The sequence below is a fragment of the Blastococcus sp. SYSU D01042 genome (assembly GCF_054050515.1).
On record NZ_JBJGZM010000006.1, the window covers coordinates 115344 to 171004 of the forward strand.

Consider the following 55661-nt stretch of genomic DNA (forward strand, 5'->3'; position numbering starts at 1 on the left):
ACCCCGAGGTCGCCTGGGGCGACTCGCTCGAGGACGACCTGGCCCGTCGCGACTTCACCGTCAACGCGATGGCGGTCTCCCTCGGCCCCGACCGCACCGTCACCGATCCCTTCGGCGGGCTCGGAGACCTGATGCGGCGGCGGCTGCGGACGCCGGGCTCGGCGGAGGACTCCTTCGCCGACGACCCGCTGCGGATGCTGCGCGCCGTCCGCTTCGTGGCCCAGCTGCAGCTCGTCCCCGACGACGACGTGGTGCAGGCGATGACCGCGATGGCGCCGCAGCTGGGGCGGATCACCGCCGAGCGGGTCCAGGCGGAGCTGTCCAAGACGCTGCTGCAGGACTCGCCCCGCGCGGCGCTGGAGCTGCTCGTCGGCACCGGACTGGCCGACGTCGTCCTGCCCGAGCTCGCCGCGCTGCGCATGGAGATCGACGAGCACCACCAGCACAAGGACGTCTACTCGCACTCCCTGACCGTGCTGGACCAGGCCATCGCGCTGGAGCAGGCCGACGACGCGGCGGAGTCGCCGGACCTGGTGCTGCGGCTGGCCGCGCTGCTCCACGACATCGGCAAGCCGGCGACCCGGCGGCACGAGCCCAAGGGTCGGGTCTCCTTCCACCACCACGAGGTGGTCGGCGCCAAGCTGGTGCGCAAGCGGCTGCTCGCGCTCAAGTACCCCAAGGACGTCGTCGAGGCGGTGTCCCGGCTGACCTTCCTGCACCTGCGCTTCCACGGCTACGGCCGCGGCGAGTGGACCGACTCCGCGGTGCGCCGCTACGTGACCGACGCCGGCGACCTCCTCCCCCGGCTGCACAAGCTGGTGCGGTCGGACTGCACGACCCGCAACCGGCGGCGGGCGGCGGCGCTGGCCGAGACCTACGACTCCCTGGAGGCGCGGATCGCCGAGCTGTCGGCGGCCGAGGACCTCGCGCGCGTGCGGCCCGACCTCGACGGCAACGCGATCATGGAGCTGCTCGGCCTGCCACCGGGCCCCCAGGTCGGCCGGGCGTGGCGCTTCCTCAAGGAGCTGCGGCTCGAGCGCGGCCCGCTCGACCGGGACGAGGCCGAGGCGGCGCTGCGCGAGTGGTGGGCCGCGCAGCAGGGGTGATCCTGCGGCGCGCCGGGTGCCGGACGGGCCCGCGGCTGCCGAGACTGCAGGGGTGAGGACCCTGCGACGGCTGCTCCGACGGTGCGTCGTCGTGCTGGTCCTGGTCGCCGCCGTCCTGGCCACGGCGGTGCTCACCGGGCCCGGCGGCCTGCCCTGGCCGGTGGCGGTCACCGCGGCCGACGACGCCGCGGCGGTGCCACCTCCGGCGCAGCCGTCCCCACCCCCGCTGCCGGAGAAGCCGCGCGACCGGCCGACCCCCGGGTACGGGGCGGCGGACGAGCCGCTGGGGACGCCGCCCCCGGCACCCGAGGCCGGGGGTGCGCACGCGTTCACGACGCTGCAGGCCGACGGCGTCACCCCGGTGGCCTACGACCCGTGCCGGCCGATCCACTACGCGGTCAACCCGGCCGGTGCGCCTGCGGGCAGCGAGCCGCTGATCCACGCGGCGGTGGCGCGCATAGCCGAGGCCACCGGGCTGCGGTTCGTCCACGACGGGGCCAGCGACGAGCCGCTGCGGGTCGACCGGCCCCTCTACCAGCCCGAGCGCTACGGCGACCGCTGGGCGCCGGTGCTCATCGGGTGGGCCACCGAGGAGCAGGAGCCCGCGCTGGCGGGCGACGTCGTCGGCCAGGGCGGCAGCGCCGCGGTGTCGCTCGGCGCGAGCCCCAAGGTGTACGTCACCGGCAGCGTCGTGCTGGACGGCCCGCAGATCACCCCCGCCCTGCAGCGCCGCAACGGACGGGCGGTCGTCGAGGCCATCGTGCTGCACGAGCTGGGCCACCTGGTGGGCCTGGCGCACGTCGACGACGCCGACGAGCTCATGTACCCGCAGGTGCAGCCCGAGCTCACCGACCTGGCGCCGGGCGACCTCACCGGGCTGGCCCGCCTGGGTGCCGGCACGTGCGCGCCCGAGCTGTGACCGGCCCGGCTCAGCGGCCGGCGGGCAGCGGGGTGCGGCGGCGGATGCCGAGGAAGGCGACGACGGCCAGCAGGTAGACGACCGAGACGAGCAGCAGCACCGGCACCGAGCGGCCCGAGGCGGGCAGCACGAAGGCCGCGGCGAGCACGGCGCCGACGAACGCGACGTTGAACAGCGTGTCGTAGACGGAGAAGACCCGGCCGCGGAAGTCGTCGTCCACGACCTCCTGCAGGGTCGCGTCGACGCAGATCTTCACGCCCTGGCCGACCACGCCGAGGACCAGACCGCCGGCGAGCACGGCGGGGGGCGAGAACGGCAGGCCGAGCACCAGCTGGGCGACCGCACCCACGAGCAGCAGGCCGACCGTCCAGCGCACCCGCCCGAACCGGCGCACCGCCGCCGGCGTCACGGCGGCGGACAGCAGCGAGCCGGCCGCGATGGCCGCGACCAGCTGGCCGAGGCCGGCCAGCCCGCCCGGGAAGAGCCCGCCGGTGTCGGCGAACGGGCCGCGGTGCAGCAGCAGCGTCATCAGGGTCAGCAGGCCGAAGCAGACCCGCTGCAGGCCGATGGCGGCCAGCGCGGCGGCGGCCGGCGGCCGGGCCCAGACGTGCCGGGTACCGGCGACCATGCCCGCGACGACGCCGGCCAGGACCCTCCGCACCGGCGGGGCGCCGTCCCGGGCGACGGCGTCCGGGCCGAGGTGGGCCCGGTCGAAGCCGGACACCACCGCGGCCGAGGCCAGGTAGGGCAGTGCCGAGGCCAGGGCGATCGCCGCGTACCCGGCGTCCCCCTCGCCGGTGAGCGGCAGCAGGAGCAGCGCGGCACCCCCGCCGAGCACGGTCGAGACGGCACCCGACGTGGTGGACAGCGCGTTGGCCGGCACGAGCGCGTCGGTGGTGTGCGGCAGCCCCGCCGACAGCGCCGACAGCACGAACCGGTTGACCGAGACGACCGCCAGCCCCGCGGCGTAGAACGGGACGCCCTCCACCCCGCCGAGCACCACGGCAGCGACCACCGCGACCAGCCCGGCCCGCACCAGGTTGGCGCGCTGCAGCACCGAGCGCCGGCTCCAGCGGTCCAGCCAGACGCCGGCGAACGGGCCGATCAGCGAGTAGGGCAGCAGCAGGACCGCAAAGCCGACGGCGACCTCGAGCGGGTCGGTGGCGCGCTGCGGGTTGAACAGCACCGTGCCGGCCAGCGCGGCCTGGAAGACGCCGTCCCCGAACTGGGAGAGCAGCCGCGTCGCGAGGAGCCGGCGGAAGTCCGGACGGGCGAGCAGGGACCGCACCGGAGTACCCGCGTCCCGCACCGGCCCAGCCTAGGAGGACGGCGCGCCCGGGACGGCGCCGACAGCCGGAAGCTGTTGCACACTGGGATCGATGAACCCGGTGCCCGCGTCGCCCGATCCCGAGTCCGGTCCGCCCGCGCGGCCCGCGACCGGCCGTCGCCGTGCCGCCGTGCCGGCCCTGTCCATCGGCACGCTGGACGACGTGCGCCCCGGCTCGCTGCTCGTGGCCATGCCGGGTCTCACCGACCCCACCTTCGCCGGGTCGGTCGTCTACGTGCTCGACCACTCGGAGACCGGCACGCTCGGCGTCGTCCTCGGCAACCCGAGCCAGGTGGAGATCCGGGACGTGCTGCCCGGCTGGTACGACCTCGCCGTCGAGCCCGGGGTGTTCCACGTCGGCGGGCCGTGCGAGACCGACACCGCGCTGTGCCTGGCGGTCTGCCCCGAGCCGGTGACCGACCCGGACAGCGGGCTGCGCCCGGTCGCCGGTGACGTGCACCTGGTGGACCTCGATGCCGATCCCGCGCCGCTGGCCGGCGCCGTTCAGGGCCTGCGCGTCTTCGCGGGTTACGCGGGCTGGTCGCCGGGGCAGCTGGCCGGCGAGCTCGCCGAGGGCGCCTGGGCCTGCCTGCAGGGGACGCCCGACGACGTGCTCACCCACGTGTCCGGCCCGCAGCTGTGGCGTGCGGTCGTGCGCCGGCAGACCGGGCGGCTGGCCGTCCTCAGCACCGCGCCGGTCGACCCGGCCGTGAACTGAGGGTTGCTGCCGGAACGCCCTGCATCTGGTAGGAAGTAACCGGGAAGGGGCGGTCTGGGGAAGAGGCCGCCCCTTCCCGCTGTCTCGTGGGGCTTCTCCCTACAGGCCCACGGCTGCGGCGAGCCCCGGGTGGTCGGCCGCCGGAGCGGTCTGCGTCTCCTCCGGCAGGGCCAGCGAGCGCGGGCCGTGCTCGGCCAGCGTGGTCGTCACCTCGAGCGCGTCCGCGCCCGGCCCGGTGGGCAGCGGTGTCGAGAACTGCACGAGCAGGTCGTCGGTCGAGGAGACCGCGACCGTCCGGTCCCCCGGCAGCGCGAACAGCTCCGTGGGGCGGCCGTCGATCGAGCGCCGGCCCTGCCAGCTCCAGCCACCGTCGAGGAACGCGGCCGGGGGGTCGTCGGCGTCGGCGGCCAGCCCCAGCACCACGGTGACCAGCACGTCGACGAGCGCCGGGTCCTCGCCGGTCGCCTGCACGGGCCGGTGCAGGTAGGTGGCCCCGGACGCGGCCAGCGCCTCGGCGGCGCCCGGGACGTCGCCGAACCAGAGCTCGTCGCGGGTGAAGAAGACGGTGCGCGCCTCCTCGGCGCCGTCGGTGCTCGTGACCGCCTGGGCCCGGCCCACGCCGTCCCGGAAGTCGACCTCGCCGGTGAGGGTGAGCACGGTGCCCTCGCCGAAGGGGGCGGTGACCACGAAGTCGGCTCCGCCCTCGTCGAGGTTGCGCTGCAGCAGGCCGCCGAGCACGGCCGCCTCGGCCTCGGTCACGGCGTCGCCGGCGTCGCGGGGCGCACCGTCGCCGGCGCAGCCGGTCGCCAGCGCGAGCACCAGACCCAGGGCCGGGAGCGCGTGGGTCCGGGGCCGCATGGACGTCAGCCTAGAGAAAGGACCCCCCTGCCCCCCGCCACTCGCGAGCTCGCGGCGGGTCCCTGCAGGGCGGCCGTCGGCCAGAAGCCCCGACGACGCGACGAGGCCCGCTCCCGATGTGGGAGCGGGCCTCGTCCGGACAGGGGTCCTCCGTCAGCGCTCGATGTCGCCGCGGATGAAGGCCTCCACGGCGTCGCGCGCCTGGCTGTCGTCGTACTGCACCGGCGGGGACTTCATGAAGTACGAGGACGCCGAGAGGATCGGGCCGCCGATGCCGCGGTCCTTGGCGATCTTCGCGGCGCGCACGGCGTCGATGATGATGCCGGCCGAGTTCGGGGAGTCCCAGACCTCGAGCTTGTACTCCAGGCTCAGCGGGACGTCGCCGAACGCGCGGCCCTCGAGGCGCACGTAGGCCCACTTGCGGTCGCTCAGCCACGGCACGTGGTCCGAGGGGCCGATGTGCACGTTGTCCTTGCCCATGTCGCGGTCGACCTGGCTGGTGACGGCCTGGGTCTTGGAGATCTTCTTGGACTCCAGGCGCTCGCGCTCGAGCATGTTCTTGAAGTCCATGTTGCCGCCGACGTTCAGCTGCATGGTGCGGTCGAGCTGCACGCCGCGGTCCTCGAAGAGCTTGGCGAGCACGCGGTGGGTGATGGTGGCGCCGACCTGGCTCTTGATGTCGTCGCCGACGATCGGCACGCCCGCGGCGGTGAACTTGTCCGCCCACTCCTTGGTGCCGGCGATGAAGACCGGGAGCGCGTTGACGAAGGCGACACCGGCGTCCAGCGCGGCCTGCGCGTAGAACTCGGCGGCCTCCTGCGAGCCCACGGGCAGGTAGCAGACCAGGACGTCGGCCTGCGCCTCGCGCAGAGCCGCGACGACGTCGACCGGCGTCTCGTCGGACTCCTCGATGGTCTGGCGGTAGTACTTGCCCAGGCCGTCGAGGGTGGTGCCCCGCTGGACGGCGACGCCGAGCGGCGGCACGTCGCAGATCGAGATGGTGTTGTTCTCGCTGGCCACGATGGCCTCGGAGAGGTCGCGGCCGACCTTCTTGGCGTCCACGTCGAACGCGGCGACGAACTCGACGTCCGAGACGTGGTACTCGCCGAAGCGGACGTGCATCAGGCCGGGCACGGACGCGGACTCGTCCGCGTCGCGGTAGTAGTGCACGCCCTGCACGAGCGACGCGGCGCAGTTGCCGACGCCGACGATGGCGACCTTCACGGAGCCCATGGCTCTCCTTCCCCTGGACCCTCATCGGGTCCGACGGACGCGGACCGGGTGCGGTCCGCGGATGACGGTGTGCTCCCCGACGCCTCGCGGCGTTCGGAATCGATCAGTTCCGAGAGCCAGCGGACCTCCCGGTCCACCGATTCCAGGCCGTGGCGCTGCAGCTCGAGGGTGTAGCGGTCGAGCCGCTCGCGGGTCCGCTGGAGCGAGTTCCGCAACCCCTCGCGCTGCCGCTCGACGGTGCGACGGCGGCCCTCGAGGATCCGCAGTCGCACGTCGGAGGCCGTGTGCCCGAAGAAGGCGAGGCGGACCCCGAAGAGCCCACCGTCGTCGTACGCCTCCGGCCCGGTCTGGCTGACCAGGTCGTGGAAGCGCTCCTTGCCCTCCGCGGTGATCGTGTAGACCACCTTCCCGCGCCGGCCGGTGAGCGGCGGTGCGTCCGCCGGCAGCAGGGCGTGCGGGTCGGGTTCATCGGTGCTGATGAGCCCGGCCGCCCGCATCCGCTTCAGCGCGGGGTACAGCGAGCCGTAGGAGATGCTGCGCAGCCCGCCGAGCACCGGTGCGAGCTGCTTGCGCAGCTCGTAGCCGTGCATCGGCGCCTGGTGCAGCAGACCGAGGATGGCGAACTCGAGCACGTCGCCTCCCTCGGACCCTGCGGTCGATGTATCGCCACGATACATCGAGGGAAGGCTCCCGAGAACCAGCGGGTCGGCCCGCGTCCACGTGCCGTTCACCCGTGTGGCGCTCGTCGCGTCCTCCCCGGTGGGGTGCCGCGGTGCGTACATTGGCGGCCGTGCCCGGACGTCGTTCCGTCGTGGACTACTCGCTGCAGAAGCGAGCCGTGCTGGCGGGGGTCCACTCGGGGCGCACCGGGTTGTTCGAGGTCTGCGACGCGAGTCCCTACCTCAGCCGCGCGGCGAAGTACCACGGCGAGCCGACCGAGGCGCCCTGCCCGGTGTGCCGCCGGGAGCGCCTGACGCGGGTGAGCTACGTGTACGGCGACCACCTCGGCGCCGTCGCGGGGCAGGCGAAGACCCCGGTCGAGCTGGCCCGCATGGACCGGGCCCAGGAGGAGTTCACCGTGTACGCCGTCGAGGTGTGCCGCGGCTGCGGCTGGAACCACCTCGAGTGCTCGTACGTCCTCGGTGCCGAACCGGTCCCCGGGCAGCAGCGCCGCACCGGGAGGCGGCGGACCGCCACCGAGTGACGGCCGCGGCGCGACGGGAGCGCCGTCACGGCGGACCCCTCCGTCACGGCAGCCACTGCCGGGCGCCGTCGAGCGGGGTCCTCCCCCGCATCCACAGCTGAAGACGCCAAGCTGCGACCGGGCCACCGCCCGTCGCCGAACAGACTGCAAGGAAGGGGCTCATCGCGTGCCGACCCACGACGAGACCTCGCCCGTCGGACCCCGCGCCGGTTCGGTGCGGCGTCCCGCACCCGCCCGCACCCGGCCCACCGGGGGCGGTGGCGGCGCTGCCCGCGGCGGCGGCGGCGCTCGCCGGCCGGCGGTCCCGCCGGCCGGGCGCGGTCGCCCGACGGCCGGGCGCTCGTCCGGTGGCGGCGCGGGCCGCCCGCCGGCCTCCGGTGGCCGCCCGCCGGGCGCCGGTGGTCCCCCCGGGTCCGGCCGCCCCCCGGGCTCCGGTGGCCGTCCGCCCTCGGGCGGGCGCCCCTCGAACGGCAAGGGCCGCCCGGCGCGCACCAAGAAGCAGCGCCGCAGACGCCGGCTCAAGATCGGCCTCGGCGTCCTCGGTGGCCTGTTCGTGCTGCTCGGCGTCTTCATCGGCGTCGTCTACGCCAGCACCGACGTGCCCAGCCCCGACTCCATCACCAACGCGCAGACGACCGTCGTCTACTACGCCGACGGCACCACCGAGATCGCGCGGCTCGGCGACGAGAACCGCACCAACGTGCCGCTGGACCAGGTGAGCGAGGCCGCGCAGCACGCCGTCCTCGCCGCGGAGAACCGGGACTTCTACACCGACCCCGGCATCTCGGCGACCGGCATCGTCCGGGCCGCGTGGAACAACCTGACCGGCGGCTCCACCCAGGGTGGCTCGACGATCACCCAGCAGTACGTCAAGAACGCGATCCTGCAGAACTCCGAGCAGACGTTCAGCCGCAAGTTCCAGGAGCTCTTCCTGGCCATCAAGCTGGACAACAACTACTCGAAGGAGCAGATCCTCGAGAACTACCTCAACACCATCTACTACGGGCGCGGCGCCTACGGCATCGAGTCCGCGGCCAACACCTACTTCGGCGTCCCGGCGTCCCAGCTGACCGCCGAGCAGGCGGCCGTGCTCGCCGTCCTGATCCGCAGCCCAGGGGCCTACGACCCGGCCGACAACCCGGAGGGCAACGAGGACCGCTGGGGCCTCGTGCTCGACGCGATGGTCGAGGAGGGCTGGATGTCGGCCGAGGACCGCGCGCTCGCGGTCTACCCGGTGGCGCTGCCCAAGGTCGCGCCGTCGCTCGGCATCCCGGCCGGCCCGGAGGGCCTGATCGTGTCCCGGGCCCTCGACGAGCTGCGGACCAAGGGCTACACCGACGACCAGCTCTACGGCGGCGGGCTGAAGATCGTGACGACGGTGGACAAGCGCTCGCAGGACATCGCCGTGGCCTCGGTCGCCGAGGTCATGGAGGGGCAGAACCCGGAGGGCATCCTGCGCGAGGCGCTGGTGGCGGTCGACCCGCGCACCGGCGCCGTGCAGGCCTACTACGGCGGCCCGAACGGCACCGGCACGGACTACGCCATCAACCAGCGGCAGCCCGGCTCGTCGGTGAAGCCCTACGTGCTGGCCACCGCGCTCGAGGAGGGCATCGGCGTCACCGCCCGCCGCGACGGCAGCGCGTCCAAGACCTTCCCCGACCGGCCGGACAAGCCGGTGCGCAACTCCGGGGGTGCCTCGTGCCCCGCCTGCACCCTGGAGGAGGCGATGAAGCGGTCGCTGAACACCACCTACTACGGGCTCACGTACGAGCTGGGCGCCGAGGAGGTGCGCGAGCGCATCCTGGCGGCGACCGGCATGCCGGAGACCTGGGAGAGCGGCAACCGGCTGTTCATCGGCAACCGGACGCTGGCCGACCCGCAGAGCGCCGGCGTCGACTCCGGCCTGGGCATCGGCCAGTACGACATGCGCCCGATCGACCAGGCGGTCGGCTTCGGCACCTTCGCCAGCGGCGGCATCCGCCGCGACGCGTACTTCGTCGCGCGGGTGACCGACAGCGAGGGCACCGTCCTGCTGGAGAACAGGGGCCAGGCCGGCGAGCAGGTGATGGACGCGCGGGTGGCCAACGACGTCAGCTACGCCCTGCGCGAGGTCGCCTCCTACTCGAAGCGGGCGCTGGCCGGCGACCGGCCGGTCGCCAGCAAGACCGGCACCGTCGGCTCGTCGGACGAGGAGAACGCCGACGCCTGGATGGTCGGCTACACGCCGTCGCTGTCCGCCGCGGTGTGGATCGGGTCCGACGCCTACGAGCCGATCCGGGACGCGCGCGGCCGGATCATCTACGGCTCCGGGCTGCCCGGCGCGATCTGGAAGACCTTCATGGACGGCGTCCTCGAGGGCGCGCCGGAGGAGAAGATGCCGACGGCGCCGACGATCAAGGGCGACACGGGCGAGGGCGTGGCCGAGCCGGCGCCGGAGACGACGACCGAGGCGGCGCCGCGGACGCAGGAGTCCACGCCGACGACTCCGGCGCCGGCGAACGGCGGCACGGACACCGGCACGGGCACGGGGCAGCAGCCTCCGGGGACCGGTGGCACGGGGCAGCAGCCTCCGGGGACCGGTGGCACGGGGCAGCAGCCTCCGGGGACCGGTGGCACCGGGCAGCAGCCCCCGGGGACCGGTGGCACCGGGCAGCAGCCCCCGGGGACCGGCGGCACCGGGCAGCAGCCCCCGGGGACCGGCGGCACCGGGCAGCAGCCCCCGGTGACGGGCGGCGGGACCCAGGCCCCGGAGCCCGTCACCCCCGGGAACGGCTGACCGGTCCCGCACACTGACCGGGTGAGCAGCACGACGTCGGGCCCGTCCGCACCTGCGGGCGGGCCCGCGTCGTCCCCGGACCGCGTGGTGCCCACCTGGGCCGACCCGGTCGCCACCCAGGCCAGCGAGGCGGTGGGCGGGCCGTGGGGCCGGCACGCGGTCACGGGCCGGGCGCTGTTCTGGACACCGCTGCGGGTCTGCCTGCTGTTCGCCGTCGTGGCGCTGGCCGCCGCGTGGATCAAGCAGGCGCCGTGCGCCGACGGCGACTGGAGCGGCAGCCGGCAGTACACGCACCTCTGCTACTCCGACGCCGTCCCGCTGTTCGGCCTGTACGACCTCGGCTCGGGCGCGCTGCCCTACCTCGACACGACCGTCGAGTACCCGGTGCTCACCGGCGGGTTCATGGCGCTGGCCGCCTGGTTGAGCCGCGGCTACGACGACCTGGCGCGGTCGACGGCGCTGCTCCCCGACCTCCCGGCCGTGCAGAGCTACACCGCGGTGACCTGCCTGCTGCTGTCGGTCTGCGCGCTGGTCACCGTGCGCGCCGTGCTGCCGCTGTCCGGCCGGCGGCCCTGGGACGCCGCGATGATCGGCCTGTCGCCGCTGCTGCTGTTCCACGCCTTCACGAACTGGGACCTGCTCGCCGTCGCCCTGACCGCGGGCGCGGTGCTCGCCTGGGCCCGGTCCCGCCCGGTGCTGGCCGGCGTGCTGCTCGGCCTGGGCGTCGCCGCGAAGCTCTACCCGGTCCTGGTGCTCGGGGCGCTGCTGCTGCTGTGCCTGCGGGCGGGCCGGCTGCGGTTCTGGGCGAGGACGGCGGGGGCGGCCCTGGCCGCCTGGCTCGCGGTGAACCTGCCCGTCGCCGTGCTGGACCGCGACGAGTGGGCCTGGTTCTTCGCCTTCAGCCGCCAGCGGGGGGCCAACCCCGAGTCGATCTGGAACATGCTGGTCCACGCGGGTGCCGACGTCTTCCGCAGCACCGCCGAGGGGCACGCGCCGGCCGCCCTGAACGCCACCGTCACGGTGCTGCTGCTGGCGTACGGGCTGGGGGTGGCGTGGCTCGTGCTGGCCGCACCGGTGCGGCCCCGCGTCGCGCAGGTCGCGTTCCTGCTCGTCGCCGGCTTCCTGCTGCTCAACAAGGTGTGGAGCCCGCAGTACTCGCTGTGGCTGCTGCCGCTGCTGGTGCTGGCCCGCCCGCGGTGGCGCTCGCTGCTGCTGTGGCAGGCCACCGAGGTGCTGGTCTGGGTCGCCACGATGCTGCACTACCTCGGGACGGAGAACGACGGCATCGAGGTCGAGTGGTTCTTCCTCGCCGTGGGTCTGCGCGACGTCGCCGTCGTCGTCCTCGTGGCGCTGGTCGTCCGCGACGTGCTGCAGCCCGACCGCGACGTCGTCCGCACGAGCTGGCCCGGGGTCGACGACCCCGCCGGCGGGCCCCTGGACCGTGCGCCCGACGTCGTGGTGCTGCGGTCAGCCCAGCGCGTCCCGTAGCAGCGCGATCTCCTCGGCGTGGTCGGCGGCGTCGCCCGGCGTCTCGAGGACGACGGGGCAGTCGGCCGCGCGGGCGACGTCGAGCAGCAGCTCGGTCGGGATCTCCCCGCCGGTCAGCGGGGCGTGCCGGTCGCGGCTGGAGCCGTGCGGGTCGCGGCTGTTGTTCAGGTGCACCAGGTCCAGCCGCCCGGTGATGGCGCGGAGGTCGTCGACGGCCGTGGCGAGGTCCCAGCCCGCCGCCCACGCGTGGCAGGTGTCCAGCACGAAGCCCGCGCCGAACCCGCCGATGGCCTCCCACAGCCGGGCCACGGCGTCGAGCTCGCGGGCCATGGCGTTGCCGCCGCCCGCGGTGTTCTCGATGAGCAGCGGGAGGGCGAAGCCTCCGGCCTTCTCCTGGTAGGCGAACGTCTTGCGCCAGTTGTCGACGCCGGCGGCCGGGTCGTCGGTGGCCAGCACGTGCCCGCCGTGCACGACCAGGCCGATCGCCCCGACCGCCGCGGCCGCCTCGGCGTGCTGGGCCAGCAGCTTGCGCCCGGGGACGCGGATGCGGTTGTTGGTCGACGCGACGTTGAGCATGTACGGCGCGTGCACCACGACGGCGACGTCGGCGTCCCGGAGCTCTGCCTCGTCCGGCCGCGGCTTCGGCGCCTTGTAGCTCTGCGGGTCGGTCAGGAAGACCTGCACGCCGTCGGCGTCCATGGCGGCCGCCGCACCGAGCAGGCCCTCCTCCGGGTCGGAGCCCACGTGTACGCCGATCGGGTGGTTGGCCACGTCACCGGACAGTAGTCAGCCCCCGGATCCGGGTTTAGCCGTAACCGTGATCACACATACTCGTTCCTGCAGCGTGACGGGGGTTACCCCGCAGCAGGTCGAGTCGGAGGTTCGTCGCACATGGCTACCGGTCGCATCCACCGGACCGCTCGGCGCGGGGTCGCCGTGGCGGTCCTCGGCTGGCTCGCCGTCGCGGGCGCCTCGGTCGCGCTGGCCCCGCCCGCCGGTGCGGCTCCGGCGGTCACCGTCCCGATCCGCGACCTGACGCCCCCGGTCGCCTCGGTCGACAGTGGCGGCACCGTCACCTTCGTCAACGAGATCCAGGACAAGACCGTGCAGGTCGGCGGTGGGCTGCTGCCGTCCCTGGTCAGCGTCACGGCGAAGACCGAGATCACCCTGGGCCTGCCGTCGGGCCCGCGGGTGCTGGCCCCCGGGGCGTCGGTGACCGAGCGGTTCGACGCCACCTGCCTGACCTGCTCGATCACCTACACGTACAAGCTGCAGAGCAACGCCTCGTTGACCGCACCCCTGACCGACCAGGTGACCAAGCTGCTGCCGCCGCTGCCCCTGCCGACGCCGTTCGTCGTCAACACCCTGCTGCCGCTGCCGAACCTCCCCGGCGTCAACGTGCCGCAGCTGCCGCCGCTGACCGTGCCGGCCCCGCCCGCGGCGGCGCTGCCCCAGCCGACCGCTCCGGGCGCGCAGCCGCCGGCGGCGGCCCCGGCACCGACCGCACCCGCGCCGGCGCCGACCGCTCCCCAGGTCGAGGGCGTCCCGGGCAGCCAGTACACCTACGCCACCGGTGCGGGGACCCCGCAGCTGCGCCCCGGCGCCGGCTCCGCCGCGGCGGCCTTCGACCCGGCCCGCTTCCTCGCCGAGGGGCGCAGCGGCGCCGGCTCGGCCGGCACGGGCAACGGCGCCGGCGGGCTGGCCGGCGGTTACGACGGCGCGACCGTCCCCGTCTTCGGCCGGCTGGCCGGCCTCGACGGCAGCGGCCTGGACGAGGAGGGGAACGAGCTCGACACCACCGCCGACACCGCCTCGTCGGCGACCCCGCTCCCGGCCGCCGCCCTGGCCGCGGTGGTCGCCCTGGCCGCGGCGAGCGCCGCGCTCGTCCGCACCCACCAGGCCTCGCGCGCCTCGCGCTGAGCACGAGCGGCCGCCGTCCCCCGGGGTGACGGCGGCCGCTGCCGTCCCCGGCCCCTGTGGACGACGCCGGGCGGCCGGCCGGTCACTGGTAGCCTGGGCCCGCGCGTTCCGGCTCTCTCGAGCTCGCCGGAGCGCGCGACGCGTGCAAGACCCTCCTGCTGCAGATCCCCTGCAGCCGCTGAGACCAGAGGAGGTGGGGTTCTCCGTGCGCAACTACGAACTGATGGTCATCCTCGACCCCGATCTCGAGGAGCGCACCATCGCGCCCTCGCTCGACCGGTTCCTGACCGTCGTCACCAACTCCGGTGGCACCGTCAAGACCGAGATCTGGGGCCGCCGCCGGATGGCCTACGAGATCAACAAGCAGGCCGAGGGCATCTACGCCGTCATCGACATCCAGGCCGAGCCGGCCGCCGTCCAGGAGCTGGACCGGCAGCTGAACCTCAACGAGTCGGTGCTCCGCACGAAGCTGATGCGCCCCGAGGCCCACTGAGCATGGCCGGCGAGACCGTCATCACCGTCATCGGCAACCTGACGTCGGACCCCGAGCTGCGGTTCACGCCGTCGGGTGCCGCCGTCGCCAACTTCACCGTGGCCTCGACGCCGCGCACCTTCGACCGCCAGTCGCAGGAGTGGAAGGACGGCGAAGCGCTGTTCCTCCGGTGCAACGTGTGGCGCCAGGTGGCCGAGAACGTCGCCGAGTCCCTGACCCGCGGCTCGCGGGTCATCGTCAGCGGGCGGCTCAAGCAGCGCTCGTTCGACACGAAGGAAGGCGAGAAGCGCACCGTCATCGAGCTGGAGGTCGACGAGATCGGCCCCTCGCTGCGCTACGCCACCGCGAAGGTCACCAAGGCCTCGCGCGGTGAGGGTGGCGGCGGCTTCGGTGGCGGCGGCGGTGGCGGCGGCTTCGGCGGCCCCGGCGGCGGCGGAGGCGGCGGCGGTGCGAGCGACCCCTGGTCGACGCCGTCCGGCCCCTCCGACGAGCCTCCGTTCTGATCCCTCGATCCCTCTTTTCCTGAATCTCCCTGGAGTACCGCGGTGCCCAAGCCACCCATTCGCAAGGTCAAGAAGAAGGTCTGCCAGTTCTGCAAGGACAAGGCGACCTACGTCGACTACAAGGACACGACGCTGCTGCGGAAGTTCATCTCCGACCGCGGCAAGATCCGTGCCCGCCGCGTCAGCGGCAACTGCAGCCAGCACCAGCGGGACGTCGCCGTGGCCGTGAAGAACAGCCGCGAGATGGCCCTGCTGCCCTACACCTCGACGGCGCGCTGATCATGAGCACGATGAAGCTGATTCTCACGCAGGAGGTCACCGGTCTCGGGTCCTCCGGCGACACCGTCGAGGTCAAGGGCGGCTACGGCCGCAACTTCCTCCTGCCCCGCGGGCTGGCCATCAAGGCCACCCGGGGTGCCGAGAAGCAGGTCGAGTCCCTCCGCCGGGCGCGTGCCACCCGCGAGGTGCGCTCGCTCGAGGAGGCGCAGGCCGTGGCCGGGCAGCTGTCCGGCCTCAAGGTCCGCGTGCCGGCCCGCGCCGGTGACGGCGGCCGCCTGTTCGGCCGGGTCACCACCGCCGACGTCGCCGCCGCGGTCACCGCGGCCGGTGGCCCGGAGCTCGACCGCCGCCGCATCGAGCTGCCCAGCAGCATCAAGACCACGGGCCAGCACTCCGTCACCGTGCGGGTGCACCCGGAGGTCACCAGCACGCTGGCGATCGAGGTCGTCGCGGGCTGAACGGCCTGAGAGCGCGCTGAGCGCTCGCACCGTCCCCGAGGGGCGTCGGACTGCGGTCCGGCGCCCCTCGTGGCGTTCCAGGGCGCTCAGCGGCAGCCCTCGCCGCCCGCCCGCCCGGCGAGATCGCCGATCTCGCACGCCTGGACCGCGTGCAGCGTGCGACATCGCCGATGTCGCCGGAGGGCGCGGCTCGTCCCCGTGTGGACGGGACGGTCCCGTTCGTCACGTCGGCACCACACGCGCCACACGCGGAAAAAACTTCCCGAGAACTTTCTGTCCACAGCCGGGGGACGGCGTCGGTGCAGGTGACCGGCGCGCGACCGGGAGCCGGCCCCAGGGTGTCCCCCGCCGTCTCCACATGTCGACACGCCTCCGTCCACCGACTTGTCCACATGTTGTGCAGATCGAGGTGTTGGACGCCGCCGCTCCTGCTTCCTAACGTCCCTCCCAGCTGCCGCCGGGCGCGAACTGTCAGTGCCCGGCGGTAGCAAGGGACCGAACACGCGTTCGGTCCGGCGGCGCCCGCCGACCTCCCGGCTTCCCCTCGGTGAGCGGCTCGCGGGCGCGCCTGCGAGCAGATGGAGGTATCCCCGTGGCGGTGGCCGACGAGTACAGCCGGCCGTCGGCGACGGCGCCGGAGTACGACCGGCAGCCGCCGCAGGACGTCCAGGCCGAGCAGTCGGTGCTCGGCGGCATGCTGCTGAGCAAGGACGCCATCGCCGACGTCGTCGAGGTGCTCCACGGCGCGGACTTCTACCGGCCGGCGCACCAGGTGGTCTACGACTGCATCCTCGACCTGTACGGCCGTGGCGAGCCCGCCGACGCGATCACCGTCGCCGCCGAGCTGAACCGCACCGACCAGCTGTCCAAGATGGGTGGCGCGGTCTACCTGCACACGCTCATCGCCTCGACGCCCACGGCCGCGAACGCCGGCTACTACGCCGCGATCGTGGCCGAGCAGGCGGTGCTGCGCCGGCTGGTCGAGGCCGGCACCCGCGTGGTGCAGCTGGGCTACGGCGCGGCCGGCGGCCGGGGCGACGTCGACGACATCGTCGACCGCGCCCAGCAGGAGATCTACGACGTCACCGAGAAGCGGATGAGCGAGGACTACTCCCGCCTCGAGGACATCCTGCAGCCGACCATGGACGAGCTGGACGCCATCGCCTCGCGCGGTGGCGTGAGCCGCGGCGTCCCCACCGGCATCCGCGACCTCGACGAGCTCACCAACGGCCTGCAGGCCGGTCAGATGGTCGTCATCGCGGCGCGGCCCGGTGTCGGCAAGAGCACGCTGGGGCTGGACATCGCGCGCTCGGCCTCCGTGAAGCACCACCTGCCCGCCGCGATCTTCAGCCTGGAGATGAGCAAGCACGAGATCACGATGCGTCTGCTCTCGGCGGAGGCGAAGGTCCCGCTGCACCACATGCGCGCGGGCACGCTGAGCGACGAGGACTGGTCGAAGCTGGCCCGCCGGATGGGCGAGATCGCCGACGCGCCGCTGTTCATCGACGACTCGCCCAACATGACGATGATGGAGATCCGGGCCAAGGCCCGGCGGCTCAAGCAGCGCAACGACCTGAAGCTGGTGGTCATCGACTACCTGCAGCTGATGACCTCGGGCAAGCGCGTCGAGAGCCGCCAGCAGGAGGTCTCGGAGTTCTCCCGCGCGCTGAAGCTGCTGGCCAAGGAGATCGAGGTCCCGGTCATCGCGATGTCGCAGCTGAACCGTGGCTCGGAGCAGCGCCAGGACAAGAAGCCGATGCTGTCCGACCTCCGCGAGTCCGGCTCGATCGAGCAGGACGCCGACATGGTGATGATGATCCACCGCGAGGACATGTACGAGAAGGAGTCCCCGCGAGCCGGCGAGGCCGACATCATGCTGGTCAAGCACCGCAACGGCCCCACCGCGAACGTCACCGTCGCCTTCCAGGGCCACTACAGCCGCTTCGTGGACATGGCCAACTAGCGCGACGGTTCCACGGGAAACATCCCGCAGCACGGAACGCCAGAGGCCCAGAACCGGAGCGGTTCTGGGCCTCTTGCGTTCAGCGCTTACGCGGCGGCGGGGCGGGCCTGCATCGCGCGCCGGACCTTCTTGCCGCCCGTGGTCATCTTCCAGAGCTTGCCCAGCTGGGTGGGCAGGTTGGACGGCCGGGTCTCGGCCAGCCAGTCGTTGGGCAGCGACAGCCGGATCACCTTGTGCCAGGCCGAGGCGACCTGCTGCGGCAGCGGCGCGGAGTGGTACCGCAGGCCGTAGCGGTCGAAGATGTCCTTCACCTTGGGCGCGATCTCGGCGTACCGGTTGCTGGGCAGGTCGGGGAACAGGTGGTGCTCGACCTGGTGGCTCAGGTTGCCGGTCATGATGTGCATGGCCTTGCTGCCCGAGATGTTGGCCGAGCCCAGCATCTGGCGCAGGTACCACTCGCCGCGGGTCTCGCCGTCGATCGACCTCTTCTCGAAGGTCTCGACGCCCTCGGGGAAGTGGCCGCACATGATCACCGAGTGCGACCACAGGTTGCGGACGACGTTGGCGGTGAAGTTGGCGGCCAGGGTGGGGAGGAAGGACGGGCCCGACAGGGCCGGGTGCAGGACGTAGTCCTTGGTCGCCTGGTTGCGGATCTTCCTCAGCACCTGCTTGGCGGCGGCGCGGAACTCCGGGTTCTCCCGGCGCTTCTTGGTGGCCAGGTTCTTGCCGAGCTCGAGGTCGTAGGCCGCGATGCCGTACTCGAAGAAGCAGGCGTTGACGAAGTTCCACAGCGGCTGCGCCAGGTACAGCGGGTGCCACGGCTGGTCCTCGTCGACGCGCATGATGCCGTAGCCGAGGTCGTTGTCCTTGCCGATCACGTTCGTGTACGTGTGGTGCAGCTCGTTGTGCGAGTGCTTCCACTGCGCGGCGGGGCTGGCCATGTCCCACTCCCACGTCGTGGAGTGGATCTTCGGGTCGCGCATCCAGTCCCACTGGCCGTGCAGGATGTTGTGCCCGATCTCCATGTTCTCGAGGATCTTGGCCAGCGAGAGACCCACGGTCCCCACCAGCCAGGCCGGCGGGAACATCGAGGCCAGCAGGACGGCGCGGCTACCCAGCTCGAGCTTGCGCTGCACGTCGATCACGCGGCGGATGTAGGCGGCGTCGTCCTCACCGAGGCTGTCGCGCACCTCCTGCCGGATGGTGTCCAGCTCCTTGCCGATGAGCTCGACGTCCTCGGCGGAGAGGTGGTCGATCGGGGTCTCGGGCTTCTTCTGCAGGGCGGTCATGTCCGGCTCCTCAGCTGTGGGGTTGTCAGTGGTCGATCGAGCAGGCGCCGGCGGGCGCGCTGATGCAGGTCTGGACGAGGACGCCGTCGCCGACGTCGTCGGCGGTGGTGATCTCGCCGGTGCGGAGATCGCGCACGGCGCCCTCGCGGAGCGGGAGGACGCAGCCGAAGCAGATCCCCATGCGGCAGCCGCTGGGCATGAGGACGCCGGCCTCCTCGGCGGCGTCGAGGATCGGCGTGGTGCCGTCGGCCTCCACGGTGGTGCCGTTCTTCTCGAAGGTCACGGCACCGCCCTCGCCGGCGCCGGCGAGCACCCGCGGCCGGAACCGCTCGGTGTAGAGCCGGTCGCTGATCCCCGCGGCCGCCCAGTGCTCCTCCAGCGCCTCGAGCATGCCCACGGGACCGCAGGCCCAGGTGGCGCGCTCGTGCAGGTCGGGCACGAGGTCGGCGATCGAGCGGGCGTCGAGCATCCCGGCGGAGTCGGTGTGCTGCTCGACGAGCCGGATCCGGCCCTCGGCGGCCAGCTGCCGCAGCTCCTCGCCGAAGACGACGTCCTCGGCGGTGGGCGCGGAGTGGACGAGCACGGTGTCGGCGAGCCGGTCGGCGGCGTTGCGCAGGATGCCCATGACCGGCGTGATCCCGGAGCCGGCGGTGACGAACAGCGCCTTCTCCGGGGCCTGCTCCGGCAGGCAGAACTCACCGGTCGCCTGGTCGAGCTGCACGATCGTGCCCGGGCGGACCCGGTGCACGAGGAAGTTGCTGACCAAGCCGCTCGGGATCGCCTTCACGGTGATGGTGAAGCAGCCGTCGGCGCGGTCGAGCACCGAGGTGATCGAGTAGGCACGCCACTGGCGCACCCCGTCGATGTCCACACCGATGCGCACGTACTGGCCCGGGGTGTGGGGCCGCCAGTCCCTGCCCGGGCGGATGACCAGGCTGGCCGCGTCGCGCGTCTCGTGCAGCACGGCCTCGATCCGGCCGCGCAGGGCCGCGCCGGACCGGAGCGGGTCGAACAGGTCCAGGTAGTCGACGGGCAGCAGCGGGGTGGTCACCATCTCGGCCAGCCGCAGGGCCCGCTCGCGGAGCTGTCCCAGGGGCGACCGCACCGAGGTCGGGCGGGGAACGGTCGTCGTCATGCATCCAAGGTTGTCCAACCTGGCGCGCAGTTACCTGTGTGACCGACGTGAATCAGCGGCTAGGTTCTGTTCCCGGCGAACAAGAGGGGCGAGATGGACCTGGAACTCGGGCTGCCGGCCGCGGTCGCCGAGGCGATGCGGCAGGAGCTGCCGATGGTCGCCGAGCAGACGGTGGCCGCGATCGTCGTCGAGGTGCCCAGCTACGCCGACGCGTTCAGCGGCGAGATGGGCCGCACGATCGAGAACGCCGTCCAGCTGGCCCTGGGCGGGTTCCTCGTCCTGGCCACGGCCGGCGGGGACGGCGACGCGAGCACGCCCATCCAGCCGGCTCTGGACGGCGCCTACGCGCTCGGCCGGGGCGAGGCGCGCAGCGGGCGCTCGATGGACGCGCTGCTGGGCGCCTACCGGGTCGGGGCGCGCGTGTCCTGGCGGCTCATGGCCGACGGCGGGGTGCGCGCGGGGCTGAGCGCCGCGCAGCTGGCCCGCTTCGCCGAGCTCGTGTTCGCCTACATCGACCAGCTCTCGGCGGCGAGCGTGGCCGGCCACAGCGACGAGCTGGCCACCACCGGGCGGGTGCGGGAGCGGTACCGCGAGCGGCTGGCCAACCTGCTGCTCACCCACGGTCAGCCGCAGGAGAAGCTGGCCGCCGCCGAGCGGGCCGACTGGACCCCGCCGCGCACGCTGACCGCGGTGATCGTGCCCGAGGCGCGGGTGCGCACCGCCCTCACCGCCGTCGACCCGCGGACGCTGCGGGCCACCGAGGAGGTGCCGGCACCGGAGGCGGCCGGCGAGCCTGTGGTGCTGCTCGTCCCGGACGCCGAGGGGCGGTCGCGGCCGGCGCTCATGCGGTCCCTGCAGGAGGCCGAGGCAGTCGTCGGCCCGGCGCGGCCGTGGGACGAGGTGGGCGGCTCGTACGCCCGGGCGCTCGCGGCGCTGCAGCTCGGCCTGCGCGGAGCGGGCGACGGGCCGCTGGACACCGAGACCCGGCTCACCGAGCTGGTGCTGCGCGCCGACGAGGCGGCGCTGGCCGATCTGCGGGCCCGGGCCCTGGCCCCGCTGGACGACCTCGGCGAGAGCGCCCGCGACAAGCTCACCGAGACGCTGCGCTCCTGGCTGCTGCACCAGGGACGCCGTGACGCCGTCGCCGCCGAGCTGTTCGTGCACCCGCAGACGGTGCGGTACCGGATGGGCCAGCTGCGCGAGCGGTACGGCGCGCGGCTGGAGGACCCGCGCACCGTGCTGGAGCTGGTCCTCGCTCTGGGCGTCGACCCGGGGAGGGCGCCGTGGGCTACCTGATCGTGCACGGCTGGGAGAACCGGCGGCCGGAGGGGCACTGGCAGCGCTGGCTGGCCGGGCGGCTGGCCGACGACGGGCACGAGGTGCGCTACCCGCAGTTCCCGGAGCCCGACACCCCGGTGCTCGCCGACTGGCTCGCCCGGCTGCGCTCCGAGCTGGCCGCGCTCGGCGGCGACGAGCGGGTGCTGGTCTGCCACAGCCTCGCCGTCCTGCTGTGGTGGCAGGCCAGCCCCGCGCTGGGCGCGCTGCAGGCCGACCGGGTGCTGCTGGTGGCGCCGCCGTCGGCCGAGGTCCTCCGCGGGCACCCCGAGGTGGCGGCGTTCGCCCCGCCGGGCATCGAGACCGCGTCGCTGCCCGAGGACCTGCGGGCGCGGGTGCGCCTGGTCGCGAGCGACGACGACCCGTACTTCCCCGGCGGGGCGGCCGGGCTCTACGCCGGACGGTTCGGCCTGGACGCCGACGTCGTCCCGGGCGGGCGGCACCTGGACCTGCCGGCGGGCTACGGCTCGTGGCCCTCGGTGCTCGCCTGGTGCACCGACCCGTCGGTGCGGATCACCGCGCGGTGAGCGGGCTGCTCGCCGAGGTGGCCCGGGCGACCGGGGTGCCGCTCGACGTCCCGGTCGAGCTGCGGGGCACCACCGGGCTGGGCGGGCCGCTCGCCGTCCCCGACCTGGTGCTGGGCTCGGTGGCGGCGCAGCTGGCGGCCGCCCGGCTGCTGGGCGGGGACGCGGGCCCGGTCGGCCTGGACGCGGCGCACGTGGGCCTGGCGGTGCGCAGCGAGCGGTTCGTGCGGCTGGGCGGGCGACCGGTCGGCATGGGCTTCGCGCCGCTGTCCCGCTTCTGGCGCACCGCCGACGGCTGGCTGCGGCTGCACGGCAACTACCCGCACCACCGCGCGGCCGCGGCGGCCGTCCTGGGCGCCGAGGACGTCGACGCGGTGGCGACGGCGGCCGCCCGGTGGCCGGCCGAGGAGCTGGAGACCGCCGTGGTCGCGGCCGGGGGCGCGGCGGCCGCCGTCCGGACGCCGGAGGAGTGGGCCACCACGCCGCAGGGCCGGGCCGTGGCCGGGCTGCCGCTGCTGGACCTGCACCGGGTGTCCGACGGCGCCCCCCGACGCCCCGCGCTGCGCGGGCTGCGGGTGCTGGACCTGACGCGGGTCATCGCGGGGCCGGTGGCCACGCGGGTGCTCGCCTCGCACGGCGCCGACGTGCTGCGGGTCGACGGGCCGCGGCAACCGGACCTGCGCGAGGGGCTGCTGGACACCGGCGCCGGCAAGCGGCACGTGGTGCTCGACCTCGCCGACCGCGGGGACCGGGCGACCGTGGAGGACCTGCTGGTCTCGGCCGACGTCGTGGTGCAGGGCTACCGCCCGGGTGCCCTCGACGCGTACGGGATGGACCCGGCCGCGCTGGCGCGACGGCACCCGCACCTCGTCGTCGTCCGGCTGTCGGCGTGGGGGACGGCCGGGCCGTGGGCGCAGCGCCGCGGCTTCGACTCGCTGGTGCAGGCGGCGACCGGCATCGCGACCGCGTACGGGACGCCCGACGAGCCCGGCGTCCTCCCGGCGCAGGCGCTGGACCACGCCACCGGGTACCTCGCCGCGGCGACGGTGCTGGCCGCGCTGCTCCGGCAGCGCACGGAGGGCGGCGGATGGTCCGGTGAGCTGTCGCTGGCGCAGACCGCGCGGTGGCTGCTGGCGGCGCCGCGCGACCCGTCGGCGCCCGGCCCGACGCCCGACCCCGCCCCCTACCTGCAGCGGCTCGACTCCCCCGACGGGCCCGTCGAGCTCGTCGCGCCGCCGGGCTCGCCCCCGTGGACGACGGCGGCGGTGCTGCCACCGGCGGCGGCGCCGGTCTGGGCGGCCGGGGCAGGATGACCGGCGTGACCGTGGACCTCGCCGCCGCAGCCGCCTTCCTCGCCGGCGCGGGGCGGGTGCTCGACCGCCGCCGCTTCGACCTGCTGACCGGCTCGGACGGTGCCGACGCCGTCGTGGCCGCCGTCGACGGATACCGGAACGCCGACGGCGGCTACGGCTGGGGGCTGGAGCCCGACCTGCGCTCGGCGACCAGCCAGCCCGGCGGCGCGCTGCACGCGCTGGAGGCCTTCGCCGACCTGGCGCCGGGGACGACCCCGCGCGCCGTCGAGGTGTGCGACTGGCTGGCGGCGGTGGCCCTGCCCGACGGCGGGCTGCCGTTCGCGCTGCCGGTGCCCGATCCGGCGGCGTGCGCGCCGTTCTGGGTCTCGGCCGACCCGGCGACGTCGTCGCTGCAGATCACCGCGGTCGTGGCGGCCACGGCGTACCGGGTGGCGGTCGCAGACCCGGCCGTCGCCGCGCATCCCTGGCTCGCGCGGGCGACGGCGTACTGCCTGGAGGCGGTGCGGGGGCTCGGCGAGTCACCGCAGGCGATGGAGCTCGCCTTCGCGGTGCGGTTCCTCGACGCGGCGGCCCCGTCGACCCCGCAGGCTGCGGGGCTGGTGGGGGAGCTGGCCCGGCACGTGCCGTCCGACGGGCTGCTGCACGTGGCGGGCGGTGCCGAGGACGAGTTCATGCGCCCGCTGGACTTCGCTCCGTTCCCCGGCGGCCCGGCCCGGGAGCTGTTCGCGCCGGCCGTCGTCGAGGCCGAGCTGGACCGGCTCGCCGCGGGCCAGCGGGACGACGGCGGCTGGACCGTCGACTTCGACAGCTACTCACCGGCGGCTGCCCTGGAGTGGCGTGGCCACGCGACGGTGAACGCCGTGGTGCTGCTGCGCGCCAACGGCCGCCTCTGACCGTCTGCCGGCTCAGACCGGGCGCAGCACCGCGACGAGGAAGTCGGCGTCGGGGGTGAACGGCCGCAGGTCCCAGGTCGACAGCAGCAGGTCCTCGGCCCAGCCGGTGGCTCGGGCGTCGGCGAGGAAGTCCTCGAACGCGTAGCCCCGGTCGGCCCCGAACCCGATCGCGGCCCGCCCGTCCGCAGCGATGTGACCGCGCAGCCTCAGCAGCACCTCCCGCCGGGTGCTCACGGCCAGGAAGGCCATGACGTTGCCGGCGCAGACGATCGCGTCGAAGGGCGCCTCCCCGCCGCGCCCGACCAGGTCGAGCTCGGCGAGGTCGCCGACCAGCCAGCGCGGGCCGGGGTGGTCCTCCTCGGCGGCGGCGATCAGCACCGGGTCGGCGTCCACCCCGACCACCTCGTGCCCGACCTCGTGCAGGTGCGCGCCCACCCGGCCCGGGCCGCAGCCGGCGTCGAGCACGCGCGAGCCGCGGGCCAGCATGGCGTCGACCAGCCGGGCCTCGCCGACGAGATCCATGCCCTGCTCCGCGAGACTGCGGAACCGCTGCACGTAGGCGGCCGAGTGCCCCGGGTCCTCCTCGGTCATCCGCAGCCAGGCGTTCTGCTCCGTCACCCCCGAAGTCTCACACGGGGTCCAGCAGCACCCCCGGGTTGAGGACGCCGGCCGGGTCCAGCGCACCCTTCGCCGCCCGCAGCGCCAGCGCGAAGGGCTCGGGCCGCTGCCGGTCGTAGCCGGGCCGGTGGTCGCGGCCGACGGCGTGGTGGTGGGTGACGGTGGCCCGCAGCCGGGTGAGCACCTCCATCACGGCCGTCTTCACGTCGTCCCACATCGCCACCTCGGAGCCGGGCCGCCCGGCGGCGACCACCGTGAAGTACGGCGCCGGACCGTCCGGGTAGACGTGCGTGAACCGGCAGTTGACCAGCCCCGGTGCGCCGGTGACCTCGCGCACCGCGGCGCCGACCTCGTCGGTCACCGTGGCGTGCAGCTCGTCGACCCGGTCCCACGTGGTCGCCGTCTCGAAGGTCTCCACGATCGCGCTCATGCGGGCCAGCCCGTCGCGGGAGTACGGCGCGCGGAGGAACGACGAGCGCCAGGCGTCGGCGGCGGCGTCCCGCGGGCCGTCCTCCCGGGGGGCGACGACGCCGCCGTGGTCCTGCGCCAGGCCGGCCAGCTCGGCCAGCCGGCTCTCCACGGGCTGCACCGCGGACTCGACGCCGAGCACGAGCACGCAGCCGCCGGTCGTGGAGGCGCCCGACGTCGCCGCCTCGCCGGCGTCGAGCAGTCGGCAGTTCGCCGGGTGGAGCCCGGCCTGCGCGATCGCCCGGACCGCACCGATCGCCGCCGTCGTCGAGTCGAAGGACACCGTGGCGGAGGCGCGGAAACGCGGCCGGTCCTGCAGCCGCATCCAGGCCTCGGTGATGACGCCGAGCGTCCCCTCCGACCCCAGGAACAGCCGGTCGGGCGAGGGCCCGGCGCCCGAGCCCGGCAGCCGCCACGACCCGCTGATCCCGACCGGGGTGACGACGCGCATCGACTCGACCAGGTCGTCGATGTGGGTCAGCACGGTGGCGTAGTGGCCACCGGCCCGGGTGGCCAGCCAGCCGCCGAGCGTGGAGAACTCGAAGCTCTGCGGGTAGTGCCGCAGCGTGAGGCCGTGCGGCCGCAGCTGGTCCTCCAGCACCGGCCCGAGGGCGCCGCCCTGGATCCGCGCCGCGCGGCTGACCCGGTCCACCTCGAGCACCCGGTCCAGCGCGGTGAGGTCCATCGACACCCACGGCCGCTCGCCGCGGTACTCGACGCCACCGACCACCGAGCTGCCGCCGCCGAACGGCACGACGACGACGCCGGCCGACGAGGCCCAGTCGAGCAGCCGGACGACGTCGTCCTCGTCCGCGGGGCGCGCCACGGCGTCCGGGGCGCCCGGCAGCTCGCCGGACAGCGCCCGCACGACGTCGCGGTAGGCCTTGCCGTAGGCGTGCCGGGCGCGGTCGTCGTGGTCGGTCGTCACCGGCAGCCCCTGCGGCGGGCTCACCCGGGAGACCGGCAGGACGACGTCGGCCAGCCGCGGGACCGGGCGGGGCCGGTCGGGTAGCCCGGGCAGGGCGGCGGCGCGGGCGATGCACTGCTCGTCGGTCAGTGCCTGGTCCTCGGTGCCCCAGCCCCACCACGACCGCGTCGCGCCCATGCTGTCCCGCCCTCCGTCGCCGCCGGCCTGCGTCCCCACCTCACCAGACCGGGTCCCGGTGGGGCGAGCCTCAGGTGCGGACGCGCTCCTCGACGCCGCGGCCCGGGTGCCACGACCGGACCAGCAGCGCCGACCGGTCGTCGGTGTGGCCGGTCCAGACCACCTCGGTGAGGTCGAGCCGGAACACGTGGACGCCGTCCTGCTGGCGTGACTCCTCCACCGCCCGGCCGGCCACCTTGGCCTCACCCGGCCAGCCCGTCCCGCCCTCCCCGGGGTCGGCGGTGGGACTGTGCACCGCCAGCCGCGGATCACGGTGCAGGTCCCGCGCCTTGACCGCACCGGGCATCGAGCCGATCCGCAGCTCGCCGTCGTCGGAGAACTCGACCTCCGTGCCGCTGATCCGCGGCCCGCCGTCGGCTCTGAGGGTCGCCATCGTCGCGTGCTTCGCCGTGAGGAAGGCCGCCCTCACCTGCTGCGCCAGCTCGGGCGCGGCCCGTTCGACATCCCGCCAGGAGGTCATGACCGCAGTGTCTCCCCGGGGTCCGACACATCGGGAGCTCACCGTCACCAGTGGGGTGGCTCGGCGGGCTGCAGCAGCGGGTCGTCCGCCGCGAGCGTGCGCACCGGCCCGGGCGGGGTCGTCGGTCCCTCGAAGCGCACGGTCACCCGGCCCAGCCCGCGTCCCCACACCCAGCCGGCCCCCAGCTCCTCGTGCCGCACGTCCTGCCCCGGCCACCACCGCTTGTCCGCGGGCAGCGGAGGCTCGGGCGACGCCGCCTCCGGCGCCGCCTCCTGGGTGGCGGCCACCGGCGTGCCGTCGTCCTCGTCGGCGAACAGGTCGCCCTGGGCGTAGAGGCTCAGTCCGGAGACGCCGACACCGAGCAGCCGCAGGCCGCCCTCCGCGCCGGCGTCGGCGAGCAGCCGGCGGGCCACCGCGGCGATCTGCCGGGCGTCGTCGGTCGGTTGGGGGAGGGTCTGCGAGCGGGTGATGGTGGTGAAGTCGTAGCGGCGCAGTTTGAGCGTCACCGTGCGGCCGGAGAACGCGGAGTCGCGCAGCCGCCTGCCCACGCGGGTGGCCATCGAGTCGATCTCCCGGCCGAGGACGGCGAGGTCGGTGAGGTCGCGCTCGAAGGTCTCCTCGTGCGACACCGACTTGGCCTCGCGGTCTGGCACGACGGCCCGGTCGTCCTCCGCGCGGGCCAGCGCGTGCAGCCCCGCGCCGTGGGCCCGGCCGGCGAGCGCGACCAGGTCCGGCAGCGACTTGGCGGCCAGGTCCCCCACGGTCTTCACGCCGACCTGGTGCAGCCGTTCGGCGGTCGCCGGGCCCACGCCGCCGAGCGTGGTCACCGGCAGCGGGTGCAGCACGTCGAGCTCGGACCCCGGCGGCACGACGACCAGCCCGTCCGGCTTCTGCAGCTCCGAACCGATCTTGGCCATGAGCTTCGACGAGCCGATGCCGACCGAGCCGGTCACTCCCCCGGTCGCCGCGGCGATGCGGGCCTTCAGGTCCCGGCCCAGTTCCGTCACACCAGGCACCGACAGGTCGTGGCCACCGGCGGCGAGGTCGACGTAGGCCTCGTCGATGGAGACCGGCTCGACCAGCGGGGACAGCTCGCGCAGCAGCCCCATGACGACGTCGGATGTGCGCCGGTAGGCGGCGAACCGGCCGCCGAGGAACGCCGTCCCCGACGGGCAGCGCCGCCGGGCCTCGGCCGTCGACATCGCCGAGCGGGCGCCGTAGGCGCGGGCCTCGTAGGACGCGGTGGCGACGACCCCGCGGCCCCCGACGCCGCCGACGACCACCGGGCGCCCGCGCAGGGAGGGCTTGTCCCGCTGCTCGACCGCGGCGAAGAACGCGTCGAGGTCGAGGTGCAGCACGCTCGCCTCCCGCCGCATGCCCCCGATGATCCCTGGTCGCGGGCCTCCCCCGACCGGGCGGTCCCATCACGCTGCGTCGCGTTCCGCCGGCCTCCGGCTCGAGCCCCACCCTTGCCGGGACCGACAGACTGTCGGGCGTGACCGCGCATAACCCCGCACGCTCCTGGCCGGCGCTGCCGGTCGACGACTGGATCGCGACCCGCGACACCCTGCAGCTGTACACGCAGGTCGTCGGCAAGGTCCGGATGGCCAACGCCGGGCTGTCCAACCACTGGTGGAACGTCCCGCTGTACGTGACGGCGCGCGGGCTGACCACGTCCCTCATGCCGCACCCGACCGGCCCGTCGTTCCAGATCGACTTCGACCTCGTCGCCCACCGGCTCGAGGTGCTCACCGCCGACGGCCGCAGCGGCGGGCTGCCGCTGGGCCCCCGTGCGGTCGCCGACTTCCACGCCGACGTCATGGCGCTGCTCGACGAGCTCGGCGTGGGCACCGAGATCTGGCCGGTGCCGGTCGAGATCCCCGACGCCATCCCGTTCCCCGACGACCGGGTGCACGCCAGCTACGACCCCGACGCCGTGCACCGGTTCTGGCTGGGGCTGGTGCAGATGACCCGCGCCTTCACCGACTTCCGCGACCGGTTCGTCGGCAAGGTCAGCCCGGTGCACCTGTTCTGGGGCGCGCTGGACCTGGCGGTCACCCGGTTCTCCGGGCGCACCGCCCCCGACCACCCGGGCGGCGCGCCCAACTGCGGCCCGCACGTGATGCTCGAGGCCTACTCGCACGAGGTGAGCAGCGCCGGTTACTGGCCCGGCCCGCCCGGCGAGGAGGGCGTCTTCTACAGCTACGCCTACCCCGAGCCGGCCGGCTTCCGGGAGGTCGAGGGGCTGCCCGAGGGCGCCCGCTGGGACGACGCGCTCGGCGAGTTCGTGCTGCCGTACGAGCGGGTGCGCACCGCCGAGGACCCCGACGCGCTGCTGCTGGCGTTCCTGCAGCGCACCTACGAGGCGGCCGCGGACCTGGCCGGCTGGGACCGCGCGGCGTTGGAGCGGGGGGACGCCGGGGGTCGCTGAGCGCCCGGCCGCCCGTTCACCCGTCCGTGCACCGCGTTGGTGCGCACCCCCTCCGGGCTGGAAAGGTGCAGGTCGACGACGGGGAGGGGACGCGCACGTGGCAACGGTGTTCCTCGTCCTCGGTGCCGTCGGCCTGGTCGTGCTGCTGCTCTCGCTGTTCGTCGGCGAGCTCGGCGACCTGGGCCTGGGCGACGTCGACGCCGACGGGCCGTTCTCCGTCCCGGCCGTCGCCGCCCTGCTCGGCGGGATCGGCTTCGGCGGCGCCGCGGCGACCAGCCTGCTGCCCGACGACCTGCCCACCGCGGCGGCCGCCCTGCTCGCGCTGGTCGTGGGGCTGGCGGTGGCCCTTCCCCTGGCGTGGGGCGCGATCCGGCTGTCCCGGGCGCTGAAGGACATGCCGACCCAGCCCACGCTCACCCGCCACCACCTGCTGGGCGCTCAGGGCGTCGTCGTCTCGGCGGTGCCGAGCCCGGGCTACGGCGAGGTGCGGCTGACCGTCGCCGGCCAGCAGCTCAAGTTCTCCGCGCGCAGCGACGTCCCGCTGCGGTCCGGGACGCCGGTGTACGTCGTCGAAGCGCTCAGCGAGACCGCGGTCGAGGTCGTCTCGACCGCGCCCGATCCCCTCCCGGAGGCTTGATCCCGTGACGCTGGTCTACGCCATCGGTGGCATCGCCGTGCTGGTGGTGCTGCTGGTCCTGCTCGTGCTGTCCCGCATCAAGGTGGCCGGGCCCAACCAGGCGTTCCTGGTCACCGGGCGCCAGGGCCGGCAGATCACCAGCGAGTCCGGCGTGGTCTCGCGGGACTCGTCGGGCCAGAAGGTCGTGATGGGTGCCAGCGTCTTCGTGCTGCCCGTCGTCCAGAAGCTGCACACGATGGACCTGTCCAGCCGCCGCATCCCGGTCGGGATCCGGGGCGCGGTGTCCAAGCAGGGCGTGAAGTGCGACCTGGAGGGCGTCGCGATCGTGAAGGTCGGCGGCACCGAGGACTCGATCCGCGCCGCCGCGCAGCGCTTCCTGAACCAGCAGGAGGGCATCGACACCTTCACCTCGGAGGTGCTCGCCGGCGCGCTGCGGTCGATCGTCGGCCGGCTGACGATCGAGGAGATCATCCGGGACCGGGCGGCGTTCGCCTCCGCCGTCGCCGAGGAGGCGGAGTCCTCGCTGACCGGGCAGGGGCTGGTGCTGGACACCTTCCAGCTGCAGGACATCCAGGCCGAGGGCACCTACCTGGCCGACCTGGGCCGGCCCGAGGCGGCGCGGGTCCTCAAGGAGGCCAGCATCGCCGAGGCCCGCGCGCGGCAGGCCGCGCAGCAGGAGCAACTGCTGGCCGACGAGGCGATCGCGGTCGCCCAGCGGCAGCTGGCCCTGCGCCAGGCCGAGATCACCGCCGAGACCGACGCCGCGAAGGCGCGGGCCGCCGCGGCCGGCCCCCTCGCCCAGGCCGCGCAGGACCAGGCGGTGCTGATGGAGCAGGAGAAGGTGGCCGAGCGGACGGCGGCCCTGACCGAGCGCCAGCTGGACACGCAGGTGCGCCGCCCGGCCGACGCGCAGCGGTACAAGGTGGAGCAGGAGGCCGAGGGCCGCAAGAACTCGGCGATCCTCACCGCCGAGGCCCAGCGCGCCGCCACCATCGCCGCCGCGGAGGCCGCCGCCCGGCAGGCCGAGCTCTCCGGCGAGGGCGAGCGGGCCCGTCGGTCGGCGCTGGCCGAGGCCGAGGCGATCGAGGGCGCCAAGCGCGGTGAGGCCGAGAAGCTGCGCCGCCAGGCGATCGCCGACGCCGTCGAGCGCGAGGGTGCCGCCGAGGCGGCGGCGATCCTGGCCCGCGGTCAGGCCGAGGCCGAGGCCCTCGACGCGCGGTCGGACGCGTTCGCGAAGTACGGCGAGGCGGCGATCCTGGAGATGCTGGTCAAGGTGCTGCCCGACGTCGTCGGCGCCGCGGCCGCGCCGCTGTCGAGCGTGGACAAGATGACCGTCATCTCCTCCGACGGCGCCGGCTCGCTGGGGAGGTCGGTGGCCGCCAACGTGGCGCAGGGGCTGCAGCTCTCGGGTGACCTCACCGGCATCGACGTCGCCGCGCTGCTGCGCCGGCTGGGCGGTGCGACCGGTGCCGATGGCGTCACGCGGGTGCCGATCGCCTCCGACGGCGACGGCGTCGCGGGCAACGGGGCCGGCAGCTGACCGCAGCTCCGCCGAGCGAGCACACGCGGTGGTTGCAGCGGCGGAGAGCCGTCGTCCTCGTCGCGGGCGCGCTCTACGTCGGGGCGGGGCGGGCGGCGCTCGAGGCGCTCGTGCGGAACGAGCCCTGGAACTGGTGGCTGTTCCTGCTGTACGCCTGCGGCTGGCTCGTGGGCATGGCGGTGTTCTGGGCCGTACTGCAGGCTGTCCGGTACCGCGACGCGCCACGGGACCGCGACCTGCTCGAGGGCCGCAACGTCGTCGAGGAGGCGCTCCGGACCGGCCTCCTGCCCGAGGGGCTGGCTCCGGTCGCGTGGCGCCGGGCGATGACGGAGGAGATCCGGAGCGCCCGGCACAACCGCTGGGCGGTCGCCGCACTGGGCCTCTGCATCGTCGTCCTCGTGGCCGTCGCGGCCGTGCTGGACTCCGATCCGGTCGCGGGGGTCCTCGCAGCCGTGCTCGTGCTCGCGTCCGCGGCCGTCGACCGGTGGTGCGCCCGGCGGGTGCGCCAGGCGGAGGACCTGCTCGCCGCGCTGGGCGCCGGGTAGGCCAGCTCTCGCAGAGCGCTCCCACACTCGGCTGCGAGGTGCTCGCCCTCTCCGCCCAGCGGCTGGAGAAGGGCGGTCAGCTCTCGCTGAGCGCGGCGCTGGGCAGCCAGTCCGCTTCGAGCAGCTCGGCGATCTCCTGCAGCGCGGAGGTGTCGGCACCGGCGGTGGAGCCGGTGACCGCCAGCCGCTCGACCATGACGCGGGCGACCTGCTCCTCCACGGTGTCCTCGGCGAACGCCACCAACCAGGGCGAAGTGCGCCCGTCGCGGTGGGTGCGGCCGGTGACCTGGCGGGCCTGGATGCCGGAGAACCGCGGCTGGTGGAACAGCCCGACCCGTGGCAGCTCGGAGGCGTGCGCCCCGTCGGGCAGCAGCTCGCCGGCGTGCAGGCTGATGGAGGCGGTCACGGTGAAGACGCAGACCTGGGCCTCGCCGCGCTGGAAGCGCAGCCGCTCGCCCTCGACGTCGAACCGGTCGCGGCCGTAGATGCCGGCGACCTCGATGCCCGCGCCGAGCAGCGCCTCGCGGATCGGATCGGCCGCGGTCTCCACGAACTCGACCGACACCGCGACCTGCCGCTCGGCCTCCACCTGCGCCTTCACCCAGTCGACCGTCGCCTGCACGCGGATCAGCCCGGCCTTCTGCCGGAAGCGCAGCAGCGCGGCACGGCCGCGCGCGGTCTGCCGGGCCTTCCGCGCCAGCTGCATCTCGGCCCGGAACTCCGACCACTCCGCCTCGTAGGACGCCCGCTCGACCGGCGTGAGCGCCACCGGCGCCCCGCTCACCGACACCGGCCCCCACGGCGCGGGGCGGTGCAGCGTGGCGGGTGGCCGCGCCTCGGCCAGCCAGCCCTGCAGCGTGGCGAGGTCGGCCCGGCGCTCGTCGGCGTCCTCGGTCCACTGCCAGCCGTAGCGGCCACGTTCCACGTGGAACCCTCGTGCGGCCAGGCGGGCCGGGAGGTCGGCCCAGTCCTTGAGCGGTTCCCCGTGCTGGACGGCGAACTGCGGCGCCAGGTAGGGCAGCTCGAGCGGGGTGTGCGCCGGCGTCGCGGTGCAGGCCAGGACGTACGGGGCGTCCTTGACCCGGCCGGCGCCGGAGACGGCCTTCCAGTGCTTCCAGCGCTGCGTCGTCGTGTGCCGCACCATGTGCGCCTCGTCGGCGACGACGACGTCGAAGCGCGCCCCGGTCGCCCGCTGGACGGCGGCGACCTTGCCCAGCCGGTCCCAGGTGGTGACGCACCAGCGCAGCTCGCCGTCGCCGAAGCCGGCGATCGAGCGGGACCAGTGCGGGATGGTGATCGCGGCCGGGCGGTCGGCGACCACCAGCACCCGCTGGACGTCGCGCTGCTCGGCGATCGCCTTGACGGCCAGGATCGCCGTGCCGGTCTTGCCGACGCCGGGGTCGTCGCCGAGCAGGAACACCCGGCCCCCGGCCGCTGCGTGGGCGGCGACGACGTCGGCGCCGTCGCACTGCTGGTCGCGCGGGGTCAGCGGCCGCGCCTCGGGCAGCGGGCGCGGCCGGGCGTTCAGCTCGTCCTCGACGAAGCGCTCGAAGCTGTACGGCGGGGGGTCGTAGGGCACCAGCGCCGCGGGCAGCTCCCGGCCCACCCAGACGTGCGCCTGCAGGCCGGCGTGCCAGACGGCGCCGGGCGCCGGCGCGCGGAACGGCACCGCCAGCACCCAGACCCGCTCCCCCGGACCGGCGACGGGCAGCTCGGCCGTGGCCTTGCTCGGCTTCGCGGCGGCCCGCTTCCGGGGTGCTGCGGCCCGGGTCCGTGTCGTGCTGGTGCTGCGGCTGCTGGTCGTGCTGCGCCGTCGTCGTCCGGGCATGCCGGCACCTCCCCTCGTCCCCGGGCACGGTAGGTGCTGCCTCCGACGGATCCGCGACTGCCGCGCGGACGGGGTGCCGGGGCCCACGACGCCGCACCGGGCTGGTGGGATGGGCTCGTGGACGAGGACCTCCGGCTGCACGGGCGCACCCTGGGCGAGACCGGCCCGCGGGTGGTGTTCGTGCACGGGCTGTTCGGCCAGGGCAAGAACTGGACGACGATCGCCAAGGGGCTGGCCGACCGGCACCGGGTCACCCTGCTCGACCTGCCCAACCACGGGCACTCGCCGTGGACCGAGCGGGTCGACTACGTGGACATGGCCGAGCTGCTCGCCGCCGAGCTCGCCTCGTACGGCGAGCCGGTGACGCTGGTCGGGCACTCGATGGGCGGCAAGGTGGCGATGACGCTGGCGCTGCGCCGTCCCGAGCTGCTGCGGGCGCTGGTCGTCGTCGACATCGCGCCGGTCGAGTACCCGCTGCAGGGCGGGCGGACCGACGACGAGGACGAGGAGGCCTCCCCGTTCGCGGCGTTCATCGCGGCGATGAAGGCGATGGACCTCGGCACGCTGCAGACGCGGGAGGACGCCGACGCGGCGTTGCGCAGCGCCGTCCCGAGCCGCATGGTGCGCAGCTTCCTGCTGCAGAGCCTGGTCCGGGAGGGGTTGGGTGCCGACGGCGGTTGGCGCTGGCGGCTCAACCTCGACCTGCTGGAGCGCGACCTCGGCGAGCTGCGCCGCTTCCCCGAGCCGCCGGCGGGGGCGACGTACGACGGCCCGGTGCTCTGGGTGGCCGGGGCGACCTCGCACTACGTGCTGCCGCGGGACCGCGAGCGCATGGACGAGCTGTTCCCGAGCACGCGGCTGGTGAAGATCAAGAACGCCGGTCACTGGGTGCACTCCGAGCAGCCGGAGGTGTTCCTCCAGACGTTGCGGGTGTTCCTGGACGCCGTCGAGCAGGGGGCCTAGGGCCCCGCGCGGCTGAGCACCTCGGTGCCGTCCGGTCGGTAGGTGCGCCAGCGGCCGGTGCCGGGATCCCGCCCGACCGCGAAGCCGCCCTCGTGACAGGCCGTGTGGTGTCGTTCGCAGAGCAGCGCGCCGTTGTCGCAGCTCGTCGGGCCGCCGTGCGCCCAGTGCACGACGTGGTGGACGTCGCACCACTCCGGCGGGGCGTCGCAGCCGCTGAAGACGCAGTGCCCGTCGCGAACCTCGACCGCTCGGCGGATCGCAGCCGACGCGGTGCGCTGCTCGCGACCGACGTCGAGGGGCAGCCCGCCCGGGCCGGTGAGCACGCGCACGACGCCGGCGTCGCAGGCCAGGCGCCGCGCCGTCTCCGGGGTGATCGGGCCCGCCCACTCCAGCGACCCGCCCGAGACCCCTGCGGCACCGCGCTCGGCGCAGAGGGCCAGCAGGTCGATCGTCACCCGCACGTGCGGCCGCTCACCGCGGACGGTGGGCAGCCCCCCGGCATCCAGCGCCCCGCGGGCCAGCGCCACCAGGGCGTCGCCCTGGCGCTCGGCGTGGCAGCGGGTGTCGCCGGCGGGGCGGTCGCCGTTCATCAGCGCAGCGAGCGCCGTGCGCAGGTGCTCGCCGCCGACGGCGTCGAGCTCGCCGCGCAGGTGGACCCGTCCGTCGAGCCCGGGCGCCATGGAGAACCGCCGGCGGGTGTCGGCGGCGTCGTCCAGCGTGCCGTCCGGGTCCACGCCGGCCACCCACCGCGCGACGCCGCGCGCGGTCTCGTGCGGCGCGGTCGACCGGGCGAGGTCGGCGAGGATCGCGTCGGTCTCGCCGAGGTCGATCCCGGCCTCCGCGGCCTGGGCGAGGCGGCCGGGCGTCATGGCACGGGTGATGACCCGGGCGTGGGTGGCGTTGATGGACCCGTCGGCGAACGCCGCGGCCGTGGCGGGCAGCTGCTCGAGCCGCCGGCCGGTCGAGACCGTCGCCGCCGCCTCCGCGGGAGCCAGCCGGCAGCTGCCGCGCAGCCACGCCTTCATCGAGACGGCGCCGTCGCGCCGGTAGGCCTCCCGCCGGTCGGCCGCCCGGACGGCGGACGTGAGGGCGGCGGCCACCCGGTTGCCCGCCGTGACGAGGCCGGCGACGAGGTCGAGGACCGCGTCGGCGGACAGCTCGTCGAGGTCGGTCTGCGCCAGCTCGTCGAGGGCGGACAGCAGCTCGGACACCGCGTCTCCACCCCCTCCACCAGCTGGTCTGCACGTCCAGCGTAGGGCGGGGGTACGACAGAAAAGCGCAGGTCAAGCCTCGAACCGACGTCCCCGCGCTGCCATGCTGGACGGGTGGAGCAGCAGTCTGTGGCGCACCGCGTGCACCCGTGCCTGCGCCCTCACGTCGCCGCCGCGGTCGGCTACCGGCACGAGGGCCTGCCGCCCGGCGAGCACCTGGGGCTGCCCTCGCCCTTCCTGACCTTCGTCGTCACCCTCGACGAGCCGCTGGAGATGGCCGCCCACCCCGACCCCGCCCAGGCGCCGGGCCGGTACGACGGGCTGATCGGCGGCCTGCACACCCGGCCGGCCCGGATCAGCCACCCCGGACGCCAGGCCGGCATCCAGCTCTCGCTGACACCGGCCGGTGCCCGGGCGCTGCTGGGCTGCCCCGCCGGCGCGCTGGCCTCGCTGGACGCACCGGTGGACGACGTCCTCGGGCGGGCCGGGCGCGAACTGGTCGAGCGGGTGCGGGCGGCGGCCGGCTGGCCGGAGCGCTTCGCCGTCCTGGAGGAGGTGCTGCTGCAGGAGCTGAGGCCCGGCGCGCTGCGCCCCGAGGTGGCCGAGGCCTGGCGCCTGACGACGGCGTCGGCCGGGCGGCTGCCGGTGGCCGAGGTGGCCGCGCGGGTGGGCTGGTCGGTGCGGCACCTGGAGCAGCGGTTCCGCGCCGAGACCGGGCTCGGCCCCAAGGAGGCGGCCCGCGTGGTGCGCTTCGACCGCGCCCGGCGCGCCCTGGCCGGACGGGCGGCGTCCGGGCGGCCGCTGGACCTGGCCGGGCTCGCCGGTGCCGCGGGCTTCGCCGACCAGGCGCACCTGACCCGCGAGTGGCGCGCGTTCAGCGGACTGCCGCCGACGCGGTGGCTGCGGGAGGAGTTCGGATTCGTGCAAGACACCGCGGCGCTGACGGCGGCACTCTCCCCGGCATGACCACTCCGCAGCCCACCGTCTGGCCCGCCTTCCGCGCCCGGGACGCCCGGGCCCTCATCCGCTTCCTCGTCGACGCCTTCGGCTTCGAGGAGACGGCCGTGTACGGCGAAGGTGACGCCGTCGCGCACGCGCAGCTGTCCTGGCCCGAGGGCGGCGGCGTCATGCTCGGCTCGGTCCGGGACGAGCCCGACGACACGTGGCCGGCCGTGCCCGGCACCGCCGCCTGCTACGTGGTGACCGCCGACCCGGCCGCCGTCCACGCGCGGGCGGTGCGCGCCGGCGCCGTCGTCGTCCGGGAGCTGAGCACCACCGACTACGGCTCGTCGGAGTTCTCCGCCCGCGACCCCGAGGGCAACCTCTGGTCGTTCGGCACCTACGCGGGGGAGCCGCGCCGCGCCGGGTAGGCCGCCTACGGTCCGGGGGTGACCGTCGCGCGCTCCGTCCTGCTGTTCGTGCTGGCCGCCCTGGCCGAGATCGGCGGCGCCTGGCTGGTCTGGCAGGGCGTGCGCGAGCACCGTGGCTGGCTGTGGATCGGCGCGGGCGTGATCGCGCTGGGTGCCTACGGCTTCGTCGCGACGCTGCAGCCCGACGCGAACTTCGGCCGGATCCTGGCCGCCTACGGCGGGGTCTTCGTCGCGGGATCGCTGCTGTGGGGCATGGCCGTCGACGGCTTCCGCCCTGACCGCTACGACGTCGCAGGCGCCCTGCTGTGCCTCGTCGGCGTCGCCGTGATCATGTACGCGCCTCGGGCCGGTTGACCGTGCAGCCGAGCGGCACCGGGCACACTGGCGGCATGGGTGGACACGGGTCGGAGCACGAGGGGTCCCCGGAGCAGTACGCGGGACCGCCCACCTACGGCCAGCAGCAGTACGGCCAGCCCCAGCACGGCCAGCCGCAGTACGGGCAGCCGTACGGCTACGGCCCGCCGCCCGGCTACGGCCCCCCGCCCGGCTACGGACCGCCGCCCGGGTACGGCCAGCCCTACGGCTACGGGCCGCCGCCGGCCTACGCCCAGCCCTACGGCTACGCCCCGCCCGGCTACCCCGGCCCCGTGCCGGCGTGGCCGGCCGGCCCCGGCCGCCCGGGTGTCGCCACCGCGGCCGCCGTCCTCGGGTTCGTGACCGGCGGGCTCACCGCCCTGATGACCGCGGGCTTCCTCTTCGGGCTGACCTCCGGCGAGGACGAGGGCGTGTACCTGCTCATCGTGCTGACCGGTCTGCTCTGCGGCGCCGGCCTGATCACCGGCGCGGTGCGGCTGCTCTCCCGCAAGCCCGCGGACGTGCTCTTCTGGTCCGCGGTCGCCGCGGCCGCCTCGCTGGTGCTCATCGCGCTGGTGGGGTCCAGCACGCTCTACGGGGACGACGCGGACTTCGTCGTGGGCTTCTCGGCCGTGGGCTTCGCCCTGCCGGTGATCACCGCGGTGCTCGCGCGGGTCCGCGACACGGTGGGCTGGGCCTCGTCCGGGAGCTGAGGACGGCGCTCAGCGCGAGCGCGGCCGCCCGCGCCGGCGCCGGGCCTTGTCGGCGTACATCGCGTCGTCCGCGGCCCGGATGACGCGCTCGTGCACCTCGCCGGGGTCCTCACCGCCCGGGGCGGACCCGATCCCGATGCTCAGGCCGATCGACACCGGCTGACCGTCGAGGTCCAGCGGTGCGGTCACCGCCGCGCGCAGGCGCTCGGCCAGCACCTCGGCGTCGGGCCGGTCGGTGTTCTCGCAGACGATGCTGAACTCGTCGCCGCCCAGGCGGGCCGCGGTGTCGCTGGCCCGCAGAACCGAGCGCAGCCGGTCGGCGAAGGCGACGAGCACCCGGTCGCCCATCGGGTGGCCGAGCTCGTCGTTGATGGCCTTGAAGCCGTCGAGGTCCATGATCAGCACGCAGGTGGGCGTGCGCTCGCGCCGGCCGCGCTCGAGGGCGTGCCACAGCCGGTCCTGGAACAGCGATCGGTTGGGCAGCCCGGTCAGCGGGTCGTGCAGCGAGCGGTGGACCAGCTGGTCCTCGAGCGCCTTCCGCTCGGTGATGTCCTCGATGATCATCACCAGGTGCGGCTCGCGGCCCGGCTCCTGCGGCTCGACCCAGGAGGTGGCGATCTGCACCGGCACCGGGGTGCCGTCGGCGCGCACGAGGCGGCACTCCTGCCGCACCGACCGGTCGGGGCGGGTCTGCAGCCCGGCGCACGCCTCCCGGGCGGTGGTGACGTCGCCGGCGTGCGTGAGGTCGAACAGCGACCGGCCGCGCAGCTCGTCGGCCGCGATGCCGAGCAGCTCCGCGAGCGCGCCGTTCACGTCGATCAGCAGGCCGTCGGTCGTGGCCAGCGCGACGCCCATCGGGGCGTGGGCGAAGACGGTCGAGCGGTCAGCAGGAGGGAGCACGCCCACCACCTCGTCCATCACCCCACCTCCGTCCTGGGCACCCATCTTGCGCGACGGCCCCGACGAAAGCTCCGGCAGGCGTCACCAACCCGTTCCGGGTCGCCTCATCGGGGGACCCCGGACGGGTGGAGGATGCGCGGAGAGTCGTGCGAGGAGGCACCGTGAACGAGTTCGACCTGGTCCTGCCCGCGGAGGTGGACGTCCGGGAGGTGGGCATGCGCGACGGCCTGCAGCTCGAGGCGCCGGTCCCGCTGGAGGCCAAGCTGGAGATGCTGGAGGCGCTCGTCGCCACCGGCGTCCACCGCATCGAGGTGACGTCGTTCGTCTCGCCGAAGGCCGTCCCGGCGCTGGCCGACGCCGACCAGGTCGCCGCCGAGCTCTCCCGCTGGCCCGGCGTGCACTGGTCGGCGCTGGTCGCCAACCCGCGCGGCGCCGTCCGCGCCGTCGACGCCGGGGTGGCCGACCTCGAGTACGTGGTCTCGGCCTCCGACGGGCACAGCCGCGCCAACGCGGGCCGCTCGACCGCCGAGGCAGTGGCCGCCGTCGGGGAGATCGCCGGGCTCGCCCACGGCGCCGGCGGCTCGCTGGAGGTCATCATCGCCACGGCCTGGGACTGCCCCTTCGACGGGCGCACGCCGATCGCCCGCACCGTCGACGTCGCCCGCGCCGCCGTCACCGCCGGCGCCGACCAGCTGTGCCTGGGCGACACCATCGGGACGACGACGCCGCTGCGCGTGGTGCAGCTGCTCGACGCGGTGCGCCGGGCCTGCCCGGGCACCCCGGTGGGCGTGCACTTCCACGACACCCGCGGCACGGGGCAGGCGAACGCCCTCGCCGCCGTGCAGGCCGGGGCCACCCAGCTCGACGCATCGATCGGCGGTCTCGGCGGCTGCCCCTTCGCGCCGGGCGCCAGCGGCAACATCGCGACCGAGGAGCTGGTCTACATGCTGGAGGAGTCCGGCGTGCGCACCGGCCTGGACCTCGACGCCGTCCTCGCCGCCGCCCGGGTGACCGAGCGGGTGGTCGGCCACGAGCTGCCCAGCTCGCTGCACCGCGCCGGGGGCCGTTCGGTGCCCCGGCCGCTGGACGCCCGGTGAGCGCCCCCGGGGAGGAGCCGCAGCGGATCGTCGACCCGCGGGTGATGCGGGACGTGCTGGGCCACTTCGCCTCCGGCGTGACGGTGCTGACGGCCGACACCGACGAGGGCCCGATCGGCTTCACCTGCCAGTCGTTCAGCTCGCTGTCGCTGGACCCGCCGCTGGTCGCCTTCGCCCCGGCCCGCTCCTCCCGCACCTGGCAGCGGCTGCGCACCATCGGCCGGTTCTGCATCAACGTGCTGGCCGAGGGGCAGGACGCGGTCTCGCAGAACTTCGCCCGCTCGGTGCCGGACAAGTTCGCCGGGGTGCCGTGGACGCCCAGCCCGCACGGCTCGCCGGTGCTGGACGACGTGGTCGCCTGGATCGACGGCGAGCTGTGGGCGGAGTACGACGGCGGGGACCACACGATCGTCGTCGCCCGCGTGCTGGACCTCGGGGCCTCCGCCGACCGCCGGCCGCTGCTGTACCACCGCGGCGCCTACGGGCTGCTGCACCGCGGTGAGGTCTAGGGGGGTGTGGGCCGGGTCCGGCCCGGGCACCGGAGTGCGGGACACCGCGAGGGAGGAACCGCCATGGGACTGCTCGACCGGCTCTTCGGCCGCTCCCGCCAGCAGCACGCCGCGCCGTACCAGGGTCAGGCCTACCAGCAGCAGGGCCACCAGGGCCCCGGCCGGTACGCCCGGCAGCCCGACGGCCAGCCGCTGCCCGACGAGCAGGCCGTCGCCCGCTACCGCTACCTGCTGCGCACCGCGCCGCCCGAGCAGATCGAGCAGGCGCACGCCGAGGCGTTCGCGCAGCTCACCACCGACCAGCGGCAGCAGGTGCTCGCGCAGCTCGCCGCCGTCACCCCGGCCGGTGAGCGCCCCCGAACCGACGACGCGGACACCCTCGCCCGGGTGGCCACGCGCGCGGAGATGCGCCAGCCGGGCACGCTCGAGCGCGCCCTGGGCGGCTACGGCCCCGGCTACGGCGCCCAGCCCGGCTACGGCGGCGGCTACGGCGGCGGGTACGGCCGCCCCGGTTACGGCTACGGCGGCGGGATGGGCATGGGCGGCATGATCGGCGGCAGCCTCCTGGGCACCATCGGCGGTCTGGTCATCGGCACCGCGGTCGCCGACGCGCTGTTCGACACCGGCCTGGGCGACGGCGGCCTGTTCGGCGGCGGCGACGAGGAGGCCTACGCCCAGGGCTACGAGGACGGCGCCGGCTCCGACTACGGCGACGGGGGCGACTACGGCGGCGGCGACTTCGGCGGGGGGGACTTCGGCGGCGGCGACTTCGGGGGCGGCGACTTCTGAGCGCTCAGCGCCCCGCCGCCCTCCGGCGCAGGAACAGCAGGCCCAGCACCGGCAGCAGCAGCGGCACGAACAGGTAGCCGCGGCCGTAGCCCGACCACACCGTCTCGTCCGGGAACGCCGCCGGGTCGACCAGCGACAGGGTCCCGACCACGAGCACCCCGACCAGCTCGGTGCTGATCGCGACCAGCGCCGTCCGCCGGCTGGCCGGGCCGCGGGCCAGCGCCACGGTGGCCACCAGGTAGACCACCGCGGCCAGCGCGGAGAGCAGGTAGGCCACCGGCGCCTCGTCGAACCGGGTCGCCAACTGGACGGCGGCCCGCGCGCCCGCCGCCAGCGCGAAGACGGCGTAGAGCGCGACGAGCACCCGCGGGGAGCCGGCCGGCGTCCCCGGCTCGGCCGGAGCCCCCAGCGCGCGGTCGTCAGGCACTCGTCGCCTCCCACAGCTGGAGCAGGCGCCAGACCATGACGCCCGTGGTGGCACCGGCGACGGCGAGCACGGTGCCGGCCCAGCGGGTCACCTCGGTGCGCGCCCAGAGCACCCCGGCCACCGGGATCAGCACGATCCCGGCCAGGTAGCCGAGGAAGGTGGGCGCGTCGGCCGGGGTGCCGTCGTCCATCGCGGCGACCGCGATCACGGCCTGGACGAGCAGCAGCGCCTCGAGGACGCCGGCGAGGGCCAGGTGCACCAGCCCGACGCGGCGCCGCGCGAGCGTCGAGGCCACGCCGGCGAGCACGAGGAGCGCGGCGACGACGGTGATCGCGACGACGAGCACGAGCTGCACGGGTGCATCCTCTCGTGCCCGTCCTCGGTCAGCGGTGCACGGTCGACATGTCCGGGTAGCGGTCCCCGGTGGCCGCGCCGCGCGGCGCCGCCTCGTCGAGCCGGCGCAGGTCGTCGTCGTCCAGCACCACGTCCACCGCGGCGGCGTTCTCCTCCAGGTAGGAGACCCGCTTGGTCCCCGGGATGGGCACGATCGCCGGGTTGCCCGCGCGGTTGCTCTGCGCCATGACCCAGGCCAGCGCCAGCTGGGACGCCGTCACGCCCTTGGCGTCGGCGAGCTCGCGGACCCGGTCCACCAGCGCGAGGTTCTGCGCGAAGGCCTCGCCCTGGAACCGCGGGTTGCGCCGGCGGAAGTCGTCGGGGGCGAGGTCGTCGATGCTGCGGATCTGGCCGGACAGGAAGCCGCGCCCGATCGGCGAGTAGGCGACGAAGCCGATGCCGAGCTCGGCGCAGGTCGCCAGCACGCCGTCGTCCTCGGGGTCGCGGCTCCACAGCGAGTACTCGGTCTGCACCGCGGTCACCGGCTGGACGGCGTGCGCCCGGCGGATGGTCTCCGGCGCGGCCTCCGAGATCCCCGCGTGCCGGATCTTGCCGGCCTCGACCAGCTCGCGCAGCGCCCCCCAGGTGTCCTCGATCGGCACGGTGGTGTCCACGCGGTGCTGGTAGTAGAGGTCGATGACGTCGACGCCGAGCCGCTGCAGCGAGGCGTCGCAGGCCCGGTGCACGTACTCCGGCCGGCCGTTGATGCCGACGAAGCTGCCGTCCTCGCGCCGCTCGTTGCCGAACTTGGTGGCCAGGACGACCTCGTCGCGGCGGCCGGCGATCGCCCGCCCCACCAGCCGCTCGTTGGTGAAGGGGCCGTACATGTCGGCGGTGTCGAGGAAGGTGACGCCGAGGTCCAGCGCGCGGGCGACGGTGCGCTCGGCCTCCGCCTGGTCGGCGGCGCCGTAGGCGTCGCTCATCCCCATGCAGCCCAGGCCCTGGGCCGGGACGGACAGGGTGCCGAGGGTGCGTGTCTGCATGCCGCGATCCTGCCCCCGCCGCGCGGCTCCCGACAGGCCTCCCGCTGGGATCAGGGAGCCTGGTCCCAGCGCGCTTTCCTGTGTCCCCCGGTAACCCCTGGGGGACGGCGTCGTTGGGGCAGGGCACACATCGTCGTGTCCCGCCCTGGAGGGCCCATGCGTCGCTCGTCCCGCCGTCTGCTCGGCGCCGTCAGCGGGGCGGTCGTCGCCGCCGCGTTGGCCGCACCCGCCGCCTCCGCCGCGCCGGCCCCGCCGCTCGCCCCGGTCCAGGACTTCCTGGCCGGGCAGCTCGCCGGTCTGACCGGCAGCACCACGGTGCTCGTGCACGGCACCGACATCGACGCCGCCCGGTCGGCGGTGCGGGCCGCCGGGCTGCGCGGGGTCACCGAGTACGAGCGGATCGGCGTGGTGGTCGCCTCGGGCACCGCCGACCGCATCGAGGAGGCCCGGCGGCAGCCCGGGGTCACCTACCTCGAGGGCAACCAGCCGATCGAGTTCGCCCAGGAGACCTCCAACGTCGCGACCCGGGGCGCGGAGGCCGCGGCCACCCTCACCGGCGCCGACGGCACGCCCCTGGACGGCAGCGGGGTGTCGGTCGCTGTCATCGACTCCGGCGTCGACCCGAACCACCCCTACCTCCGCGACGCCGACGGACGCAGCGCCGTCGTCGCCAACCTGAAGAGCCTGTGCCTGGTCGAGGCGAGCACCACCGCCGACTGCGTGGTCCGGGTGCCGTCGGTCGTCGACACCGACACGCTGTCGGTCGGCGGGCACGGCACGCACGTCAGCGGGATCGTCGCCGGCCGGCCGACGACGCTGTCCGACGGCGGCCGGCTGCAGGGCGCGGCGCCCGGCGCCAGCCTGGTCTCGATCTCGACCGGCGCGGTGCTGCTCATCGTCGGGGCGGACTCGGCGCTGAACTGGGTGCTGGAGAACCACGAGGCGCCCTGCGGCGCCGGCGTCTCCCCCACCGTCTGCCCGCCGATCAAGGTGACCAACAACAGCTACGGCCCGACCGGCGGCGGCGCGTTCGACCCCGGCTCCGCCACGGTCAAGCTGCAGCGGGCGCTGGCCGCCGAGGGCGTGGTCACGGTCTGGGCCGCCGGCAACGACGGCGGCGACGGCTCGACCTCGCTCACCAACCCGCCCGGGCAGGACCCGACCGGCGGCATCCTCTCGGTCGCCTCGTACTCCGACCAGGACACCGGCACCCGGGACGGCGTCGTCAGCGAGTTCTCCTCGCGCGGCGCGGCCGCCGACCCCTCCACCTGGCCGGACCTCTCCGCACCGGGCGACGGCATCACGTCGGCGTGCCGGCCCTACCTGCCGATCTGCGCCACGGGCCTGGACTTCCGCAACGGCCCCGGCCTGCTCGACCTGGGCACGTTCAACACGATCAGCGGGACGTCGATGGCCGCGCCGCACGTCGCCGGCATCGTCGCCCAGCTCTTCCAGGCCGACCCCTCGGCCACCCCGGCGGAGATCGAGGCGGCGCTGACGGGCACCGCGCACCGGTTCACCGACGGCGCGGCCTACACGAGCGCCGGCGGTCGGACGACGTCGTTCGACAAGGGCACCGGCCTGGTGGACGTCGTCGCCGCGGTCGCCCGCCTCACCGGGAGCTGACCGCTGCCGAAGTGGCCACTCCGGCGAGCGACCGCCCGCCGGAGTGGCCACTCCGGTCACGGGGTTCCACGTGGAACCGTGTGACCGCCGTGTGACGAGTGCGTGTGATCTTGCTCCCCGGAGGGCGTGAACCCGGCCCAGCGGGTTAGATCGTTGTGCATGTGCGGCCTGTGCGGCGAGATCACGTTCGACGGCTCGACGGCGGACACGACGGCCGTCGCCCGCATGGTGGAGGCCCTGGTGCCCCGCGGTCCGGACGGCCAGGGCTCGTGGAGCAACGGCCGGGTGGCCTTCGGGCACCGCCGGCTGTCGGTCATCGACCTCTCCACCTGCGGCTCCCAGCCGATGGTCGACAACGAGCTCGGGCTGACGGCGGTCTTCAACGGCTGCATCTACGACTACAAGGAGCTGCGCGCCGAGCTCGAGGGCCACGGCTACCGCTTCTTCTCGCACAGCGACACCGAGGTGATCCTCAAGGGCTACCACCACTGGGGCCCCGACGTCGTCTCGCACCTGCACGGCATGTTCGCCTTCGTCATCGCCGAGCGGGACACCGGCCGCGTGGTCATGGCCCGCGACCGGCTGGGCATCAAGCCGCTCTACCTGGCCGAGACGCCCGGCAGGCTGCGGTTCGCCTCGACGCTGCCCGCGCTGCTCCGGGCCGGGGACGTCGACACCTCGATCGACCCGGTCGCGCTGCACCACTACCTGTCCTGGCACGCCGTCGTCCCCGCGCCGCGCACCATCCTCAACGGCGTCCGGAAGCTGCCGCCGGCGACGCTGCGGATCATCGAGGCCGACGGGTCGAGCACCGAGCGCCGCTACTGGAACGCCACCTACGAGCGCCGCGCCGAGCACGCGGGCTGGTCGGCGCGCGACTGGGAGGACGCGATCGAGGAGGCGCTGCGGGTCGCCGTCCGCCGGCGGCTGGTCTCCGACATCCCGGTCGGCGTGCTGCTCTCCGGCGGCCTGGACTCCAGCCTCATCGTCGGCCTGCTCGCGCAGGAGGGGCAGACCGGCCTGGCGACGTACTCGATCGGTTTCGAGTCCGTCGGCGGCCACGAGGGCGACGAGTTCGCCTACTCCGACGTGATCGCCGAGCGCTTCGGCACCGACCACCACCGCATCCGGGTCGGCTCCGACGAGCTGGCCGGCGCGCTCGGCCACGCCATCGGCGCCATGGCCGAGCCGATGGTCAGCCACGACGTCGTCGCCTTCGACCTGCTCAGCGAGCGGGTGTCGCAGACGATCAAGGTCGTCCAGTCCGGGCAGGGCGCCGATGAGGTGTTCGCCGGCTACCACTGGTACCCGCCGCTGGCCGGCGTCGGCCGCGAGCAGGCGGTGCAGACCTACGCCAAGGCCTTCTTCGACCGCGACCACGCGCAGATGGCCGGCGTGGTGTCCGACCGGTACGCCCTCGCCGAGGACCCCAGCCTGGCGTTCGTGCGCGCGCACATGGAGGCCGCGGGCGCCGAGACGGCCGTGGACGCCGCCCTGCGCCTGGACAGCGAGATCATGCTCGTCGACGACCCGGTCAAGCGGGTGGACAACATGTCCATGGCGTGGGGCCTGGAGGCCCGGGTCCCCTTCCTCGACCACGACCTGGTGGAACTGGCGGCGATGTGCCCGCCGGAGCTGAAGCTGGCCGACGGCGGCAAGGGCGTGCTCAAGGCGATCGGCCGGCGGATCATCCCGCCGGAGGTCATCGACCGGCCCAAGGGCTACTTCCCGGTCCCGTCGATCACCCACCTCGAGGGCAAGGTGCTGGGACTCGTCCGCGACGCCCTGACCAGCGACGCCGCCCGCGGCCGCGGCCTGTTCCGCCCCGAGTACGTCCGCGAGCTGCTCGCGGACCCGAACGGGGAGCTCACGCCGTTGCGCGGGAACAAGCTCTGGCAGCTGGGCCTGCTCGAGCTCTGGCTCCAGTCGCACGCCGCCTGAGGAGATGACCATGGCACCCCGGCTCGCGGGTCACCGGCGTCGGACCCCCGTGACCGACACCCCGGCGATGACCGACCGGTCGTGGCAGGAACCGTCCGAGCACCAGCGCCGCGGCATGCGCAGCGACGTCGTCCTCGACATGGGCTGGGGCCGGCTGGTCATGGGCCAGACGTTCACCGACCTGCACGGCATCGTCGCCGCCCTGCGCGGCGAGGAGAGCGGCGAGCGGGACATCTGCATCTACCCGCGCGACCCGCACGTCCTCGTCGGGCTGGCGCCCGACGAGCTGTTCATCGACCCCAGCTACACCTACCGCCTGGACCTGCACCGCTACCGGCCCCGGCCGGAGCTGATCCGCGACGTCTTCGTCCGGACCGCCACCTCGCGCGCCGACATGGACGCGATCAACCAGATCTACGCCCTCAACGGCATGGTGGTCGGCGACGCCGACGTCATGTGGGCCAACCACCGGACGCGCGCCTTCACCTACCTCGTGGCCGAGGACCAGCGCACCGGCGCGGTCGTCGGCACCGTCACCGGGGTCGACCACGTGCTGACCCTGGACGACCCGGAGTCGGGCACCAGCCTGTGGTGCCTGGCGGTGCACAACCAGGACGCCCCGCCCGGGACGGGCGAGGCGCTGGTCCGGGTGCTCGCCGAGAGGTACGTGGGCCGGGGCCGCGCCTACCTCGACCTCTCGGTCATGCACGACAACCAGGCCGCCATCCGGCTCTACCGCAAGCTCGGCTTCTCCCGGGTGTCGGCGGTCTGCGTCAAGCGCAAGAACCCGATCAACTCGGCCCTGTTCGCCGCCCGGCCGCCGGGTCTGGAGGACCTCAACCCGTACGCGCTGATCATCGCCGAGGAGGCGCTGCGCCGGGGGGTCCGCGTCGAGGTCACCGATGCCGAGTGGGGCGAGCTGCGGCTGTCGGTCGGCGGGCGCACGGTGGTGACCCGCGAGTCGCTGTCGGAGTTCACCACCGCCGTGGCCATGAGCCGCTGCGACGACAAGCGGGTCACCCGCCGGATCATGGAGCGCGCGGGGGTGCGCGTCGCCCGGGGAGTGCTGGCCGGCGAGGGCGAGCTGGCCGACGCGCTGGCCCTGATCGGCGAGGTGGGGGACGTCGTGGTCAAACCGGCCCGGGGCGAGCAGGGCCGGGGCATCACCGTGGGCGTCCGCGACGAGGCCGGGCTGCAGCGGGCGGTCGAGCTCGCGCTGCAGTTCTGCCCCGACGTCCTGGTGGAGGAGCTGGTGCCGGGGCAGGACCTGCGGGTGCTCGTCATCGACCGCGCCGTCGTGGCCGCCGCGGTCCGCCGTCCCGCGGAGATCATCGGTGACGGGCGGAGCACGGTCACCGAGCTGATCCGCGCCACCAGCCGCCGGCGGGAGCGGGCCACCGGCGGGGAGTCGCGCATCCCGCTGGACGCCACGACCGCCGAGGTCGTCGCCGACGCCGGCTACACCCTGGACGACGTCCCCCCGAACGGCGAGCGCGTCCAGGTCCGGCGGACGGCGAACCTGCACACCGGGGGCACGATCGAGGACGTCACCGCGGACCTGCACCCCGAGGTCGCCGCGGCGGCCGTGCGGGCCGCCGCGGCGCTGGACATCCCGGTCACCGGCATCGACTTCCTCGTGCCCGACGTCGGCGGGAGCGACTACGTCTTCATCGAGGCCAACGAGCGGCCCGGGCTGGCCAACCACGAGCCCCAGCCCACCGCCGAGCGCTTCGTGGACCTGCTCTTCCCGGAGACCCGCCGCCGGAGCTAGCCGCGCAGGAGGTCGATCAGGCCGTCGACCTCGTGCCGTGCGGTGCTGGGGTGCCGGAAGTGCTGGTGCGGCCGGATCTCGTAGTGGGTGCGGCGGCCCCGGCGGGTGCGGACGAGGTACCCCGCCTCCTCCAGGTCGCGCAGGATGCTCAGGGCGGCGCGGGGGCTCACGCCGACCTCGGACGCGATCTCGGCGACCCGGGCGTCCGGCGCCCGGGCGACGGCGAGCAGCACGTGCCCGTGGTGCGTGAGGAAGGTCCACCCGCTGTGGCCGGGGGCCGCCGAGGTCATCGGTCCTCCTCCCTCCCGTCACCGGTGGCAGCAACAGGTGAAGTGTGCTTCACTAGTCGTCCAGGAGGGGAGTATCCCCCAGCGTCCCGTCGTCACTACGGCTCCCCATGGGGCCCGGCGGGCCGGGCTCCGGCCGGGAGAGACCTCCAGTTGGCACCGACCGACTGGAGGAACGACCCGTGGACGTCCCGTTCTGGCTCTGGCTGGCCGTTCTCGGCGGCATCGCCGTCATGCTGGCCCTCGACCTGTTCGCCCACCGCCGCGCCCACGTCATCGGGGTGCGGGAGGCCGCCGCCTGGTCGGCGGTCTGGGTGACCATCGGCGTCGCCTTCGGCGCCTGGATCTGGGCGGCGTACGGAGCCGACCTGGGCCAGCAGTACTTCGCCGGCTACCTGATCGAGAAGTCCCTCGCCGTCGACAACGTCTTCGTGTGGGCGATCATCTTCACCTTCTTCGCCGTGCCCCGGGAGTACCAGCACCGGGTGCTCTTCCTCGGGGTGCTCGGCGCGCTGGTGTTCCGGGGGATCTTCATCGCCGGGGGCTCGGTGCTGATCGCCAGCTTCAGCTGGGTGCTCTACATCTTCGCGGCGCTCCTGCTGGTCACCGGCTACCGGATGCTGCGGCAGCGCAACGAGCACCTGGACGTCGAGAAGTCCCGCGCCCTGCGGCTGTTCCGCCGCTACGTGCCGATGACCGACGCGTACCACGGGCAGCGGTTCGTCGTCCGGCGCAACGGCGTCCTGATGGCCACGCCGCTGCTGGCCGTGCTGGTGCTCGTCGAGGTCACCGACGTGGTCTTCGCGGTCGACTCGATCCCGGCCATCTTCGCCGTGACCGAGGAGCCCTTCCTGGTCTTCACCGCGAACGCGTTCGCGATCCTCGGCCTGCGGGCGATGTACTTCCTGCTCGCCGACCTGATGCACCGCTTCGTCTACCTGAAGCTGGGCCTCGCCGTGGTGCTGATCTGGGTGGGCGTGAAGATGGCCCTGAAGATCGACGTGGTGTACATCCCGACCACGATCTCCCTGGCGGTCATCACCGCGGTCATCGGCACCTCCGTCTGGCTGAGCCTGCGCGCGACCCGCGGGCAGGGGAGGCAGGGGCTGCCGGCCCCGGCCGAGCCGCCCTTCCGGGTGGCGACCGAGGAGGAGACCGCCGAGCTCGAGCCGCTCACCCGCCGCCGCTGAGACCTGCTCATCCGCGGAGAAGCGGACCGCTTCTCCGCGGAAAAGCAGATCACAGGCCCAGCTCGGCGCGGATCTCCTCGCTGTGCTGGCCCGCGCGAGGCACGGAGCCGACGGAGCCCGGCGTCGCCGAGAACCGGGGGGCGACGGCGGGCTGCACGGTGCCGTCGACCTCCACGAAGACCCCGCGCTCCACGTTGTGGGGGTCGGTCGTCGCCTCCACCAGCGACCAGACCGGCGCCACGCAGGCGTCGGTGCCGGAGAAGACCTCCCACCACTCGGCGCGCGTCCGGCTCGCGAACAGCTCGGTGAACCGCTCGCGCAGCGCCGGCCACTGCTCGGGCCGGTAGCGGTCGGGGAAGGTCTCGTCCCCGGCGACGCCCAGGCCCTGCAGCAGGGCGGCGTAGAACTGCGGCTCCAGCGCGCCGACGGCGAGGAACTGCCCGTCGGCGCAGCGGTAGACGTCGTAGAACGGCGCGCCGGTGTCGAGCAGGTTCACGCCCCGCTCGTCCTGCCACCCGCCGGTCGAGAGCATCCCGTGGATCATCGTGGTGAGGACGGCGGTGCCGTCGACGATGGCGGCGTCCACGACCTGCCCCTCCCCCGTCGTCCGCGCGTGCAGCAGCGCGGCCACGGCTCCGAGGGCGAGGAACACGCCCCCGCCGCCGAAGTCGCCGAGCAGGTTGATCGGCGGCGCGGGCCGCTCGTCGGGCCGCCCGCTCGCGCCGAGCGCACCGGTGAGCGCGATGTAGCCGATGTCGTGGCCGGCGGTCGGCGACAGCGGGCCGGTCTGGCCCCAGCCGGTCATCCGCCCGTAGACCAGCGCCGGGTTCTCCCCCAGGAGCTCGTCGGGGCCGAGGCCCAGGCGCTCCATGACGCCGGGCCGGAAGCCCTCCAGCAGCACGTCGGCGCGCCGCACCAGGGCGCGCACCACCTCGACGTCGGCCGGGTCCTTGAGGTCCAGCGCGATGGAGCGCTTGCCGCGGTCGAGCAGGGAGGTGCCACCGGGCCCGCCGCCGCTGCCGCGCCGGTCGATGCGGACGACGTCGGCCCCGAGGTCGGCCAGCAGCATGCCGCAGAACGGGCCCGGCCCCAGTCCGGCGAACTCGACGACACGCACTCCCGAGAGGGGGCCCACGGTTTCTCCTCTACCTGCCCGGGCCCACGCCGTCGTGCGCCCTCGTCGCTGGCATGCTGCCCGATGTCGGTGCCGGCGGACAGGGGGGCGCAGTGATCGGCTACCTGGCCGCGGCGGTCGGCGGTGCGCTCGGCGCCCTGGGCCGGTGGGGCATCGCTGCGGCGCTCCCCCGCGATCCCGGCGGCTGGCCCTGGGCCACGCTGCTGGTCAACCTGACCGGCTGCCTCGCGCTCGGGCTGCTCATGGGCTGGGTGTTCGTCCGCTCCCCCGGCTCCCTGTGGCTGCGGCCCTTCCTGGGCACGGGCGTGCTGGGCGGATTCACCACCTTCTCCGCCTTCGCCGTCGAGACGGTGCAGCTGGCGGACGCCGGCCGTCCGGTCGTGGCCGCCGCCTACGTCCTCGTCTCGGTCGCCGGGGGCGTCGCCGCCTCGGCACTGGGGCTGCTCGCGGGCCGCGCGGCCGCATGACGCCGCTGCTCGTGGTCCTGGGTGCGCTCGCCGGCGCGCCGCTGCGCCTGCTCGCCGAGCGGGTGGCGGCCGCCCGCCGGGGCCCCGGGTCGGTCGCCGGCACGGCCGTGGTCAACGTCGCCGGCGGCGGCGTCCTCGGGTTCCTGCTGGGTCTGGCCGACGTGCCGGCGGAGGTCCTGGCGCTGGTGGGCACCGGGTTCTGCGGCACGCTCACCACCTTCTCGACCCTCGGCGCCGACGTCGTCCGGCTCGGGGAGGAGCGGCGCACCGGCCGGCTGGTGGCCTACCTGGCCGGCACGCTCGTGCTCGGCATCGGCGCGGCCGCCGCGGCATACGGGCTGGCCGGCCTGCTGTGACCGGCCGGTGTCGGTAGGGTCGAGGGCGGTATGACCGACTCCACGGGTGAACAGGTCGGGGCCGAGAGCCCCGTCGTCGTCGTCGCCAACCGCCTGCCGGTCGACCAGGTCACCGAGCCCGACGGCAGCACGCGCTGGCAGCGCAGCCCGGGCGGTCTGGTCACGGCGCTGGAGCCCTTCGTCGCCGGGCGCGGCGGGGCCTGGGTTGGCTGGTCCGGGTCCGCGGGCGAGGCGCCCGAGCCGTTCGAGTCCGGCGGCATGTCGCTGATCCCGATCCCGCTCACCGACGAGGAGGTGGACCGCTACTACGAGGGCATGTCCAACGCCTCGCTGTGGCCGCTGTACCACGACGTCGTCGAGAAGCCCGAGTACCACCGCGCGTGGTGGGACACCTACGTGCAGGTCAACAAGCGCTTCGCCGCCCGCACCGCTGAGGTCGCGGCGGAGGGCGCCACGGTCTGGGTGCACGACTACCAGCTGCAGCTCGTGCCCGCGATGCTCCGCCAGCAGCGGCCCGACCTCACCATCGGCTTCTTCCTGCACATCCCGTTCCCGCCCTACGAGCTGTTCACCCAGCTGCCGTGGCGCTCGGCGATCGTCGAGGGGCTGCTCGGCGCGGACCTGGTCGGCTTCCAGCGGCCGGCGGCGGCCGCCAACTTCGTGCAGCTGGCCCGCCGGCTGCACGACCTGCCCGCCCGCAGCCAGGTCGTCGAGTACGACGGCCGGACGGTGTCGGCCCGGGCGTTCCCGATCTCCATCGACGTCGCGTCCTTCGACGAGCTGGCCCGCTCCCCCGAGGTGCTCGCCCGCGCGAAGGAGATCCGCGAGGAGCTCGGCAACCCCTCGAAGATCATCCTCGGCGTCGACCGGCTGGACTACACCAAGGGCATCGGCGTCCGGCTCAACGCCTTCGAGGAGCTGCTGGAGGACGGCGCGGTCGAGGCGCCGGACACCGTCCTGGTGCAGGTGGCCACGCCGAGCCGCGAGCGCGTCGAGCACTACGTGCACATGCGGGAGACGATCGAGCAGCAGGTCGGCCACATCAACGGCGTCTTCGGCTCGATCGCCGGCCCGGCGGTGCACTACTTCAACCAGTCCATGCCGCGCGAGGAGCTGGCCGCCCTGTACCGGGCCGCCGACGTCATGCTCGTGACGCCCTACCGCGACGGCATGAACCTGGTGGCCAAGGAGTACGTGGCCGCGCGGGGCGACCTCGGCGGCGCCCTGGTGCTGTCCGAGTTCGCGGGCGCCGCCGCCGAGCTCAAGCAGGCGTTCCTGGTCAACCCGCACGACATCGCCGGCGTGAAGAGCCAGCTGCTGCGGGCGCTGCGGGTGGACGCCGCCGAGGGGGCGAAGCGGATGCGGGCCATGCGCCGGCACCTGGCCAAGAACGACCTCGACCACTGGGCCGGCTCGTTCTTCCGCGCCCTCCAGGACCAGGCATGAGCGTCCTGCCCGCCGAGCTGCGGACGGCGCTGACCGCGTTCGCGGCACGGCGGCCGCTGCTGGTGGCCAGCGACTACGACGGCGTGCTCGCCCCCCTGGTCGGCGACCCCTCGGCGGCCGCTCCCCTGCCCGGCGTGGCCGAGGCGCTGGACCGCCTGGCGGCGGTCGACGGCGTCACCGTGGCGCTGGTCAGCGGTCGCGGCGTGGCCGACCTGCAGGCGACGAGCGGGCTCACCGGGGACATCCGCTGGGTGGGCAGCCACGGGGCGGAGTTCGACGGCCCGCTGCCCGCCGAGCTGGCCGGGCGCCGCGACGCCCTGGCCGAGCGGCTGGCCCCGCTGGCGGCCGCGGTCCCGGGGGCACGGCTGGAGGTCAAGCCCGCGAGCATCGCGGTGCACGTGCGCGAGGTGGCCGACCGCGCGGCGGCCGACGGGCTGCTCCAGGACGCCCGCCGGGTGGCCGATCCGTCACTGACGTTGAAGCCGGGCAAGGAGGTCCTCGAGATCGCGGTCACCGACGCCGACAAGGGCAGCGCCCTCGTCCGGCTGGCCCGCGAGCTCGGCGCCGCGGCGACGATCTACCTGGGGGACGACGTCACCGACGAGGACGCCTTCCGCGTCCTGGGCGAGGACGACGTCACGGTCAAGATCGGCGAGGGGCCGACGGGAGCCGGTCACCGTGTGCCCGACCCTGCCGCCGCGCGGGCCCTCCTGGAGCAGCTGGCCGACCTGCTCGGCTGAGCCGGGTGCCCCGGCGCGGGAACGTGTCGGATCCGTCGCCGTCGTGACTTTGGTCCCGGGTGGCCGGTCAGCGAGGCGCGGTGTCGACAATCCCGGCGCCCCGGGAACGGCGAACTGCGCTTTCCCGACCATTCCCCGGAATGGCCGGCAGGTCGTCGGAGGCGCCTTGTCGACGAATTCCGCACGCGCGGTCGCTGACCCCGCTCAAACATCACGATTGCCGTGAGCGCGCCTTCGCGGCGGAATGGCGCTCGGCGGGGTCGCCAGACTTCCCGTGTCCCCATCCGGCACGTGCGTCACACCTCCCTGGGCGGTCCCCGTGAATCCCACTCCCCTCCTCCGAGTCCCCGCGCGGCGTACCGGTTGGTTCGCCGACCGTCCCCTGGCGGTCAAGTTCGCGTTGCTGGTCGGCGTCGTCGTGCTCTCCTTCGGCGGGCTGCTCACCGCGGTCCTCGTCGGCAACTCGGCGGTGCGCGGGGCCAACACCGACCTGGAGCGCCTCAACGAGGCCCAGGAGCTGGTGCTGCAGCTCGACACCCGCGCGAGCGAGCTCAAGGTGGACGGCTTCAAGACCATCACCCGCGAGGACCCGGCGGGGCAGCTCGAGGAGCTCGCCGAGGACATCGCCACCCCCGAGGCGATGCTCGCCGACCTGGCGACGGTCCCCCTGGCCGGCGCCGCGGCGCAGTCGGTCGACGGGCTCGCCGACGCCTTCGGGGCCTACACCACGGCCATCTCGGCCTGGGTGGAGCTCGCGGTGGCCGACCCGGTGACGATGCGCGGCCGCTGGGAGGAGATCCAGGCCGCCAACGACCTCTCCGACGGTGCCGTCAGCGAGGCGAAGGACACCCTGGCCGCGGAGAGCGACCGGGCGCAGGTCCGGCTGGACGACGCCATCGCCCGCTCGCAGCAGATCAGCGTCGTGGTCGCGGTCGTCGCGCTGGCGGTCGTCCTGGTGATCAGCCGGATGACGATGCGCTCGGTGACCCGTCCGGTGCAGGCGGTCAAGCGCTCGCTGCAGGCCCTTGCCGACGGCGACCTCACCGTGCCGACCGGGGTGACCTCGCGGGACGAGGTGGGCCAGATGGCGGCGTCGCTGGACGCCGCGCAGGAGTCCCTGCGGGCCGTGCTGGCCGGGGTGGCGGGCTCGGCGAACGCGGTGGCCGCGTCGTCGGAGGAGCTGTCGGCCTCGTCGGCGCAGATCGCGGCGTCGGCCGAGGAGACCTCCGCCCAGTCGTCGGTCGTGTCCTCGGCCGCCGAGGAGGTGTCGCGCAGCGTGGAGACCGTCGCCGCCGGCGCCGAGGAGATGGGCGCCTCCATCCGGGAGATCGCCAGCAACGCCGCGGAGGCCAGCCAGGTCGCCCTGCGCGCCGTGACCGCCGCGGAGAACACGACCGCGACCGTCGCGAAGCTGGGCGAGTCCTCGGCGGAGATCGGCAACGTGGTCAAGGTCATCACCTCCATCGCGGAGCAGACCAACCTGCTGGCGCTCAACGCGACCATCGAGGCGGCGCGGGCCGGGGAGGCCGGCAAGGGCTTCGCGGTCGTGGCCAACGAGGTCAAGGAG

56 protein-coding genes (2 of these 56 cut by a window edge) are annotated in these 55661 nt (G+C 74.6%); 37 read left to right on the forward strand and 19 right to left on the reverse strand.

Annotation, left to right across the window (positions count from 1 at the left end; translation table 11 throughout):
• Both ACI79H_RS12735 and ACI79H_RS12740 read left to right on the forward strand, forming a co-directional pair.
• Positions 1-1106, forward strand: the 3' portion of a protein-coding gene (locus ACI79H_RS12735) for a CCA tRNA nucleotidyltransferase (protein ID WP_456554762.1). 343 nt of this gene lie to the left of the window's left edge; only the last 1106 of its 1449 coding nucleotides appear in the window; the start codon falls outside the window, past its left edge; the stop codon is at positions 1104-1106.
• Between the two features lie 52 nt (positions 1107-1158).
• Positions 1159-2025 (forward strand): matrixin family metalloprotease, encoded by an 867-nt coding sequence (locus ACI79H_RS12740; RefSeq protein ID WP_456554763.1) that lies wholly within the window; start codon positions 1159-1161, stop codon positions 2023-2025.
• 10 nt (positions 2026-2035) lie between these two features.
• Here the strand turns inward: ACI79H_RS12740 and ACI79H_RS12745 are convergent, their stop codons facing one another.
• Positions 2036-3334, reverse strand: a complete 1299-nt coding sequence (locus ACI79H_RS12745) for an MFS transporter (RefSeq protein ID WP_456554764.1) — start codon at positions 3332-3334, stop codon at positions 2036-2038.
• 70 nt (positions 3335-3404) lie between these two features.
• Here ACI79H_RS12745 and ACI79H_RS12750 point away from each other — a divergent pair, with 70 nt between their 5' ends.
• On the forward strand, positions 3405-4070 hold the full coding sequence (locus tag ACI79H_RS12750; RefSeq protein ID WP_456554765.1) for a YqgE/AlgH family protein: 666 nt from the start codon (positions 3405-3407) through the stop codon (positions 4068-4070).
• Positions 4071-4169: 99 nt separating this feature from the next.
• Here the strand turns inward: ACI79H_RS12750 and ACI79H_RS12755 are convergent, their stop codons facing one another.
• The 3 genes from ACI79H_RS12755 to ACI79H_RS12765 form a co-directional block, all read right to left on the reverse strand.
• Positions 4170-4928 carry a hypothetical protein gene (locus ACI79H_RS12755; protein WP_456554766.1) on the reverse strand — a complete coding sequence of 253 codons (759 nt, stop codon included), beginning with the start codon at positions 4926-4928 and terminating at the stop codon, positions 4170-4172.
• A gap of 153 nt (positions 4929-5081) precedes the next feature.
• Entirely contained in the window at positions 5082-6161 is a 1080-nt protein-coding gene (locus ACI79H_RS12760) for an inositol-3-phosphate synthase (protein ID WP_456554767.1), read from the reverse strand.
• On the reverse strand, positions 6149-6793 hold the full coding sequence (locus ACI79H_RS12765) for a helix-turn-helix transcriptional regulator (RefSeq protein WP_456554768.1): 645 nt from the start codon (positions 6791-6793) through the stop codon (positions 6149-6151). The genes ACI79H_RS12760 and ACI79H_RS12765 overlap by 13 nt, the downstream gene beginning before the upstream one ends.
• 158 nt (positions 6794-6951) lie before the next feature.
• On the opposite strand from ACI79H_RS12765, the gene ACI79H_RS12770 reads away from it, so the two are divergent.
• The 3 genes from ACI79H_RS12770 (at position 6952) to ACI79H_RS12780 (ending at position 11629) form a co-directional block, all read left to right on the forward strand.
• On the forward strand, positions 6952-7365 hold the full coding sequence (locus ACI79H_RS12770; protein WP_456554769.1) for a DUF5318 family protein: 414 nt from the start codon (positions 6952-6954) through the stop codon (positions 7363-7365).
• A gap of 166 nt (positions 7366-7531) precedes the next feature.
• A complete protein-coding gene (locus ACI79H_RS12775) occupies positions 7532-10141 on the forward strand; it encodes a transglycosylase domain-containing protein (RefSeq protein ID WP_456554770.1) in 2610 nt (869 codons plus the stop codon).
• Positions 10142-10162: 21 nt separating this feature from the next.
• Complete coding sequence (locus ACI79H_RS12780; RefSeq protein ID WP_456554771.1) at positions 10163-11629, forward strand: glycosyltransferase family 87 protein; 1467 nt, start codon at positions 10163-10165, stop codon at positions 11627-11629.
• Here ACI79H_RS12780 and ACI79H_RS12785 read toward each other — a convergent pair.
• Positions 11609-12400, reverse strand: coding sequence for a deoxyribonuclease IV (locus tag ACI79H_RS12785; protein ID WP_456554772.1), 792 nt, complete (start codon positions 12398-12400; stop codon positions 11609-11611). The genes ACI79H_RS12780 and ACI79H_RS12785 overlap by 21 nt on opposite strands.
• Before the next feature lie 120 nt (positions 12401-12520).
• On the opposite strand from ACI79H_RS12785, the gene ACI79H_RS12790 reads away from it, so the two are divergent.
• The 6 genes from ACI79H_RS12790 (at position 12521) to dnaB (ending at position 17245) form a co-directional block, all read left to right on the forward strand.
• Positions 12521-13549 (forward strand): hypothetical protein, encoded by a 1029-nt coding sequence (locus ACI79H_RS12790; protein WP_456554773.1) that lies wholly within the window; start codon positions 12521-12523, stop codon positions 13547-13549.
• A 205-nt stretch (positions 13550-13754) separates the two neighbouring features.
• Positions 13755-14042 carry a 30S ribosomal protein S6 gene (gene rpsF / locus ACI79H_RS12795; RefSeq protein WP_456554774.1) on the forward strand — a complete coding sequence of 96 codons (288 nt, stop codon included), beginning with the start codon at positions 13755-13757 and terminating at the stop codon, positions 14040-14042.
• Between the two features lie 2 nt (positions 14043-14044).
• Positions 14045-14545: a single-stranded DNA-binding protein gene (locus ACI79H_RS12800; RefSeq protein WP_456554775.1), complete on the forward strand. Its 501-nt coding sequence runs from the start codon at positions 14045-14047 to the stop codon at positions 14543-14545.
• Positions 14546-14587: 42 nt separating this feature from the next.
• Positions 14588-14824 carry a 30S ribosomal protein S18 gene (gene rpsR / locus ACI79H_RS12805; protein WP_026856604.1) on the forward strand — a complete coding sequence of 79 codons (237 nt, stop codon included), beginning with the start codon at positions 14588-14590 and terminating at the stop codon, positions 14822-14824.
• An 11-nt stretch (positions 14825-14835) separates the two neighbouring features.
• Positions 14836-15282, forward strand: a complete 447-nt coding sequence (rplI, locus tag ACI79H_RS12810; RefSeq protein ID WP_456554776.1) for a 50S ribosomal protein L9 — start codon at positions 14836-14838, stop codon at positions 15280-15282.
• Positions 15283-15874: 592 nt separating this feature from the next.
• Complete coding sequence (gene dnaB / locus ACI79H_RS12815; protein WP_456554777.1) at positions 15875-17245, forward strand: replicative DNA helicase; 1371 nt, start codon at positions 15875-15877, stop codon at positions 17243-17245.
• A gap of 86 nt (positions 17246-17331) precedes the next feature.
• Here dnaB and ACI79H_RS12820 read toward each other — a convergent pair whose 3' ends face one another.
• Together ACI79H_RS12820 and ACI79H_RS12825 are read right to left on the reverse strand one after the other, a co-directional pair.
• A complete protein-coding gene (locus ACI79H_RS12820; protein WP_456554778.1) occupies positions 17332-18534 on the reverse strand; it encodes a fatty acid desaturase family protein in 1203 nt (400 codons plus the stop codon).
• A 25-nt stretch (positions 18535-18559) separates the two neighbouring features.
• A complete protein-coding gene (locus ACI79H_RS12825) occupies positions 18560-19669 on the reverse strand; it encodes a ferredoxin reductase (RefSeq protein WP_456554779.1) in 1110 nt (369 codons plus the stop codon).
• A 93-nt stretch (positions 19670-19762) separates the two neighbouring features.
• Here ACI79H_RS12825 and ACI79H_RS12830 point away from each other — a divergent pair, with 93 nt between their 5' ends.
• The 4 genes from ACI79H_RS12830 to ACI79H_RS12845 are packed head-to-tail and all read left to right on the forward strand — an operon-like array spanning position 19763 to position 23734.
• Positions 19763-20965: a PucR family transcriptional regulator gene (locus ACI79H_RS12830; RefSeq protein ID WP_456554780.1), complete on the forward strand. Its 1203-nt coding sequence runs from the start codon at positions 19763-19765 to the stop codon at positions 20963-20965.
• A complete protein-coding gene (locus ACI79H_RS12835; RefSeq protein WP_456554781.1) occupies positions 20953-21531 on the forward strand; it encodes an RBBP9/YdeN family alpha/beta hydrolase in 579 nt (192 codons plus the stop codon). Before ACI79H_RS12830 ends, ACI79H_RS12835 begins: the two co-directional genes overlap by 13 nt.
• Positions 21528-22841, forward strand: a complete 1314-nt coding sequence (locus tag ACI79H_RS12840; protein WP_456554782.1) for a CoA transferase — start codon at positions 21528-21530, stop codon at positions 22839-22841. Before ACI79H_RS12835 ends, ACI79H_RS12840 begins: the two co-directional genes overlap by 4 nt.
• A complete protein-coding gene (locus ACI79H_RS12845; protein WP_456554783.1) occupies positions 22838-23734 on the forward strand; it encodes a hypothetical protein in 897 nt (298 codons plus the stop codon). The genes ACI79H_RS12840 and ACI79H_RS12845 overlap by 4 nt, the downstream gene beginning before the upstream one ends.
• A 12-nt stretch (positions 23735-23746) precedes the next feature.
• Here ACI79H_RS12845 and ACI79H_RS12850 read toward each other — a convergent pair whose 3' ends face one another.
• The 4 genes from ACI79H_RS12850 to ACI79H_RS12865 all read right to left on the reverse strand — a co-directional run bounded on the left by ACI79H_RS12850 (position 23747) and on the right by ACI79H_RS12865 (position 27821).
• On the reverse strand, positions 23747-24352 hold the full coding sequence (locus ACI79H_RS12850; RefSeq protein ID WP_456554784.1) for a class I SAM-dependent methyltransferase: 606 nt from the start codon (positions 24350-24352) through the stop codon (positions 23747-23749).
• Between the two features lie 10 nt (positions 24353-24362).
• The gene (locus ACI79H_RS12855; RefSeq protein WP_456554785.1) at positions 24363-25925 is read right to left on the reverse strand and encodes an FAD-binding oxidoreductase; all 1563 of its coding nucleotides are present in this window, start codon (positions 25923-25925) and stop codon (positions 24363-24365) included.
• Positions 25926-25995: 70 nt separating this feature from the next.
• Positions 25996-26445 (reverse strand): pyridoxamine 5'-phosphate oxidase family protein, encoded by a 450-nt coding sequence (locus ACI79H_RS12860; protein ID WP_456554786.1) that lies wholly within the window; start codon positions 26443-26445, stop codon positions 25996-25998.
• Between the two features lie 44 nt (positions 26446-26489).
• The gene (locus ACI79H_RS12865) at positions 26490-27821 is read right to left on the reverse strand and encodes a DNA polymerase IV (protein WP_456554787.1); all 1332 of its coding nucleotides are present in this window, start codon (positions 27819-27821) and stop codon (positions 26490-26492) included.
• 119 nt (positions 27822-27940) lie between these two features.
• Between ACI79H_RS12865 and ACI79H_RS12870 the strand changes: the two genes are divergently transcribed.
• The 4 genes from ACI79H_RS12870 (at position 27941) to ACI79H_RS12885 (ending at position 31598) form a co-directional block, all read left to right on the forward strand.
• A complete protein-coding gene (locus ACI79H_RS12870) occupies positions 27941-28876 on the forward strand; it encodes a DUF5996 family protein (RefSeq protein WP_456554788.1) in 936 nt (311 codons plus the stop codon).
• Between the two features lie 97 nt (positions 28877-28973).
• Positions 28974-29513 (forward strand): hypothetical protein, encoded by a 540-nt coding sequence (locus ACI79H_RS12875; protein ID WP_456554789.1) that lies wholly within the window; start codon positions 28974-28976, stop codon positions 29511-29513.
• Between the two features lie 4 nt (positions 29514-29517).
• Positions 29518-31053, forward strand: coding sequence for a flotillin family protein (locus tag ACI79H_RS12880; RefSeq protein WP_456554790.1), 1536 nt, complete (start codon positions 29518-29520; stop codon positions 31051-31053).
• Positions 31054-31085: 32 nt separating this feature from the next.
• Positions 31086-31598 (forward strand): hypothetical protein, encoded by a 513-nt coding sequence (locus ACI79H_RS12885; RefSeq protein WP_456554791.1) that lies wholly within the window; start codon positions 31086-31088, stop codon positions 31596-31598.
• Between the two features lie 76 nt (positions 31599-31674).
• Here the strand turns inward: ACI79H_RS12885 and ACI79H_RS12890 are convergent, their stop codons facing one another.
• Positions 31675-33426, reverse strand: coding sequence for a helicase (locus ACI79H_RS12890; RefSeq protein ID WP_456554792.1), 1752 nt, complete (start codon positions 33424-33426; stop codon positions 31675-31677).
• A 117-nt stretch (positions 33427-33543) separates the two neighbouring features.
• Between ACI79H_RS12890 and ACI79H_RS12895 the strand changes: the two genes are divergently transcribed.
• On the forward strand, positions 33544-34389 hold the full coding sequence (locus ACI79H_RS12895; RefSeq protein WP_456554793.1) for an alpha/beta fold hydrolase: 846 nt from the start codon (positions 33544-33546) through the stop codon (positions 34387-34389).
• On the opposite strand, the gene ACI79H_RS12900 is transcribed toward ACI79H_RS12895, so the two are convergent.
• Positions 34386-35600, reverse strand: coding sequence for a DUF222 domain-containing protein (locus ACI79H_RS12900; protein ID WP_456554794.1), 1215 nt, complete (start codon positions 35598-35600; stop codon positions 34386-34388). The two genes, ACI79H_RS12895 and ACI79H_RS12900, sit on opposite strands and share 4 nt — an antisense overlap.
• 114 nt (positions 35601-35714) lie before the next feature.
• Here ACI79H_RS12900 and ACI79H_RS12905 point away from each other — a divergent pair, with 114 nt between their 5' ends.
• From ACI79H_RS12905 to ACI79H_RS12920, 4 genes are read left to right on the forward strand one after another with little or no spacing between them, the layout of a single operon-like run.
• Entirely contained in the window at positions 35715-36566 is an 852-nt protein-coding gene (locus ACI79H_RS12905; RefSeq protein ID WP_456554795.1) for a helix-turn-helix domain-containing protein, read from the forward strand.
• On the forward strand, positions 36563-36970 hold the full coding sequence (locus ACI79H_RS12910; protein WP_456554796.1) for a VOC family protein: 408 nt from the start codon (positions 36563-36565) through the stop codon (positions 36968-36970). Before ACI79H_RS12905 ends, ACI79H_RS12910 begins: the two co-directional genes overlap by 4 nt.
• A gap of 18 nt (positions 36971-36988) precedes the next feature.
• The gene (locus ACI79H_RS12915; protein ID WP_456554797.1) at positions 36989-37324 is read left to right on the forward strand and encodes a YnfA family protein; all 336 of its coding nucleotides are present in this window, start codon (positions 36989-36991) and stop codon (positions 37322-37324) included.
• A gap of 35 nt (positions 37325-37359) precedes the next feature.
• A complete protein-coding gene (locus ACI79H_RS12920) occupies positions 37360-38037 on the forward strand; it encodes a hypothetical protein (RefSeq protein WP_456554798.1) in 678 nt (225 codons plus the stop codon).
• A 9-nt stretch (positions 38038-38046) separates the two neighbouring features.
• On the opposite strand, the gene ACI79H_RS12925 is transcribed toward ACI79H_RS12920, so the two are convergent.
• A complete protein-coding gene (locus ACI79H_RS12925) occupies positions 38047-38955 on the reverse strand; it encodes a diguanylate cyclase domain-containing protein (RefSeq protein WP_456554799.1) in 909 nt (302 codons plus the stop codon).
• Between the two features lie 143 nt (positions 38956-39098).
• On the opposite strand from ACI79H_RS12925, the gene ACI79H_RS12930 reads away from it, so the two are divergent.
• The 3 genes from ACI79H_RS12930 (at position 39099) to ACI79H_RS12940 (ending at position 41332) form a co-directional block, all read left to right on the forward strand.
• Complete coding sequence (locus tag ACI79H_RS12930) at positions 39099-40034, forward strand: hydroxymethylglutaryl-CoA lyase (protein ID WP_456554800.1); 936 nt, start codon at positions 39099-39101, stop codon at positions 40032-40034.
• Complete coding sequence (locus ACI79H_RS12935; RefSeq protein WP_456554801.1) at positions 40031-40543, forward strand: flavin reductase family protein; 513 nt, start codon at positions 40031-40033, stop codon at positions 40541-40543. Before ACI79H_RS12930 ends, ACI79H_RS12935 begins: the two co-directional genes overlap by 4 nt.
• Positions 40544-40606: 63 nt before the next feature.
• A complete protein-coding gene (locus tag ACI79H_RS12940; protein ID WP_456554802.1) occupies positions 40607-41332 on the forward strand; it encodes a hypothetical protein in 726 nt (241 codons plus the stop codon).
• A gap of 4 nt (positions 41333-41336) precedes the next feature.
• Here the strand turns inward: ACI79H_RS12940 and ACI79H_RS12945 are convergent, their stop codons facing one another.
• Genes ACI79H_RS12945 through ACI79H_RS12955 form a run of 3 tightly spaced genes read right to left on the reverse strand, consistent with a single transcriptional unit; the run spans position 41337 to position 43135 of the window.
• Complete coding sequence (locus ACI79H_RS12945) at positions 41337-41759, reverse strand: hypothetical protein (protein ID WP_456554803.1); 423 nt, start codon at positions 41757-41759, stop codon at positions 41337-41339.
• On the reverse strand, positions 41752-42114 hold the full coding sequence (locus ACI79H_RS12950; protein ID WP_456554804.1) for a hypothetical protein: 363 nt from the start codon (positions 42112-42114) through the stop codon (positions 41752-41754). Before ACI79H_RS12950 ends, ACI79H_RS12945 begins: the two co-directional genes overlap by 8 nt.
• Positions 42115-42142: 28 nt before the next feature.
• Positions 42143-43135, reverse strand: coding sequence for an aldo/keto reductase (locus ACI79H_RS12955; RefSeq protein WP_456554805.1), 993 nt, complete (start codon positions 43133-43135; stop codon positions 42143-42145).
• 156 nt (positions 43136-43291) lie between these two features.
• On the opposite strand from ACI79H_RS12955, the gene ACI79H_RS12960 reads away from it, so the two are divergent.
• The 3 genes from ACI79H_RS12960 (at position 43292) to ngg (ending at position 48473) form a co-directional block, all read left to right on the forward strand.
• The gene (locus ACI79H_RS12960; RefSeq protein WP_456554806.1) at positions 43292-44761 is read left to right on the forward strand and encodes a S8 family serine peptidase; all 1470 of its coding nucleotides are present in this window, start codon (positions 43292-43294) and stop codon (positions 44759-44761) included.
• A 159-nt stretch (positions 44762-44920) separates the two neighbouring features.
• Positions 44921-46702 carry an N-acetylglutaminylglutamine amidotransferase gene (locus ACI79H_RS12965; RefSeq protein ID WP_456554807.1) on the forward strand — a complete coding sequence of 594 codons (1782 nt, stop codon included), beginning with the start codon at positions 44921-44923 and terminating at the stop codon, positions 46700-46702.
• Positions 46703-46751: 49 nt separating this feature from the next.
• Positions 46752-48473, forward strand: a complete 1722-nt coding sequence (ngg, locus tag ACI79H_RS12970; protein WP_456554808.1) for an N-acetylglutaminylglutamine synthetase — start codon at positions 46752-46754, stop codon at positions 48471-48473.
• Here the strand turns inward: ngg and ACI79H_RS12975 are convergent.
• Positions 48470-48763 carry a helix-turn-helix transcriptional regulator gene (locus ACI79H_RS12975; RefSeq protein ID WP_456554809.1) on the reverse strand — a complete coding sequence of 98 codons (294 nt, stop codon included), beginning with the start codon at positions 48761-48763 and terminating at the stop codon, positions 48470-48472. The two genes, ngg and ACI79H_RS12975, sit on opposite strands and share 4 nt — an antisense overlap.
• Positions 48764-48942: 179 nt before the next feature.
• On the opposite strand from ACI79H_RS12975, the gene ACI79H_RS12980 reads away from it, so the two are divergent.
• On the forward strand, positions 48943-49950 hold the full coding sequence (locus ACI79H_RS12980; RefSeq protein ID WP_456554810.1) for a TerC family protein: 1008 nt from the start codon (positions 48943-48945) through the stop codon (positions 49948-49950).
• Positions 49951-49999: 49 nt separating this feature from the next.
• Here the strand turns inward: ACI79H_RS12980 and ACI79H_RS12985 are convergent, their stop codons facing one another.
• Positions 50000-51085, reverse strand: a complete 1086-nt coding sequence (locus ACI79H_RS12985; protein WP_456554811.1) for a CaiB/BaiF CoA transferase family protein — start codon at positions 51083-51085, stop codon at positions 50000-50002.
• 92 nt (positions 51086-51177) lie between these two features.
• Here ACI79H_RS12985 and crcB point away from each other — a divergent pair, with 92 nt between their 5' ends.
• The 5 genes from crcB to ACI79H_RS13010 all read left to right on the forward strand — a co-directional run.
• Positions 51178-51552, forward strand: a complete 375-nt coding sequence (crcB, locus tag ACI79H_RS12990; RefSeq protein WP_456554812.1) for a fluoride efflux transporter CrcB — start codon at positions 51178-51180, stop codon at positions 51550-51552.
• Positions 51549-51908: a fluoride efflux transporter FluC gene (locus ACI79H_RS12995; RefSeq protein WP_456554813.1), complete on the forward strand. Its 360-nt coding sequence runs from the start codon at positions 51549-51551 to the stop codon at positions 51906-51908. Before crcB ends, ACI79H_RS12995 begins: the two co-directional genes overlap by 4 nt.
• A gap of 30 nt (positions 51909-51938) precedes the next feature.
• Positions 51939-53354, forward strand: coding sequence for an alpha,alpha-trehalose-phosphate synthase (UDP-forming) (locus ACI79H_RS13000; RefSeq protein WP_456554814.1), 1416 nt, complete (start codon positions 51939-51941; stop codon positions 53352-53354).
• The gene (gene otsB / locus ACI79H_RS13005) at positions 53351-54094 is read left to right on the forward strand and encodes a trehalose-phosphatase (protein ID WP_456554815.1); all 744 of its coding nucleotides are present in this window, start codon (positions 53351-53353) and stop codon (positions 54092-54094) included. The genes ACI79H_RS13000 and otsB overlap by 4 nt, the downstream gene beginning before the upstream one ends.
• Before the next feature lie 319 nt (positions 54095-54413).
• Positions 54414-55661, forward strand: the 5' portion of a protein-coding gene (locus ACI79H_RS13010; RefSeq protein WP_456554816.1) for a methyl-accepting chemotaxis protein. It continues 360 nt past the right edge of the window; only the first 1248 of its 1608 coding nucleotides appear in the window; it begins with the start codon at positions 54414-54416; the stop codon falls past the right edge of the window.

Coding starts and splice junctions, on each gene's coding strand:
- ACI79H_RS12750 (WP_456554765.1), top strand. CDS start 3,405: ATGAACCCGGTGCCCGCGTCGCCCGATCCCGAGTCCGGTCCGCCCGCG.
- ACI79H_RS12755 (WP_456554766.1), bottom strand. CDS start 4,928: ATGCGGCCCCGGACCCACGCGCTCCCGGCCCTGGGTCTGGTGCTCGCG.
- ACI79H_RS12760 (WP_456554767.1), bottom strand. CDS start 6,161: ATGGGCTCCGTGAAGGTCGCCATCGTCGGCGTCGGCAACTGCGCCGCG.
- ACI79H_RS12790 (WP_456554773.1), top strand. CDS start 12,521: ATGGCTACCGGTCGCATCCACCGGACCGCTCGGCGCGGGGTCGCCGTG.
- ACI79H_RS12800 (WP_456554775.1), top strand. CDS start 14,045: ATGGCCGGCGAGACCGTCATCACCGTCATCGGCAACCTGACGTCGGAC.
- rplI (WP_456554776.1), top strand. CDS start 14,836: ATGAAGCTGATTCTCACGCAGGAGGTCACCGGTCTCGGGTCCTCCGGC.
- ACI79H_RS12820 (WP_456554778.1), bottom strand. CDS start 18,534: ATGACCGCCCTGCAGAAGAAGCCCGAGACCCCGATCGACCACCTCTCC.
- ACI79H_RS12825 (WP_456554779.1), bottom strand. CDS start 19,669: ATGACGACGACCGTTCCCCGCCCGACCTCGGTGCGGTCGCCCCTGGGA.
- ACI79H_RS12830 (WP_456554780.1), top strand. CDS start 19,763: ATGGACCTGGAACTCGGGCTGCCGGCCGCGGTCGCCGAGGCGATGCGG.
- ACI79H_RS12845 (WP_456554783.1), top strand. CDS start 22,838: ATGACCGGCGTGACCGTGGACCTCGCCGCCGCAGCCGCCTTCCTCGCC.
- ACI79H_RS12855 (WP_456554785.1), bottom strand. CDS start 25,925: ATGGGCGCGACGCGGTCGTGGTGGGGCTGGGGCACCGAGGACCAGGCA.
- ACI79H_RS12860 (WP_456554786.1), bottom strand. CDS start 26,445: ATGACCTCCTGGCGGGATGTCGAACGGGCCGCGCCCGAGCTGGCGCAG.
- ACI79H_RS12865 (WP_456554787.1), bottom strand. CDS start 27,821: ATGCGGCGGGAGGCGAGCGTGCTGCACCTCGACCTCGACGCGTTCTTC.
- ACI79H_RS12890 (WP_456554792.1), bottom strand. CDS start 33,426: ATGCCCGGACGACGACGGCGCAGCACGACCAGCAGCCGCAGCACCAGC.
- ACI79H_RS12910 (WP_456554796.1), top strand. CDS start 36,563: ATGACCACTCCGCAGCCCACCGTCTGGCCCGCCTTCCGCGCCCGGGAC.
- ACI79H_RS12920 (WP_456554798.1), top strand. CDS start 37,360: ATGGGTGGACACGGGTCGGAGCACGAGGGGTCCCCGGAGCAGTACGCG.
- ACI79H_RS12925 (WP_456554799.1), bottom strand. CDS start 38,955: ATGGACGAGGTGGTGGGCGTGCTCCCTCCTGCTGACCGCTCGACCGTC.
- ACI79H_RS12940 (WP_456554802.1), top strand. CDS start 40,607: ATGGGACTGCTCGACCGGCTCTTCGGCCGCTCCCGCCAGCAGCACGCC.
- ACI79H_RS12955 (WP_456554805.1), bottom strand. CDS start 43,135: ATGCAGACACGCACCCTCGGCACCCTGTCCGTCCCGGCCCAGGGCCTG.
- ACI79H_RS12960 (WP_456554806.1), top strand. CDS start 43,292: ATGCGTCGCTCGTCCCGCCGTCTGCTCGGCGCCGTCAGCGGGGCGGTC.
- ACI79H_RS12965 (WP_456554807.1), top strand. CDS start 44,921: ATGTGCGGCCTGTGCGGCGAGATCACGTTCGACGGCTCGACGGCGGAC.
- ACI79H_RS12975 (WP_456554809.1), bottom strand. CDS start 48,763: ATGACCTCGGCGGCCCCCGGCCACAGCGGGTGGACCTTCCTCACGCAC.
- ACI79H_RS12995 (WP_456554813.1), top strand. CDS start 51,549: ATGACGCCGCTGCTCGTGGTCCTGGGTGCGCTCGCCGGCGCGCCGCTG.
- ACI79H_RS13000 (WP_456554814.1), top strand. CDS start 51,939: ATGACCGACTCCACGGGTGAACAGGTCGGGGCCGAGAGCCCCGTCGTC.
- otsB (WP_456554815.1), top strand. CDS start 53,351: ATGAGCGTCCTGCCCGCCGAGCTGCGGACGGCGCTGACCGCGTTCGCG.